This is a genomic window from Streptomyces spinosus (assembly GCF_020400655.1).
Classification (GTDB): Bacteria; Actinomycetota; Actinomycetes; order Streptomycetales; family Streptomycetaceae; genus Streptomyces; species Streptomyces argyrophylli.
The window spans coordinates 55,354-110,651 of the sequence record NZ_JAINRC010000022.1; the positions used below are offsets into that span (position 1 = coordinate 55,354).

Sequence of the window (55,298 nt, forward strand, 5' to 3'; positions counted from 1 at the left end):
TGCCGACACAACGGCGCCTGGAGATGGTTCACCGGACGCCCGGAGGCCGGGCCACCGGAATGACGAGGCCGTCACCGCGGGGAGTTAGGCGGGTGGAGGGGACGGCGTCTCTGCCGGGCCTTGGCGGCTCCCGGGCGGGGGCGTTCCCCTCGATGCCGGTGTGGCCCGGGCAGGAGACCGGCAACGGCCTGCGGACCGCACCGCGGCCGACGCCGAGGTCACGGGCGAGCGCGGCGATGGCGCGGGCCTCCGAGGCCGCGGCGCGGACGTCGTCGGTCCTCGTGGCCGCGGCGGGGCGCAGTCCGCCGTAGGTCCGCCGGCGCCGGAGGTCGCGTCGGAATTCGCGGCGGCCGGTTATGCGGTGGGGACGGACTGCTGTCTGCCATCGGTGAACACCAACCCGAGCGGACGCAACGGTCATTACCGTCCAGTCGCATGACGACGGTCACAACCCGTACGGTCGCGTACCCGGCCGACAACCTGACGATGATCGGACACCTCGCGCTCCCGGCCGGTACCGGGCGCCGGCCCGCGGTCCTGATCGGACCCGAGGGGATGGGGCTCAGCGATGTCGAGCGCCGGCGGGCCGAGGCTCTGGCCGGGCTGGGGTACGTGGCGCTGGCCTTCGACCTCCACGGCGGACGCTACTTGGAGGACCCGGAGGAAATGCTGGCCCGTTGCATGCCGCTGCTCGCCGATCCCGACCGCATGCGAGAAATCGGTCACGCCGCGCTCGACGTGTTGCGTGCCGAACCACGGGCCGACCCCGACCGCACCGCCGCCATCGGCTACGGCACCGGGGGCGCGGTCGCCCTGGAACTCGGTCGCGACGGCGTCGACCTGCGCGCGATCGGGACGGTCAACGCACTGACCACGGGCCGACCGGGCGAGGCGGCGCGCATCCGCTGCCCGGTATGGGCCGGGGTCGGGTCGGAAGACCCGATCATGCCGCCCGCGCAACGGGAGGCGTTCACCGCGGAGATGCGGGCCGCGGGCGTCGACTGGCGCCTCGTGGTCTACGGAGGAGCCCTTCACGCCTTCCATCACCCACCGGTCGACCACGCCGCGCCGCCCGGCGTCGGCTACCACCCACGGCACGCACAGCGAGCCTGGCGTGACATCGTCGCCCTGCTCGCCGAGTGCCTGCCCGTCACGGACTGATCGTTCCGGCGCCGCTTCCGGCGCGAGGTCGCCGCCGCGCGCCGCCTCTCCAGACCCGGCACGGCATCCGTGGTCGCCCGCGACGCGGAGGCCGGTGTCCCTTGGTTCGTCACGGAGTTCGTGCCCGGCCCGTCGCTGCGGCGGGTGGTGGGCTGGTGGAAGCGCCTCCTGCCGTCCGCCTCGGTGCGGGCCGAACGGCTTGACCGCGGGGTTGGCTGTAACAGAAGCTGTTGCATCGAACGAGGAGGGGTGATGGCGGCGAACAGTCGACTGACCATCGCGACGCACGCGCTCGCCTGGCTGGCGCTGGCGCACCGCCGTGGCCAGGAGGTGCTCACGTCGGAGCAGGTCGCGGCCAGCGTCAACACCAACCCCGTGATCATCCGGCGCAGCCTCGGTGACCTGCGGCGAGCCGGCCTGGTGGAGGTGCGCCACGGCGCCGGTGCGGGCTGGAGCCTGGCCCGTGAGCCCGAGCGGATCACCCTGCTCGAGGTGTACGACGCCGTGGACGCGCAGCCGCCCTTCGGCCTGCACCGCACCGAACCCAACCTGGAGTGCCCGGTCGGCCGAGGCATCCGGCCCGCCCTGAGCGGCGTCTACGACCGGGTCGAGCGGGTCATGCGCCAGGAACTGGCGGACACGTCGATCGCCGACGTACTCCGGGAGACGCTGGTGAACTAGCCGGAAGACCGAGAGGCCGGGGAACCGGAGACCGGAAGGCCGGTGACCTGGCAGGCCCCTACCGCTTGCTGTAACAAAGTCCGTTCCAACAGCGCGACGACCGAACGAGGAGTAGGACTGGTGGAAGCCGCGCGATGCCCAGTCGTCGAACTGCGCCAGTACACGCTGCACCCAGGACAGCGAGACGTCCTGATCGATCTGTTCGACCGCGAGTTCGTCGAGCCCCAGGAGGCGGTGGGTGCGACCGTCCTGGGGCAGTTCCGCGACCTGGACGACCCCGACCGGTTCGTCTGGCTGCGCGGCTTCGAGGACATGCCGCGCCGCGCCGAGGCCCTGGAGAGCTTCTACGGCGGCCCGGTCTGGCGGGCACACCGCGACGAGGCGAACGCCACGATGATCGACTCCGACGACGTGCTGCTGCTGCGGCCGGCTTCGACGGGCGGTGGGTTCCCCGTGCCGCCCGGCGCCCGGCCGGCCCCCGGCGAGCCGGCACCGTCGCCGCCGTCGCTCGTCCTCGCCACGGTCTGGTACGGACACGGCCCGTTCGACGCGACGTTCGTCGAGTTCTTCCAGCAGCGCGTGCGCCCCGTCCTGACCGAGACCGGCGCCGAACCACTGGCGTACCTGCGGTCGGAACACGCCCCGAACACCTTCCCGGCGCTGCCGGTACGCACGAACGAGGAGGTCTTCGTATGGTTCGCGCGTTTCGCCGACGAAGCCCGCCTGGAGCGGCACCTGAACCGCGTACGTCTCTCGCGGCGCTGGCGCGAGGAGGTGCTGCCGACCCTCTCCGCACGGCTGGCCAGGCCCGCGCAGCGGCTGCGGCTGGCACCCACCGAACGGTCGGCACTGCGATGAGCTGAAGGCATCGACCCAGGCCTCGGGGATCGCGGGCGTCGCCGTGGAAGACTGCCACGTATGCGAAGGCGGACGGTACGAGGAGCGGCACTGTTCGCGTGCGCGTTGGTGATGCTGGCCGTCGGCTGTTCGCCGTCGGCGCCGCGACAGCCGGGGCGGGCCGCGGCCTGCCGGGAGACTCCTTCGGTCCCCTCCGCGTCCGTACCGGCCGCCGTGCACGACTTCGACAAGGCGGTGCGCTGGTACGGCGCCGACGACCTGTGGGTGGCCAAGCCGGCTCTCCTGGATCACACGGGCGAACGCCGGGACGGTTACCGTGCGAAGTACGCCTCCGTCACCCTCGACGCCCGGGGACGGGTGACGGACCGGAAGGGCGCCCCGCGCGTCGGCGCCGAACGACTGGACGGGCCCGGCTCCGTGAACGGCGGCACCGGCGGGCTCGCCACCGCCGACGGCCATCGGCAGTGGTGGCCGACGGTCATCGCGTTCCCCGAGGCCGGCTGCTGGAAGGTGACCGAGACACTCGGCTCCACCCAAGTCGGCTTCACCCTGCGTGTCGGGGTGCGCTGAACCCGCGGCGCGGCCCCCGCCCGGTGAGCCGCCGGGCGGGGGCCGCGTGTCGGTCCTCCTCCGTTCAGCTGGACACCGCGCACTGCCCGCGGTCCGCGGTCTTCGGTCCCTCCGCGGTGGGGCGGACGTCGAAGTCGAAGATCCCGGTCGGCAGGTACAGGGAGCAGCAGGCGTTCGGGATGTCGACGATTCCGCTGATGCGCCCCTCGATGGGGGCCGCGCCGAGCAGCAGGTAGGCCTGCTCTCCGGTGTAGCCGAACCTCTTCAGGTACTCGACGGCGTTGAGGCAGGCACGGCGATAGGCGACCGTCGCGTCCAGGTAGTAGTTGGTGTCGGTGTCGTGGTCCACGGAGATCCCGATGAAGGACATGAATTCCGTGTACCGCGGCTCGACGTTGCCCGGCATGAAGACGGGGTTGGTGCTGATGCCGTACTTCTCCATGCCGCCCTTGATGAGATCGACGTGGAAGTCGATGTAACCGCCCATCTCGATGGCGCCGCAGAAGGTGATCTCACCGTCTCCCTGGCTGAAGTGCAGATCGCCACCCGACAGCTTGGCGTCCTTGACGTGGACGGGGTAGAAGACGCGCGACCCGCGGGTGAAGTTCTTGATGTCGTGGTTGCCTCCGTTCTCCCGCGCGGGAACGGTGCGCGCGCCTTCCTGGGCTATGCGCTCGGCGTCCGAGCCTGTCGCCTGACCACACAGGGCCTGGTCCTGGTCGGGCGCGAGCCCCAGGGGCGGGACGCGCTCCGGGTCGGTGTCGATCAGGGCCTGCTCCCGCCTGTTCCAGCGTTCCAGCAGCTCCGCGGAGGGGGCCGTGCCGAAGAGCCCGGGGTGCGTGATACCGGTGAAGTGGACGCCGGGGAGGTGCCTGGAGGTCGCCACCTGCCCGTGGAACTCCCATATCGCCTTGTAGGCGTCGGGGAAGTAGTCGGTCAGGAAACCCCCACCGTTGGCCTTGGCGAAGACGCCCGTGTACCCCCAGCCCTGACCGGGTGCGTCTCCGACCTGCTGCGGCACCGGCCCCAGGTCGAGGATGTCCACGATCAACAGGTCACCCGGCTCCGCGCCTTCGACGCCGATCGGCCCGCTGAGCATGTGGGCCCGCTTGAGGTCGACGTCGCGCACGTCGTTGGCGGAATCGTTGTTGCCGATCTGCGCGTCGGTCCACTCACGGCATTCGACGCGGAACTCGTCCCCCGGGCGGACCATGGCAACAGTCGGTATGTCCGGATGCCACCTGTTGTGTCCGGGCACCTCCTGGTCACGCATCGACCGGGACTGATCGACGCTGAAGATCACTTCAGGCATGTCAACTCCTCGTGTTGCTCCCGATGATCCAAGTGGCATGGCGCCCCGGAAGGGTCAGCCGTGGCTTCCGGCCGGATATCCCGAGGTGCCGTAGTCCTGCGCAGGCTTGTGGGGAGACCTGCGGCGGAGTACGAACCACAGGGCGGCGAAGGTCAGTACGCCGAACGCGCCCAACGCGATCGCCGTCTCGGAGAAGTTCGCCGGGACCCAGTAACCGGTCAGCAGCAGGTATGCGGGGATGACACCCGTCACCCAGCCCTCTATCGCGGTCACCCAGCCCACGTAGGTCGTCAGCGACTCGATCTTCAGCCCCAGCAGGAGGAAGAAGAGGAACCAGAGGAACGCCCAGTAGAGCCATATCACGCCGAATGGCTGGTCCTTCACGAGCCGGAAACTGACAAAGGAATAGCCGAGGGCCACGATGGCCACGAAGAGCGAGTAATATCCCACGCCGGTCGTGTCCAACCCTATGAGCAGTCCGATTCCTACGTAGAGGTACGTGAAACCGAAGAGGAAAATGCCCGACGCCAGCATGATGCGCTTGGGGTCGTCGTTCGCGGCGATGATGAGATATGTGGGTGTGAGGACCTGTAGTCCGCCCACGAAGAGGTTGAATATGGCTGCCGCCCGGCTGTCCACCTTTCCCAGCAGCATCAACCCGTTCATGAACAGCACAGCGCCCACGAAGAGAAGTCCGACGTTGGCCAAGAGGACACACCTCCTGCTGTTTCGCTCCGTCGGTGACACGCCCGCGGCCTTCGTGCCGGCAAGCAGTCATGCCCGCGCATCATCGGCCCGCGGACCCTCGTGCCGGCAAGCACTCATGCCGGCAGGTTTTCATGCCCGCGGGCACGCATAGCCGGGAAGGCGCACGCACACGCGTCGGACCGCCTCGCCCGTCAGGGCCGGGGAAGCCGGGCGAGCGCCGGATGAGCGGGACTTGGCGTTGCGTCGCCGGCGACGCGCGTGACCACCTCGGGATTCTCCCGGGACCTCTCCGAACGCTCGCGCAGGTTCGCCACCGCGGGCGGAGTCGAGGCGAATGCCGGAGAGGAGTACACACGCCGCGCGGCGTCGTCGCACCGCGAGCACTTCCACCGCGTCGGCGCGGTGCCGATCGGCAGCTTCACATCGAACGGTCCGCAGCGGCTGCAGAAATATTCATACGTAGCCATAAACTCTCCGCCCGCCGCGCCTCCGGCCCCGGGACGTGCACCGAGCCGGCGCCGATGGGACGCCGCAGATGTAGCGTCCTTATTCAAGGCAACCCCCCGGATGGCGGCGTGTCAAGGCGAGTTGGAGGCGCCCCGCGAGGGCCGGTGGTGACCGCTGGAAAAGGGCTGGGAGCGGGTTCGGGCGGACACTGGCGCGGCACGTCGCTCGAGGCTGGGAAGCAGGGCATCGTCCGCCCTGGAAAAGGAAGGCCCGGCCGTGCACGCACGACCGGGCCTGTCCGCCGGGACAACGTATTCAATACCGTTCTGAAAGGAGCCCACGCTATTGCCCGGAAGGGGACGGCGAAAGCGTCACCGGGCGGAGCCGACGTCCTTGTGGCGGCACATGTGTCGCGCCCGCGATCAGGGCTGCCCCGTGGGCGGGAGCCCGGCCCGTAAGGCTCCGCGTCAGGGCGCGCCGACGATCGCGCACGCGCGGCACGGCGGCCGGCCGCAGGTGCACTGCAGAATGCCGTCCAGTACCCCGCGGTCGTGATAAAGGCATTCGTCGCGGCATGTGTGACGCGGCACGAAGCCCGCCTGGAGCTCGTCCGGCCAGGGCTCCTCACCCTCCCGGCAGCGTACGAACCGCTCGGGGTCCGCGGAGTGCAGCTCCCGCATCCTCTCCTGCGCCTCGCCCTCCAGGTCACGCGCTGCGGCGACCATGCCCTTGAGCTGGTCGGCGAGACCGGAGAACCTGGCGTCGCCGGTTCTTACATGGGCGGCCTTCAATGCCATGACGGCATTGCCAAGAAACCGCCGAGCATCCTGGATATTGGTGACGTGATGGAGTTGGATGCCGGTCACGCCTCGGACCCACACGGCGTCTTCGCTCACTTGTTCCGCCTTCCGAGCTCGAAATCGCCTCTGAAGTGACTGGAAACAGCGGCTGATGCCCGAGTTCCGTCCCGGCCTCCTCCCGTCGCCCGCGCGGCTGCTGCGTGAGGAGATCACCTATGAGGCTTGCACACTTCTGAAGAGGCTAAAGCGCACGTTACGTAATAATCCAGCCAAAAGCCGGTGAACTGAATCACAAGCGGTGATCCGTTTTCACGGGTGCGTTCTCGTCGGGTATCGGCTCCCGCTGGGGGCGTGGGAGGACGGGATCGGTGTGAGACTGGGCATGGAAGGGGTGATCCCCGTGCCGGACCCACCACACGCGCCCTCCGGTCCCGGCCCCGCCGAAGAGGAGAACCGGTGGGAACAGCTGATCACCGAGGCGCAAACGGCCCTGCCGGTCGAACTGCCCGAGCTGGCCGACCGATGCGCCGCGGCACTGGGCCTGGGCACCGCTCTGATCTACCTCGTGGACCTGCAACAGCGGCTGCTCGTCCCCCTCGACGAAGCCCTGGAACCGCTTCTGGTGGACGGCTCGTCGGCCGGCTGGGCCTACCGCACCATCTCCCCGCGGGTGGTCGACGCCGACGACGGCTTGATCGTCTGGATGCCCATGGTCGACGGTGCGGAGCGGCTCGGCGTGCTCGCGGTGCGCGTCGCCTCGCTCGACGGCGTTCTGATGCGCCGCGGCCGCATGATGGCGCGTCTGTTCGCCATGATCATCACGTCCAAGCGCGCCTACAGCGACTGGCTCGCCGCCCGCACCCGCACCGCGCCCATGGGGTTGCCCGCCGAGATGGTGCGCGCCTTCCTGCCACCCCGCACCATCGGCAGCAGCAGGTGCGTCTCCACCGCGGTCCTGGAACCGGCGTACGGCATCGCCGGCGACGCGTTCGACCACTCGGTGGTCAAGAACACGCTGCACACGATGATCCTCGACGGGATGGGGCACGATCTGATCGCCGGCCTGACCACGTCGGTCGCCATGGCGGCGGCGCGGAACACCCGCCGCGGCGGCGGCGACCTGGCCGACATCGTCGGCTCCGTCGACCAGGCGCTCGCCCAGTGGCTGCCCGACCACTTCTGCACCGGCGTGCTGTGCCGCCTCGACGCGGAGAGCGGGCTGCTGCGCTGGGTCAACTGCGGTCATCCGCCACCGCTGCTGATCCGGAAGGAGCGGGTGCTCGCCGGGGCGCTCGACAGTTCCCCGCAACCGCCGCTCGGCCTCGCCGGCCCACTCGCGCCGGCGGCCCGGCAGATCCACGAGACGAAACTGGAACCGGACGACTGCGTTCTGCTCTACACCGACGGTGTCGTGGAGGCCCGGGACACCGACGGCGCCGAGTTCGGCCTCGACCGGTTCACCGAATTCATCATCCACTCCAACATCGCCGGCCAGCGCCCGGCCGAGGTGCTGCGGCTGCTCATCCACGCCATCTTCGACTACCAGCGCAACCAGCTGCGCGACGACGCGACCATCCTGCTCTTCGAATGGCAGCCGGGGCCCTGAGGGCCGGCCCGTGAGGAACCGCATCGCCCTGGTGCCCTGACGGAACGGTCACCCGGCGGGGGCGCTCCGCCGGCTCGCACCACGTTCACCGTTCCGTACCGCCCGCCGCGTCGTTGAACCGGTATGAGCTGTCATACGAACCCCGACGACCACGGCGCGCGGGCCGCCCAGTGCACGCCGCCCACCAGCATGCGGATCAACGCGCTGCTCCGGGATCTCGGCGAAGAGCACCCCGGCGACGAGGAGATCATCGGCTGGGAGTTCGATGACGAGCTGCGGTCTGCCTGGGGGGACGGGGAGCCGTGGGCGGTGGAGTACGTGGCCTGGCGGACCGTGAACGCCGACCCGGCCGGCACCCCGTTCGAAGAGGACGTCATCGGCTTGTAGCGGGGGCCGGGCGGGATCGGACCGGCGACCGCGCGACTGCGGCCAACTCCGCGATCGCGGACGCCTGTTGGACTCGGGAGCCCGCGTCTGCCGGCCTCGTCTCAGGGTAGGCGGTGGGTGCGGGCCGCGCAGCGCGACCGGACCGGAGAGTCCTGCGGGCTCACGTATCACCAGGAGGTCGGTATGGGGATCGGCCGCGGGATCGAGAACGTCGAGGACGGTACGCGCGGTCATCCCCGGGGCAGCTTGATCACGGCGTTTCTCGCCGTCTACCTGCTCATCGGCGTCGTGATGACCGTGACCGGCGCGTCGGTCAGGCAGGCGTGGCCGGCGCCGCTGCCCGTGCTGCTCGTGGTCGGAGCCGGCATCGGTACGACCCGAGCCCGCCGCAGGTGACGCGCTCCGTCGCAGCGGAGTCGAAGGCCGGTACGAGCACCTGGACCGGCGCCGTTGCCCGGGTCCGGACCCTCCGACCCCCGACCAGGCACCGCCGTGGCCGGTTCACGCAAGCCGCTCGGACGTCACGAAGGTGACGTATCCGATCACGGAGTACGGCTCGACGTTGAGCTTGCCGGTGTCGTTCAGGATCTGTTCCTCGTCGGCGAGCAGGTTCCCGGTCCGGGGATCGAAGACGAGCGTTCGCTTGCCGGGCAGGCCGCCGGAGCGGTCGGTGAGGGAGAACGCCTCGCCTGTACGGCCCGCCCGGTCCTCGACCGTGCCCGCGTGGACCACGCCTTTGGTGTCCGCCAGGACGCGCAGGAGCGCTGCTCGCTGCGCGGGTGAGAACACGTGGTCCTGGAAGCGTTCGGGCACGACTTCGAACAGCAGGCCAGGCCCCAGGTCCTGGCCGTGTGCCAGCCACTTCCGCATCCCCTTCTCGGTGGGCGGCGGCTCGCTCACCGACGACGCCCCGCCGGAGCCGGAGGCGGTCCGCGGGGACCGACCGACCGCGCCGGCGTCCTCCCACACCTGGCGCTGGTCACTGTTGCGGACGGCAGGAGACAGGGTCCTGGTCTTCCAGCGCGTCGAACCGTCGGGCTTCTGCCACGTCTCCCGGCGCTCCGGGATGACAGCCGACGTCACCTGGACGCCATCGACCCGCGTGGACAGGGACCATGAGTCGCAGACGAAGTGCTCGGTCCTCCAGACCGCGGGCCTGTCGTCCGGCAGCCGCCCGACCCGGTCCGCGATGCTCTTGAGCGCGTCAGCCGCCGGGCGGTTGCTTCGGTGGTACGTCAGCGGCGCCGGAGTCGCAGCGAGGGCGGGCTGGGAGGCCGTACCGAACGGGTCGGCCACCGTGAAGGCGACGGCCGCCGCGGTGGCCGACGCGGCGGCGGCGAACCACCAGCGCAGGGCCGGCCGCGACGAGGGACGCGGCGCGGCGACAGCGTGTCGTGGCGTGGCGAGGAGGTCCTCCAGGCGCGATCCGTCGGCAGGTCGCCCTTCCGGCACGGGATTCATCCCGCGCAGGGACCGGTAGAGATCACGCATCCGCTCCTCCGAGGATCGTGGAGGCCCGCCGAGCCGGGCCGTGCTGGACGAGGCCGAGGTGATGCCGTAGCCGGGCGCGGGCGCGGTGCAGGCGGACGTGGAAGGCCGCGGTGGAACAGCCCACGACCTTCGCGGCCTGGCGCGCTGGCAGTTCCTCCCACAGTGCCAGGCGCAGCACCTCGCGGTCGGCCTCGCTCAGCGCTTCGAAGGCCGCGGCCACGGCGAGCTGCCCCGCCACTCCCTCCGCCGGGTCGGCCGCGTGCCCGTGCGGCTGACGCGCCACCTCTTCGACCAGGTCCGCACGGCGCCGTTCAGCCCGGTACGCGTTGGCCAGGGTCCGGCGAGCCGTGGCGTACAGCCAGGGCAGGACCGCCCTGCGCGGTATCTCGTCCAGCCGGCGCCATGCGGTCAAGAAGACCTCGGCGACCACGTCGTCACTCGCCGGCGAGCCACCCAGCCGGCGCCGCACGTACGCGTCCACGGCCGGATGATGTTCTCGGTACAGCGCGGTGAAGCGCTGTTCGTCACATGGGTTCACATCCCCTCCGCCCCCGTATGTGTGCAGCCGGGAGCGATCCTTACAGGGAAGCTCGCGAACCGTGGCCGGGCTCTGTTCACCCGCGTCCGGCGCGGCGTCCTCGTGCACTAGGGTGCTCGCTGCGCCGAGTCCGAGGGGGACCATGGAAACCGCCGACGCGTCACCGACACCGATCAGCAGTCCGTTCAGGATCGCGGCCTTCCGGCGGTTCGTGTCGGCCAACCTCATCTCGGCGACCGGCTCCGCGATGGCCCCTCTGGCCCTGGCCTACTCCGTCATCGAGCAGGGCGGGGGAGCGGGGTCCCTCGGTCTGGTGCTCGCCACGAACACCGTCCCCACGATCGTGTTCCTGCTCGCCGGCGGTGTGTTCGCGGACCGCCTGTCCCGCAGCCGGCTTCTCTTCGCGGGGAACCTGCTGGCGGCGGGCGCGCAGGGTGCGCTGGCCGTCACCGTGGCCACCGGACATGCGACGACGGTGTCGATCGCGGCATGCGGTTTCGTTGCGGGGACGGCGGCGTCGTTCATCGTGCCGGCCGCGCAGGGCGCCGTCGCGCAGATCGTTCCCCAAGAGCACCTGCAGCAGGCGAACGCGTTGCTCAGGCTGCCGGGCAACGCGGTCAAGGTGCTGGGTCCGGTCGTCGGCGGTGCCGTCGTCGCCGCCAGCGGCGCGGCATGGGCGCTGGCCTGGGACGCGGTCACGTTCGCCGCCGCGGCCGTCCTGCTTCTCGGACTGCGTCTGGACGCGCCGCTCGCCACACCGGGCGGTGTCCTGAGCGACCTGCGGGCGGGCTGGTCGGGCTTCTGGGCGCGGACCTGGCTGTGGACCTACACGGTCGCCGGCTCCGTCCTCGTCGCGGCCTGGCTGGCGGGCTTCCAGCTCCTCGGTCCGCTCGTGGCCGCGCGGCAGTACGCGGGAGCACGCGACTGGGGGCTGATCCAGGCGGCGTTCACGTGCGGCCTGCTGGCAGGGACTCTCGTCTGCCTGCGCTGGAAGCCGTACCGGCTGCTCACGGTGGCGGTCTGCGCGGGCGGTGCGCTCGCGCTCCCCCTGGCAGCCATGGCCCGCACACTGCCGCTGCCTCTCGTCCTGCTGACCACCGCACTGGCCGGCGTCGGGCTCGACATCGCGATCGTCGCCTGGACCACCGCGTTCCAACAGCGCGTGCCCCAGGCGGAACAGGGCCGGATGAGCGCCTACAACGGCGTCGGGGAGCGCCTCGCCATCCCGGTCGGTTACCTCGTCACGGCCCTCGCGGCGCACTCATGGAGCAACCAGGCCGTGCTGCTGACCTGCGCGGGGTTGATCGCTGCGGCGACCATCCTCAACCTCTGCGTCCCGGACGTGTACCGCGTCAACCGCCTGACCCCGGACGACCGGCCGCAGGCCGCGGACGGCCGGCGCACGGTGGATCAGGCGTAGTGGGCGCGGCGCCGGCGCCGCGCCCGTACCGTGGCGACCGGGGCCTCCGCCCGGCGCCACCCGACCACCGGCCCCCGCGCTGCCGCAACGCTTGGCTCATTACGAGGACTTCACGCCTCCACGTCCGGGACCATGAGGCATGAGCCCGCATCACTGGCACCTCACCCAGGACGTCGACGAGTTCCTCGCCCGAGCCGGGGACTTCCTGCGCTCGCGCCCCGCCCTGCACAACACGCCGCTGACGGACATCGAGACTCTGCGGAAGCGTCATGCGGCCGGCCACGACGCCGACGCCTCCGTCTTCGGCCGGCTCGAGTCAGGAGGCGAAGTCCACGCGATCTTCTATCTCACCCCGCAGGGACGTCTGGGTCTCACCCCCCTCTCCGCCGGCCAGGCGGACGCCCTCGCCGCTCGCCTGGCCGGCCTCGGCCACTCGCCCGCCAAGGTGATCGCCGACCACGACACCGCGGGTGCCTTCGCCGGGGCATGGCAGCGGCACACGAGCGCGGTACCGGTACCGTTCTGGCGGACACACCTCTACCGCCTCGGCACGCTCACCCCGCCGCCGCGCCCGGAGGGCCGGGGCCGTAGCACGGGCGAGCGGGACCGTGAGCAGGTCGTGCGCTGGTGCCGGGAGTTCTGCGTCGACGTGGGGGAGCAGTCCTCCATCGACCTGATCGACGCCGGCGCCTGGGACGAATCGCGTTTCGGCGACAGGCACTTCACGTTCTGGGAGGCCCCGGACGGCACCCCCGTCTCCATGGCGGCCGCGACCTCGATCGTCGGCGGCATGGTACGGGTGGACCCCGTCTACACCCCGGCCCATCTGCGGGGCCGCGGCTACGCGGGCGCCGTGACGGCCGAGACGAGCCGGGCGGCGCTGGCCGCCGGCGCGACGGACGTCGTCCTGTTCACGGATCCGGACAACCCCACGAGCAATGCCCTCTACCAGCGCATCGGGTACGTCCGCATCGCCGACTTCGCCGGGTACAGACTCTCCCAGGGCGCACCGCGAGCCCGATGAGAGACCCCCATCACGCGATGAACACCCGCATCACCGCCGTCGTCCTCGTCGCGGCATCCGCGCTCGCGCTCACCGCCTGTTCGACCAGCAGCGAATCCGGCACCAGGACCGCCCCGAGCCCGAAGGCGTCGAAGACTCCCAGCCCCGAGCGGAGCGCCGCCGAGAGGACCGGCGGCATCCCGCCCACGCCCACCGGCGCCAAGCGCGAGGCGCTGCTCCGGGCGCTCGCCGCGGCCAACCCGGACATCGTGAAGTACGAGGACAAGGCCATCGAAGCGGCCCGCAACCAGTGCGGCGCCATCAGCCAGGAGGCGCAGCGGATGGACTGGGCGGCGTCCCAGCGCTTCACCTACAAGGACGTCACCACCACCGAGACGCAGGGCAAGCAGATCAACGAGGCGCTCAGGGGCCTCGGCTTCTGCAAGGCCTGACCCACACCGCGCCCAGGCCTGACCCACACCGCGCCCAGGCCCGGCCCACCGCGCCCAGGCCCGGCCCACCGCGCCCAGGCCCGGCCCACCGCGTCCAGGCCCGGCCCACCGCGGCCGAGCCTTTCGCGTGCCCGTGAGGAGGCACCTGCTGCGACGTACACGTGGGACGCGGACACCTCCACACGCACCCGGTCCCACGGTCACGGCGGGCCGGGCGAGTGCGTGAGTCGCGGAGGGGGTGCCGGCAGCGGCGCGGGCGCGGCCGTCTCCGGTGCGGCGCGGAACGCCTCGATCACGTAGGCGGCGAAGCGGCGGGAGGCCGTGAGCCGGTCGGCGCGCGGGGTGTCCTGGAGGCCCCGGTGGGCCATGAGCATGAGGATCAGGTCGTCGACGACGAAGCCGGGGCGCAGTCGGCCGTCCCGCTGGGCACGGCGGGCCAGTTCGCCGACCGCGATCAGTGTCCGCTCCCGGTCGCCGGCGAAGTCCATGGCGTCGGGGAAGGCCGTCATGAAGGCGTCGGCGAACCCCCGGCTGTGCGCGTGGAGTTCGCAGATCCGCTCGATCAGGCTCCGGAATCCGTGCCATGGATCCGGGTCCGCGAGGGCGTCGCGGACGGCCGCATGGCAGGCCCGGCGCTGCTCGGCGAAGGTCTCCGCGATCAGCTCCCGCTTGGTCGGGAAGTGCCGGTACAGCGTGGCGGGGCCGACGGCCGCATGCCGGGCGACCTCGCGCATGGTCGCGCTCAGGCCCTCCTCGCCGAACACCGCGCGGGCGGCGTCCAGGATGCGGACCCGGTTGTCGCGGGCGTCGGAACGCACGGTACGAGGCAAAGGGCCGGTCATGGTCTCTCACTTTAGCCAAGCGGACGGGGGCGTCCGTTACGGTCCGATGACGTGCTGCCGCCCCGTCCGCGCACGTCACCGGTGCCGGCCCGGCTGTGGGGGGCCGGCTGGAGGCACACGGCCGGGGCAGCCGCGAACCGTCCTACACCGACCCGAGGAGCAGAGATGAGAGCCGTCGTGATCAGGGCGTTCGGAGACCCCGGTGGCCTGGAGGTCGTCGACGTGCCCGAGCCCGTACCCGCCCCGGGGCAGGTGCGGATCGCCACGGAGGCGATCGGGGTGGGCGGCGTGGACGCGCTGATCCGCCGGGGAACGCTGGGCGCCTACGGCTTCCGGGAGGGTCATCTCCTCGGCAGCGAGGTCGCGGGCAGGGTCACCGCGGTGGGGGAGGGGGTGGACGCCTCGTGGACCGGGCGCCGGGTGTGGGCGTTCACCGGCCTGTCCGGCGGGTACGCCGAGCAGGCCGTCGCCGCGGTCGAGGACGTCCTCGCGCTCCCGGACGGCCTGACCGGTGCCGACGCGGTGACCCTCGGCGGCTCCGGGGTGGTCGCGCACTTCGCCCTGGACCGGGCCCGCTTCACGCCCGGCGAGACGGTGCTCGTGCGCGGCGCGGCGGGCAGCATCGGCATCACCGCGGTCCAGCTCGCGGCCGGGGACGGCGCGAGCGCGGTGGCGGTCACCGCCTCCTCGGCGGAGCGCGGCGCCCGCCTGCGGGACCTGGGCGCGACGCATGTCCTCGACCGCTCCGGCGAGAGCGGCACGGACGCTCCGGCGGGTTTCGACGTGGTCATCGATGTCGTGGGCGGTCCCCGACTCCCCTTCTTCCTGGACAAGTTGAACCCCAACGGGCGGTACGTGGCCGTCGGTGTCGTCGGCGGGCAGCCGCCGGCGGACTTCGGCATGCGGCTGATGGACGCCTTCCGCAGGTCGTTGTCGTTCGCCACCTTCAGCTCCGACACCGTGCCCGGCCCCGACCGGCAGGCCGTACGGTCGTCCCAGTTCGCCGATGCCGCGCACGGGAACCTGCGGACCGTCGTGCACGAGGTACTGCCCCTGGGGCAGGCGGCGCGGGCACACCGCGCGATGGACGCGGGGGAGGTGTTCGGCAGGGTCGTGCTGACGCCCTGAAGCGGGCGGAAACGCAACGCCGTCACCGGTTCGCCGGCGCGACGGCCGGGACGTCGTCCTGAGGGGTTGCTCCCCGGCCGGCCTCTTGCGCGCCTCACAGGAGGATCAGCCGGCAGGCCGACGCCAGGAGCGCACAGACCGTGAGGTGGATCCACCGGTGGTGCAGGACGACGGCGGCGAACTCCCGCATGGTCGCGCTGGGCCGGAAGTAGGAGGCCGTGGGTGAGCCCAGGACGTGGGCGTCGACGCCCACCTTCCGGGCGATCATCGCGGCCCGGAAGGCATGGAAGTCGTTGGTCACGATCACGCAGCGGTAGCCGCTGCCGCGCTCGTCCATGAGGGCCTTGCTGTTGCGGAGGTTCTCCTCGGTGGTGGCGGACCGCGCCTCACGCAGCAGGCTCCCGGCCGGTACGCCGCGTGCCGCCAGGTAGTCGGCCATCGCCTGCGCCTCGGCGACGGCCTCGTCCGGCCCTCGCCCGCCGGATGTGATCAGGACGGGCTCGCCGCCCCCGGCCACCTGGTCCTCGAAGACCGCGTGCGCGCGGTCGAGCCGCCCGGCGAGCAAGGGCGGCACCCGGTCACCGCCGGTCAGACCGGACCCGAGGACGACGATGTAGTCGAGGCCGGACGGCGCGGCCAGGCGGCTGTACGCGTAGCCGTACACGGTGAAACAGACGAAGAGGAAGACGAAGTAGGCGGTGAGCACCGCCGCGATGACGACGGCCGTGGCCAGCGCGTGCAGCTCCGTCACGAACGCCGCCACGGTCAGCAGCAGGAGCGACAGGAGGCCGACACCCGCGACGAACGTCAGGAGGTTGGCCGGGCTGCTGCCCTCCTTGCGCACCATCCGCACCCCGTTGCCGATCAGCAGGCAGCACAGCAGCAGCACGGCCAGCCCCTCCAGGACGGGGCTGGCCAGCCAGGTGTCGTCCAGGGCGTGCCGGTACACCAGCAGGTCACGCCCGTGGGCCACCGCCATCAGTGTGAGGAACACACCGAGCAGCACGGCGTTCGCGAAGCGCCTCGCGTCGGCGATGACACCGATGACGAACAGCAGCAGCACGACGGCCACCAATAGGTCGATCAGCACCCTGGACTTCCTCCGTGGGCCGGGGCCCGAGGGAGGGCACCGGCATGGTCGGGGACGGCCGTCAGATGGCCGCCCAGAGCTCCTTGTCGCCGTAGCGGTGGATGTTGAAACGCACGGATGCACGGACGCACGGATGCACGGACGCACGGATGCACGGATTACGGACGCACGATGCACTGCCGCTCCGCGTCCACAGCGCGGCCGGGAAAGTCAGGAGCTGCCCCCGAGCGTCGGTCAGGAAGCAGCTCCGTACTTGCGCGGGGTGTCAGCTGGTGCGTGCGGGGACCTGCTTGACGTCGTCGACGATGGCTCGCTGCAGGACGGCGCTGGTGAAGAGCACGGTCCCGGGCTTGACGAGTTCCTCGGCGCCCCGGCCCCGCTTCACCTGGACGGATCGCTGGCCCAGGAAGACGTGGGTCGTCCTGTCGAAGATCCATTCCTCTCGCTCGCCGCTCGTCTCGTCCAGCCGCGCGACCGCCACGCCGTGCCGGCCGACCGCGTCGACGGCGTCGTTCACGGTCACGACGCCGGGTATCCGGGCCGCGGCCTTGAACAGCGCCTTGGTGAGGGCGGCCGGGGGGTAGCTCTCGCCGAGCAGGTCGCCGATCGTGGTGAACGCCTCCTGGTCCGGCGAGTTGCCCTGCCCCCTGGTCTCGTCGTAGATCTTCGCGAGGAGGGCGCCGGGATCGGTGGGCAGCTTGGCGAGGTAGTCGTACGAGGGGTGGTTCAGGCCGGCGACGGGGGTGTTGCCCTGTTCGTCGGGGAGGCTGAGGGTCTCCCCTTCGGGGCTGTCGTTGACGGCCGGGTCGATCAGCCACCCCTTGGTCCCGTCGGGCGAGTACCACACCTGGCGCCTGTGCAGGGCATGGCTGGCGAGGCTGACCCTGCCGTCGACGTTCTTCACGAACGTGTCGGCCGCCTTGGACTCGATGTACACGTACTGGCCCGCCTTGAGGACGGGGTGGTCGTCCTTGGCCGCCACGAGGGAGACCTGGTCGAGCAGACGGCCCACCCCGTTCGGGCTGGCGGCGCCGATCCGCGTCGTCAGGGCCGGTCCGGTGGCGAGCCGGCGGGGTCCGTCCCCGTTGCCGTCGCCGCCGGTCAGCGCCGTGCCGACGATGACGGCCGCGGCCACGGCGGCGGCCAGGGCGGGCAGTGCGATCGCCGGGCGGACGAGCCGGAACCGGCGCGCCTTCTCGGGGCGTGGGGAAATCTCCTGCGTGCGCTGTGCCTGCTCGATGTGTGCCATCAGACGCTCCCTGTGGTGCTCGTGGCGGCCCGGAGGCAGGTCGCGCGCGGTCCGGGACAGCAGCCGTGCGGCTTCCTCCCACTCACCCGGGCCGGGCCGGGACGTGTTCGCGCTCATCGGTTTCCTTCCTGTGCGGGCCGGACGGTGTCGATCCGATCACCAGGTATCTGTCGGCCGGCGTCCCCGGCTTCCCGTCTGCCGCGACTTCTTTCCGGCCGTTGCGCCGGTCCGGCGCGCGTTGGGCGCGGAGCGGGGCTCCTCCCGTCGCCGGTGACGGCCGCCGGCGGACCGGAGGGCCGGGCCAGTTCGGCGTCCGCGAGGGAGCGCAGCTTCCGGCGGGCCCGGGACAGCCGGGAGGCGACCGTGCCCACGGGAATGCCGAGCGCCTTCGCCGCGGCCTCGTAGTCGAGCCCTTCCCCCACGCACAGGGCGATGACCTCCCGCTCGGGTCTGCGCAGGGAGGCGAGCGCCCGGAGGGCCACGGCCAGCTCGCGCTGGTCGTCGATCTGCTCGGTCACCTCCTCCGCGTGGTCCGGCACGTTCAGTTCCGCGGCCGCGGTGGCGAGGGCCGCTCGCCGGTAACTGCGGTTGCTGCGGTACTGGTTGCGTGCGGTGTTGGTGGCGATGCCGAGCAACCAAGGCCGCAGCGAGCCGCCTTCGGAGTCGATCCTGTGGCGAAGCCGCCAGGCCTCCATGAAGGTGGTGGCCATGACGTCCTCGGCCGTCGACCAGTCGGCGGTCAGACGGAAAGCGTGGTGGTACACGCCGCGGGCGTAACTGTCGAACAACTCGGCGAACGCGGCTGGTTCCCCCGCCCGTAGCCGGGCACGCATGTCAATGCTCACCTCTGGGACCTGTCGGATGCTCGGCTCCACTTCCCGTGACGTGCGTCACATGCAGGGCGGAAAGGGAGGGGTCGACGCCTCGGTACGGGCCGAAGGACTCTATCCAGCGAGGAGGTGACCGAAGAGGCCGCCCAGCGTGTTGGCGAGCAGGCCGTCGACGTCGACGGCGCGACCGTCGTGGAACAGCACGTACGACCGCGGGAAGTGGCGGAGTCGATACGCGGTGACCTCACCGGTCCGGCACATGCCCAGGTCAGGTGGGTCGTAGGACAAACGTGGCCGCCGTGGCCGTGCGGCCAGAAGTGGCGGGCGGCGCGTCCCGGCGCCAGCCTGGGAGGGTCCACCGAGCGACAGGACGGGAGACACACATGACCTCCGTACTCCGGGACCACTGCCTTCGTACGCTCGGCGCCGGTGCCCTCTCCGTCGCGCTGCTCTCCGGCGGGACGACCGGAGCCCTGGCCGCCGGCCCGAGCCCCGGCACGACGGCGTCGATCACCGTGAAGGCAGACAAGACCGAGGTGAAGGCCGGGGACAAGGTGACGTTCACCGGCCGCACGAAGGGCCTGAAGGTCGGTTCCCCGCTCGTGCTCCAGCACGAGAAGTCCGGCAAGTGGATCCCGCTGAGGGCGACCGCCAAGGTCAAGAAGGGCAGCTCCTACGCCCTGATCGCCAAGCTCAACACCAAGGGCGCCGAGCATCTGCGGATCGCGGGCGTGAGCGGGTCCGAGAAGGTCTACTCGCCCACCGTGGCGGTCAAGGTGAAGTGAGCTCCACACCAGGGGCACTCGGCGGCCTGGCATCCGTGGAGGATGCCAGGCCGGGGCTCGGTCATCGGCGCGGGCCCGTCCGGCCTCAGCTCTCCACGAAGGCGAGGATGTCGGCGTTGAGGACCTCGGGGTGCGTCGACAGCATCCCGTGGGGGTACCCCTCGTAGCTCTTGAGCGTGCCGTTCCTGAGCAGCTCGGCGGACTTCGGGCCCGAGTCGGCGTACGGCACGACCTGGTCGTCCGTGCCGTGCATCACGAGGACGGGGACGTCGATCTTCTTGAGGTCCTCGGTGAAGTCGGTTTCCGAGAAGGCCTTGATGCACTCGTAGTGGGCGTTCGCCGCGCCCATCATGCCCTGCCACCACCACCGGTCGATCAGTCCCTGGGACACCTCGGCCCCGGGCCGGTTGAAGCCGTAGAAGGGCCCGGCGGGGACATCGATGAAGAACTGGGCCCGGTTGGCGGCGAGGGCCGCACGGAATCCGTCGAAGACCTCGATCGGGGTGCCCTCGGGGTTGCCGTCCTTCTTCACCATGACCGGCGGGACGGCCGCGACGAGCACCGCCTTGGAGACCCGGCCGGGCTTCGCCTGCGCCACGTAGCGCGTGACCTCGCCACCGCCGGTGGAGTGCCCGACGTGCACGGCCCCCCGCAGGTCCAGGGCGTCGGTCAGCACGTTGACGTCGGCGACGTAGGTGTCCATGTCGTGGCCGGTCGCGGGCTGGCTGGACCGCCCGTGTCCGCGCCGGTCGTGGGCGATGACCCGGTACCCCTTGGAGAGGAAGAACAGCAACTGGGCGTCCCAGTCGTCGGAGGCCAGCGGCCAGCCGTGGTGGAAGACGATCGGCTGGGCGTCCCGCGGGCCCCAGTCCTTGTAGAAGATGACGGTGCCGTCCGGCGTGGTGACTGTACTCATCGCTGGTTCCCCTGCTGTGGCGGATGTTCAGTTGTGCGTCGTACGGGTCGGGCCGCGCCCGGGTGAACGCGGTGCACCGGCCGACCCTGGCCGCGCGCGAGCATCTTCTCGGACCGGACCGCTTCCGGCCGTCATGCCACCCGCGCCGCGCCCGGTTTCGTCTGGTTGCTTCGACCGCCTGGGCGATGACGTCCCCTGCCTCGTCGGGGACGACGAGGCAGGGCGGGAGCGGCCCGGAGGACGAGGCCGCCGGGAACCGGCCGGCAGTGGGCGGGCGGCGGCCCGCTCGCCTTCGTCGTCCGGCTCGGCCCCCAGCGGCGCCGTCGCTGCCAGGACCCGCGAGCCCGGCACGATCCGAACGGGAGGCTCCGGGGCGCAGGCACGCGCGTACGGGGGCGCGGGCTCGGGCTCACAGCGGTGTCGGCGTCGGTGGGGCCGGCCCTGACCGGGTCCTCTTCGGGCCGTGGCCAGGGGGACGGCGGCCAGGACGGCAGCGCCGGGGCGGTCGCAGCAGCTCCAGCCAGGACCACGGCGGTTCGACGCCGGGCGGCGACGGCTCGCACGGCAGCGCCCCGCACAGCGGCTCGTCGAACGACACGTCCGGCGACTCGCACGGCTCCGGGACGAGCGCCGGTGGCAGCGGCGGCAGTTCACAGCCCACCTCCACGGCGCCCCCAGTGTGCCCGTCGGCGGCTCGGGGCGCGCGCGGACATGAATCGGTCACTGCGCGGTCGATCCGGGAGCCGCTGCCGTCCGGTGACGGCCCGACAGGTGCCACTCGTCCGGGAGGCGCGCTTGTCAGGACAGGGTCCGGCAGCGGACTCTTGCAGCAGGCACGGCGGTACGCGTACCGGACGTCGGATCCCCGACGGCCCTGAGGCGGCTCGGGAGGCTCCCGGATGTTCGTTCCACCGGAGTGCGGGGTCGATGGCCCTGCCCTCACCGAACACCAGGCGGAGGCGCTGGTCGAGGGGGTCTGCTTCAGAACCGGCCCGCCGCGCAGCGTCGGGGTCGAGGTGGAATGGCTGGTCCACCAGGAGCGCGCGCCGCACGGCCTGGTGGCCCGGGAACGGCTGGAAGAGGTCCACGCCGTACTGCGGACCCTGCCGCTGACGTCCGGTCTCAGCGTCGAGCCCGGCGGCCAGGTGGAGCTGAGCTCCCGGCCCGCCCCGTCGCTGACCGGGTGCGTCGCGGACGTCGCGGCCGACCTGGAGGCCGTACGCGCCGTGCTGCGCGAGCACGGCCTGACCCTGGCCGGCATGGGCGTGGACCCCTGGAACCCGCCGCGCCGGTTCCTGCGGGAGCCACGTTACGACGCCATGGAGGCCTGCCTCGACCGCACGGGCCCCGCCGGGCGAGCCCTGATGTGCACCTCGGCCTCCGTACAGGTGTGCCTCGACGCCGGACGCGAGGAACCCGGCGTCATGGGATTCGCGCGCCGCTGGTGGCTGGCACACCACCTGGGCGCAGTCCTGGTCGCGGCGTTCGCGAACTCGCCCGTGGCCGGAGGCCGGCCCACGGGCTGGCTGTCGACGCGGCAACTGATGTGGACGGAACTCGACCCCGGTCGGGCCGGAGGTCCCTCCCCGGCCCACGACCCACGCCGCGCCTGGGTCCGGCGGGTCCTCGACGCCCCCGTGATGTGCGTACGGCGCGACGACGGCCCCTGGGAGGTACCGGAGGGACTGAGTTTTCGCGAATGGACCCGCTCGCGCACCAGGCGCCCCCCGACCCCGGCGGACCTCGACTACCACATCACCACGCTGTTTCCGCCCGTCAGGCCACGGGGGCACCTGGAACTGCGCATGATCGACGCGCAGCCCGGCGACGACGGGTGGATCGTGCCGCTTGCGGTGGTCACGGCCCTGTTCGACGACCCGGGCGCCGCCACCATCGCGAACGGGGCGGTGGAACCCCTGGCCGAGCGGGCCGCCGGGGCCCCGGCGCCGCACAATCCGCTGTGGAGGGACGCGGCGCGCCACGGGCTCGCCGACCCGGACCTGAAGCGCGCCGCCGTGACCTGCTTCGCCGCGGCCCTGGACGCCCTGCCCCGGCTGGGGGCGAGCACCAGGATCGTGGACGCGGTCGCGGCGTACGCCGACCGCTACGTCCGCCGCGGCCGCAGCCCGGCAGACGACGTGCTGACCGGCAACGGGGCCGTGGCGCGCCCGCTGTGCCGATGAGCGAGCGCGCGGACACACCGGCGTCCGGCGCGTGATGCCGGGTCCGGTGCACGGCGGTCCTCCCGTGCGACCGTGGCAGTCGCGGGGGCGTGCGTGCCGCGCTGGACCCCGACCAGCAGGCCGCGGCCGGGGTCACGCCGGGCCTGGTGCGGCTGTCGGCCGGCATCGAGGGCGTAGACGACCTGATCGCCGGCCTGGAAGCGGCCCTGGGAGCAGCCGCCGTAGGAAACCCACCGCACATGCCGGAAGGTGCCCGGTCCGCCCCGCGTCACGGCACCTCCGGCTCGCCGCCACCACGGTCCCCGCCGGCCCGGCCGCGACCGTCGGCGGCCACATCCTGGTGTTCGCCCAACCGCCCGGCACCGTCGGCGATTTCGCCGGCCCGCGATCCGGACGAAGGGCCCCTAAGCGGATGGCGCGTCGGGGCGGGCGTCGTACGCGGCGCGGGCGGCGTCGATGTCCGCCAGGTGCGCGATGCTCCACTCCAGCAGGGGTGCGGTGGCCTGCCGGAGGGTCTTGCCCATCGGCGTGAGTTCGTAGCTGACGTGCGGCGGCATGACGTTGCGGACGGTGCGTGTGAGGATTCCGTCGCGTTCCAGGCCGCGCAGGGTGACGGTGAGCATGCGCTGGCTGATTCCGTCGATCGCCCGCTTGAGTTCGGTGAAGCGGCGCGGTCCCTGGCTGAGGTTGCGCACGACCAGCAACGACCACTTGTCACCGACGATGTCGAGTACTTCGCGGGTCCGGCACGGGTCCTCCTGCCGGCCCGGCCGTTTCGCGCCGCCCGCTGTGCTCATGGTGACCTCCAGGGAACCGGGGCACGGAAATGTGCCTTATTGCTCGGGGCGCCGCAGGTGCACCACGATGATGTCGGTTCTCAAAGAGTACCGAGGCACGAAAAGGAACCGCAGGTTCCCGCGCCTCCGCGCCCCGGAGAGGAAGACTGGCATGTCGACATTCCTGCTGGTACACGGTGCCTGGCACAGCGGCCGCTGCTGGGAGCGGGTGGTCCCGCTGCTGGAGTCGGCCGGACACCGGGTGTACACGCCCTCGCTGACCGGCTACGGCGACAAGGCACACCTGCTCAGTCCCACGGTGGGGCTCGACACACACGTCGAGGACGTCGTCAAGCTGATCCACGAGGAGGACCTGACCGACGTGGTCCTCGTGGGGCACAGCTACGCGGGACTGGTCATCTCATCCGTGGCCAACGAACTCCCGGAGCGGATCGCGCAGTTGGTGTATCTGGACGCGATGGTCCCCGAGCACGGAGAGACCGCCGTCGACGTCCAGCCCCTCACCCGGCACCTGATCGACCAGGCCGCGCGGTCCGGCAGCGGCTGGCGCGTTCCGCCGCTGCCGGAGATGCCCGCGCCCCACGGTCTGTTCGGGGTCACCGACCCGGTGGACGTCGCGTGGCTGCGCGCGATGCTCTCCGACCATCCGGTGCGCTGCCTCAGGCAACCGGTCCGGCTGGACAATCCGGCGACGGAGTCGATTCCCCGTGCGCACATCCACTGCACCGGCGCGCAACCGGAAGGCATCACGCGCAGGCCCGTCCCCGCGACACAGCCCAATGGTTCTCCGGCACGGGTGTGGGAACTGCCGACCGGGCACGACTGCATGGTCACCATGCCGGCGGAGCTGACCGGCCTCCTGCTCCAGCTCTGATCAGAGCTCCACGGCCGGCCACCGAAGACCGTCACCGAGGGACGAGTCCGCGTACCAGCGCGGCGACCTGGTCCACTTCGATCAGGAAACCGTCGTGACCGTAGGGGGATTCGATCACCCGGAGGTGATCCCCCGTGCCGATCCCGGCGGCCAGCTCCGCCTGCTGGGCGAGGGGATACAGTCGGTCCGAGCGCACCCCCGCGACCAGCGTCCTCGCCGTGACACGGCGCAGAGCGGCGCGCGTACCACCGCGACCACGGCCGATGTCGTGCGTGTTCATGGCCTCCGCCAGCACGACGTAACTGCCGGCGTCGAAACGGCGCACCAGCTTGGCGGCATGATGGTCGAGATACGACTCCACCTGGTACCGGCCGCCGTACCAAGGGTCCTCCGTGCCCTGGGGCGCGCGGCCGAAGCGGATCTGCAGCTCCGTCTCGCTGCGGTACGTGACGTGGGCGATACGGCGGGCCAGGCCGAGCCCCACGTGCGGACCCCGGCCCGTGTCGTGATAGTCGCCGCCGTGCCAGTGCGGGTCGCCCCGGATGGCGTGGAGCTGGATGCCGGCCCAGGCGATCTGCTCCGCGCTCGCCGCGGCCGTGGTGGCGAGCAGGAGCAGTGCGCTCGTGCGCTCCGGGTACGACACCGCCCACTCCAGGGCACGCATGCCGCCCATGGAGCCGCCGACCACCAGGGCCCAGCGGTCGATGCCGAGCGCGTCGGCCAGGCCGGCTTCCGCGGCGACCTGGTCCCGCTGTGTCAGCGCGGGGAAGGCGCCGCCCCAGCACCGCCCGTCGGGACGCGTCGAGGACGGTCCGGTACTGCCCTGGCAGCCGCCCAGCACATTGGGAGCGACGACGAACCACCGGTCGGTGTCCAGGGCCAGACCGGGCCCGACGAGCCCGTCCCACCAGCCGGGGGTGGGGTGGCCGGGCCCGGCCGGTCCGGCCACATGACTGTCGCCGGTGAGCGCGTGGAGCACCAGTACGGCGTTGGAGCGGTCCGGCGCCAGACGACCCCAGGTCTCGAACGCCAGCCGGACACCGGGCAGTTCGCCCCCCGCTTCCAACGGCAGCGGCTTCTCCCGCACGTGCCACTGGCGGCGACCCGGAGGGTCCCCCTCCCGCCAGGCCCCGGAGGGCGGCGGGAGGGGGATCTCGGAGGTCGCCGGTACGGCGCTCAGGACGCGCCCTTCGCCGCGCGGAAGCCCGCCTCCAGGTCCGCCTTGAGGTCGGCGAGGTTCTCGATGCCGACCGACAGCCGCACCAGACCGGGGGAGGCGCCGGTCGCCGCCAGCTGCTCCTCGTCCAGCTGGCTGTGGGTGGTGGACGCCGGATGGATGATGAGACTGCGGACGTCGCCGATGTTGGCGAGGTGGCTGAACAGCTCCACGGCGTCGACGAACCGCTTGCCCGCCTCGGCCCCGTCCCGCAGTTCGAAGGCCAGCACCGCGCCGGCGCCGCGCGGCAGATAGCGCTGCCCCGCCTCGTACCAGCGGTTGGACTCCAGCCCCGGGTAGTGGACGGCGGCGACCTCGTCGCGCTGTTCCAGCCATTCGGCCAGGGCCTGCGCGTTGGCGGAGTGCCGTTCGACACGCAGGCTGAGCGTCTCCACGCCTTGCAGCAGCAGGAAGGCCGAGTGCGGGGAGAGCGCGGGGCCGATGTCGCGGAGCAGCTGCACGCGCAGTTTGACGGCGAAGGCACCAGGGCCGAGCGCGGGCCAGTACCGCAGGCCGTGGTAACTGGGGTCCGGTTCGCTGAAGTCGGGGAAGCGCTCGGTGTGCGCCCCGAAGTCGAACGTACCGCCGTCGACGACGACGCCGGCGATGGTGGTGCCGTGCCCGCCGAGGAACTTGGTCGCGGAGTGGACGACGATGTCGGCGCCGTGCTCGATCGGCCGCAGCAGATACGGGGTCGGCACGGTGTTGTCCACGATCAGCGGGACGCCCGCCGCGTGGGCGGCGTCGGCCACCGCGCGTACGTCGAGGACGTTGCCGCGCGGATTGCCGAGCGTCTCGGCGAACAGGGCCTTCGTGTTCGGCCGGATCGCCGCGCGCCAGGCTTCGAGGTCGTCCGGGTCGTCGACGAAGGACACCTCGATGCCGAACCTGGGCAGGGTGTGGCGGAACAGGTTGTACGTGCCGCCGTACAGGGACGTGCTGGAGACGATGTGGTCGCCCGCGCTCGCCAGGGTCAGGACGGCGAGGGTCTCCGCGGCCTGCCCGGAGGCCACCGCCACCGCGGCCACGCCGCCCTCGAGCGCGGCGATCCGCTGCTCGAAGACGTCCTGGGTCGGGTTGTGGATACGGGTGTAGATGTTGCCCGGCTCGGCGAGCGAGAAGAGGTCGGCGGCGTGCTGGGTGTCGCGGAAGACGAACGAGGTGGTCTGGTAGATCGGCACCGCCCGCGCCCCGGTCGTCGGATCCGGCGCGGCGCCGGCGTGGATCTGCTTGGTCTCGAACGACCAGGCCGAGGTGTCGGGACCCGCTGGCGCGTCCTCGGGGGTGTGGCCGGCGGTGACGGAATCGAGCGGCTGGCTCATGGTTCTCCCTTGTGCGGGGCGTTCGGGGTACGTGAAGAGACCGCGCGGCTGCGGCCCGTGCCGGAAGAGGGCAGGGCGGAGGACGGTGCGGTGCGGAGGTGAGGAGAGGGAATCAGATGCCGGAGCGCGGCGTCAGCTCACGGCGCGACAACACACGGTGGTGACACGCACGTAGTCAACGTGGCGGCGAGTCACGAACCCGGTCATGGGCTCAGGTAACCACAGATGGTGACGGCACGCCAGTAGGAGACCGTTGCCACGCGCGCCGCCGAGTCCTGGCCGGCGCGCCGAAGAACGTCATCCGGACGCGACGCGCTGAACGCGGCGCACGTAGGGGATGCGTCCGTGGGGGAGGGGTTCGGCTCATGACGAACAGGCGTGGTGTGCACGGCGGTTGGAGACGGCGGCGCTCCCGCTCACCCGGAAGGGCGCGGGCGTGCCGGGCGCGGCGGAGCCGGACGACGACTTCGGTTCCGCCACCGCCACCGCCACCGCCACCGCCACCGCCACGGCCACGGCCACAGCCACAGCCACCGCCACCGCCGGGGCAGCGGGAAGCGCCCGGCATCCGGCACCGGCCTGCCGGCGGCCACCGCGGGCGCGTACCACGGCCTGGACGTCGCGGCGCTGAGCACCGGCCCCGGGCACCGGCCCCGGTCGGGGACCGAGGCGCTCGTCGCCCGGTACGAGCCCGATGCGTCCGGCGGCTACGGGCTCCTCGGAGCCCTTCGAGCGGAACCCTCCGGCAGACCCCCGGATCCGCCGGCGAAGCCCGGGAAAGCGCCGCGGTGTCGCCGCCCTGGCCGCGTCGCGGTCAGACGGTCCAGGACCGCAGCCGGCGGCCGATCAGGCCGACCCCCGCCGCGCCGGACGCGGCGTCCCGCACCAGGGCGACGGCCTCTTTGGGCGGGTAGTCGAGCCGGTGCCCGTGCAGGGCCAGGTAGGCCTCGGTGGAGTGCCAGGCGAAGGCCTCGTTGGAGTGCTCCAGACAGGGCAGCTTCACCAGTGTCTGGAGCAGCGCGGCTGCCTTGAGGTACACCGAGCCGTAGACGTCGCGTTCCATCGCCCTGGCGTTGACCCGGCCGGCCGCCGCGTAGAGCGGCCCGTAGTCGTCCACCTGGGGATCACCGGGCAGCAGCTCGGCGGCGTGCAGCAGGAAGGCGACGTCCAGCGGGTGGAGCGGTTCGTTCGGTGTCACGCCGCGTGACCCCGCTCCTGCTGTTCCTCGAGTTCACGCCGCGCCTGAAGCTCCGCCTCCCGCTGCTGCGCACCGGAGCCGGCCGCGCCGGCCTCCTCGGCGAACGCGTCACCGCTGTGCGACATCGACGCCCTGAACGCCTCGAGGAAGCGGTCCTCCACCGCGGTGGCCCGGGCGTAGGCAGCCGAGAGGATGTATTCCTGCAGGCTGACGCCTTCGTGCTTGGCGGCGGCCTCGATCGCGGCGCGCTGGGCTGGATCGGGGAAGCGCAGGTTCATGGCCTTGGTCATGGTACCGATGGTACCGTCGGTACCATGGCTCGGGACAGCCCCGGTCCGGGACCGCGGTCCGGCGCGTGGCACGCCTGACGGCGGGCGCGGCCGCGGCCGGAGTCCTGTGCGCGCAGGCAGGGCCTTCCGTGCCCGTACCGAGGAGGCGGGGACGCGTCTGTCTCCCGCGCAGGCCGGCGTTGTCAGCGCCACACCTTAGGGTGTCGGACATGGCCCGCTCCCGGACACGACTCGTCGACCGGCGCCTGTGATCACCCCGCCGCCCTGCCCCGCCCAGCTGAGAAGAGCAGACACCGCCGTGTTCCACGAGACCCCCATCTACAGCCGCCTCATCGCCGAACGCGGCGACATCCCCGCCCTGGTGCGCGGTGAAGCCGACCGCATACACCACGACCTGGCACGCGTGATGCGCCTGCCCGCACCGCACAACGCCCTCGGCCCCGGGGTTCCGCACGCCGTCCGGCACGCTCAGGGACACGGAAGGCCGACCAGCGCGTCGTAGCCACGGCAGGCGGCGGCGGGGGCGGCGACAGGGAGCGGTCACGCCTGTCAGGAACGCGCGGAACAAGTGATGCACGAGCGAGTTTCCCGAGCGTACGGGCGCCGGACTTGCCGCGGGACGCGCGCTGGACCCTGCTGAGAGACTGGCGCCGCACCACGATCCGGGCCCCGGGACCGCGGTACACCCGCCGCACACTCGGACCAAGACGTTATTCCGCAGGAGGATCGCCTCATGACCGACCGGCCCTTGACGCTCATGGCAGTGCACGCCCACCCCGACGACGAGGCCACCGGAACCGGAGGGGTCCTCGCGCGGTACGCGGCGGAGGGCATCCGCACGGTTCTCGTGACGTGTACCGACGGCCGCTGCGGTGACGGCCCCGGGGGCGTGAAGCCGGGCGAGCCCGGGCACGATCCGGCGGCGGTAGCCCTGATGCGCCGTCAAGAGCTCGCGGCCAGCTGCGCCGTCCTGAAGGTCAGCGACCTGGAGACCCTGGACTACGCCGACTCCGGGATGATGGGCTGGCCGAGCAACGACGCCCCCGGTTCCTTCTGGCAGACCCCCGTGCAGGAGGGCGCGGCCCGGCTCGCGGACCTCATGCGGCACTACCGGCCTGATGTGGTCGTCACGTACGACGAGAACGGCTTCTACGGCCACCCCGACCACATCCAGGCCCACCGCATCACGATGGCGGCCCTGGAGATGACCGCGCTGACACCGAAGGTGTACTGGACCGCGATGCCTCGCTCGGCGATGCGGCGGTTCGGCGAGCTCATGCGCGAGTTCAACGAGGACATGCCGGAGCCGGATCCCGCCGAGGCCGCCGAGATGGCCGAGATCGGCCTGCCCGACGACGAGATCACCACGTGGGTGGACACCACCGGGTTCAGCGGTCAGAAGTTCGACGCGCTGGCCGCGCACGCCAGTCAGGGCGAGAACATCTTCTTCCTCAAGATGGGAAAGGAGAGGTTCGGCGAGTTGATGGGCATGGAGACCTTCGTACGAGTCCAGGACACCACCGGCGCCGCCATGCCCGAGAACGACCTCTTCGCCGGCCTGCGCTGACGCGTTGGTGGCGGCGTTCGCCGTGCCCGCGCTGGCGTGCCGTCAGTGGGGACGCTGGCCGACCACGTCCGTGTGTTCGGCGAGGACCACCCCGGCACCGTCAGGGTCCGGGACAATCTCGCCCTCGCCGACCACAAGGCGGCCGAGGCGGCCCCGCGGTCACCTAGGGTCTTATGCGAAAGTGCCGGTCACAGCCACTCGTTGACGGATGCGACCGGCGTAGTCGCGTGACGGCAGTCCGCGAGGCCCACAACGCCGTGCCGTCGGACCGGACGGCGGGAGACACTGGCGCGATGAATCAGCTTCAGGAGAGTGTGGCCCTGGTCGGCCGTGTGCTGGGCAAGGATGTCATCGGCGCCTACCTTCACGGATCTTCCGTCGTCGGTGGCCTCATGCCGGCCAGCGACGTGGACGTGCTCGTCCTCTCCCGGCTCTCGATGAACGAGCGGCAGCGCCGGGATCTCCTCGGCGGACTGCTCGAAATGTCCGGCTCTCGGAACAAGGCCCGCCCGGTTGAGCTCATCGTGGTTGTCCAGTCCGAGGTTCGGCCATGGCGATACCCTCCGACCTGCGACTTCCTTTACGGCGAGTGGTTGCGCCCTGCATACGAGGCCGGCAAGGTTCCCCGGCCGGAACCGATGCCTGACCTGGCCCTGCTGATCACCATGGTGCTGACCGGAGACCGCCCACTGACCGGCCCGCGGCCCGCACAGGTTTTCGATCCCGTCCCGCACCCCGATCTGATCCGGGCCAGCGTGGCGGGCATTCCCGGCCTACTCGACGACCTGGACGCCGACACCCGCAACGTGCTGCTGACCCTCGCACGCATCTGGACCACGCTCGCCACCGGCCACATCAGGTCGAAGGACGCCGCTGCCGACTGGGCCCTCGCCCAGCTCCCGCCCGAACACCGCCCCGTACTGGAGCACGCCAGGCATCTCTATCTCAACTGTCGCTACTCCGAGGAAAGCTGGAGCGAGACGCTGCGGGCCCAAGTACGTCCGCATGTGAACCGGGTGCTCGCCCAGATCGACCACCTGAGCTTCCGGAGCTAGGTCCAAAAGCGTGGCGGTCGGCCGCCGCGGGAGCCGAGCTTTCAGCGGTTGCGGACCTGGTCGGCCTTGTCCGGATGGTTCTGACCCTGCTCAACTGCCAGGCACAGCTTGGTGGTGAACCCACCGCGCGACCGCCCCAGCCCATGATCACCGGGCTACCCTGCCGGCACCGACAGAGCGCGGTGTCGATCGCCGCCTCTTGACCTCGCCCCCTCCTGACCGTCGCCCCCTCCTGACCGTCACCGCCAGCCCAGTGCCGGTGCCACATGGGTCAGGACGCTGTCGATGACGTGCGCGTTGTAGTCGACACCGAGCTGGTTGGGCACGGTGAGCAGCAGCGTGTCGGCGGTCGCGACGGCCTCGTCCCGCGCGAGCTGTTCGACGAGTACGTCGGGTTCGGCGGCGTAGGACCGGCCGAAGACGCTGCGGGTGCCGGGGTCGATGTAGCCGATCTCGTCCTTCGAGGCGCGCTCCTGGCCGAAGTAGGCCCGGTCCCGGTCGTCGACGAGCGGGAAGACGCTGCGGCTGACCGACACCCGCGGCTCACGGGTGTGGCCCGCCGCCCGCCACGCCTCCCGGTACGCCTCGATCTGCTTGCGCTGCTGGACGTGCAGCGGTTCGCCGCTCTCGTCGTCCTTGAGCGTCGAACTCTGCAGGTTCATCCCCAGCTTGGCGGCCCACACCGCGGTCGCGTCGGAGCCGGACCCCCACCAGATGCGGTCCCGCAGGCCCTCGGAGTGCGGTTCGACGCGGAGCAGTCCCGGCGGGTTGGCGAACATGGGATGGGGATGGGGCTGCGCTATGCCCTCGCCCTTGAGCACGTCGAGCAGGGTCTCGGCGTGCGCGCGCGCCATGTCGGCGTCGGTGCCGTCCTTCGGCGGGCGGTAACCGAAGTACCGCCAGCCGTCGACCACCTGCTCGGGGGAGCCCCGGCTGATGCCCAGTTGCAGGCGGCCTCCGGAGATGAGGTCCGCGGCCCCGGCGTCCTCGGCCATGTAGAAGGGGTTCTCGTAGCGCATGTCGATCACACCGGTGCCGATCTCGATCCGCGTGGTGCGCGCACCGATGGCCGCGAGCAGCGGGAAGGGGGACGCGTGCTGCCGCGCGAAGTGGTGGACCCGGAAGTAGGCGCCGTCGGCTCCCAGTTCCTCCGCGGCGACCGCGAGGTCGATCGCCTGGAGCAGGGAGTCCGAAGCCGAGCGGGTCTGGGAGTGCGGTGACGGCGTCCAGTGCCCGAAGGACAGGAACCCGATCTTTTTCATGTTTCTCTCAACGATGAGGGGCCCGGTTCATTCCGCGGGTGCGCGGAGCACCGGGGAGGAGGTCACGCGCGGTGCCTCGCACGCCCCGTGCACCGGCGCTACTGCGGGCTGATCTTCTCGATGACCGTGTCGGTGATCTCCGCCAGCAGAACGACCTGGCCGGGTGTGAGGTGGTCGAGGAACAGGCGGCGGACGTCCTCGACGTGCCGCGGTGCGGCCGCCTCGATGGCGGCGCGGCCGGCCGCGGTGACCGCGACGTAGGCCCCCCGTCCGTCGTCGGCGCAGTCCTCACGGGTGAGGAGACCGCGCTTCACCATGCGCGACAGATGGTGCGACACCCTGCTCTTCTCCCACCCCAGCACCTTGGCGAGCTCCATCACGCGCAGGTGGTCGTCCGGGGCGCGGGTGAGTTCGGCGAGGACGGTGTAGTCGGTCGCGGACAGCCCGAATTCGCTCTGCAGGGACCGGCCGGCCTGGTTGACCAGAAGATCGTGCATGCGCAGGAGTCCGCGCCATGCCCGTCCCTCGTCAGGGGAGAGCCAACGGGGTTCTTCAGTCATGGACCTAGCATAGGAAAAAGTTGACGCTTCAGTCACCTTCGGCTCCGCCGCGGCCTCGGTCAGCGGGCCAGAGGTGCGAGCTCCCGCCACTGTGCCCGCGGCAGTCCCGGGCCGGCCCCGATGGCGTGGAGGGCGACGTGCGTGGCGCCCGCGTCGAGGTGCGCCCTGATGCGCGCGTCGACGGTGTCGACGCTGCCCCAGGCGACGACGGCGTCGATGAGGCGGTCGCTGCCGCCGCCCGCGAGGTCGTCCTCCGAGAAGCCCTGGCGCAGCAGACTCTTCGCGTAGTGCCCCATACCGATGAAGGGGGCGAGGAACCCGCGCGCGGTGGCCCTGGCGCTGTCCGGACGGGTATCGACCACGACGGCCTGGTAGGGCGCGAGGAGGGGGCCGGGCCCGAGGACGTCGCGTGCGCCGGCGGTGAAGTCGGGGGTGACCAGGAAGGGATGCGTGCCGGCGCTGCGACGGCCGGCGAGTGCGGTGAGCTTGGGGCCCATGGCGGCCACGAGCCGTTCGCCGGCGGGTACCGGCTCGGAAGCCTGGTCGAGACGGTCGAGGTAGGTGCCGAGTGCGGCCAGGGGACGGTATGTCCCGCCGGCGTGCCGAGCGGCGGCGGCGTCGCTGACGCCGAGGCCGAGGAGGACGCGGTGGCCGTACTCCTTGCGGAGCCGGGCGTGCCCGGCGGCCATGTCCTCGGCGGGGTGGCGCCAGATGCTCAGCACGCCGGTCGCGACCGTGGTGTTCTCGGTGGCGGCCAGGAGCCGCTCGGTGTCGCCGAGGATGTCACCTCCGCCGAGACCGGGGATCCACAGCGCCCCCCAGCCGTGGGAGTCGAGCTCCGCCGCGGCGTCGGCGATCTCTCCGCTGTCGTCGTGCAGGCGCAGTTCCGGACTCCAGATGCCTGTGGTGCCGATGTGCATGACGGTGTTCCTCCCGTACGGGGTGAGTGCGTCAGCGGTGGTGGTGGTCGCGTCAGCGGTGGTGGTGGTCAGACCTGGTTGGCGCCGCCGTCGACGAAGATCTCGGTGCCGGTGATGAAGCTGGACTGGTCGGTGGCGAGGAAGAGGGCGAGGTGGGCGACTTCTTCGGGTCGGCCCATGCGGCCGAGGGGGACGCCGGCGGCGAGGGTGTCGCGCAGGTGGGCGGCTTGTTCGTCGTCGGGGGCGAGTCCGTTGAGGCCGGGGGTGGTGATGGGGCCGGGGGCGATGGTGTTGACGCGGATGGTGCGGGTGCGCAGTTCGTTGGCCCAGGTGCGGGCGAAGGAGCGGATGGCGGCTTTGGAGGCGCCGTAGACGCCGAAGGCTTCGTTGCCGACGGTGGCGGCGGTGGAGCCGGTGAGGATGACGGAGGCGCCGTCGTTCAGCAGGGGCAGTGCCTTTTGGACGGTGAACAGGGTGCCCTTGACGTTGGTGTCGAAGGTGGTGTCGAAGTGTTCTTCGGTGACCTGTTCGAGGGTGGCGAAGGCGCCGCCGCCGGCGTTGGCGAAGAGGACGTCGAGGTGGTCGCCGTGGTCGGTGATGGTGGTGTAGAGGCGGTCGAGGTCGGTGAGGCTGGCGCTGTCGGCCTGGACGCCGATGACGTCGCCGCCGATCTCGGCGAGGGCGTGGTCGAGGGTGTCCTTGCGGCGGCCGGTGATGTAGACGCGGGCGCCTTCCTCGCGGAAGCGGCGGGCGGTGGCCAGTCCGATGCCGCTGGTGCCGCCGGTGACGAGGGCTGTCTTGCCGTCGAGCTGTCCCATGGTGGTTCTCCTTGCGGGGGTGGCCGGGTGAGGCCTTCCGTTCAACGTTCAATCACCGTAGGCCTCGAAAGGTGACGTGTCAACTACCTTGCCGGCGAGGGGGCGGCGATGTGCGCAGACACGCCGGAGCGGGTGGCGGGTCGGTTCCGTACCCGCCACCCGCTCCGGCGCGGGAGAAGCCGTCGATCCACAAGAGGCGAGCCGGCTGACGTCCGGGCGCGCGAGGGCGGCCGTGGTGTCAGGCGAGGGCGGAGACGAGCAGGGTGAAGGCGGCGACGATGACGGCGACGCGGACGTAGTGCCAGCTCTGCCAGCGGTTCAGCTGCCGCTTCCAGTCCGCCGGCCGGTTCTCGGGCGTCCAGGTCTTGTTCCGGTTGTTGATCGGGACGAGCAGCAGGAGCGACATGACCACGCTGACGATCAGCAGTCCGGCGGCGGTGACGACGAGTCCGGCGCCGTGGCGGTGCCATCCGGCGACGGCCCAGATGGCGCTGAGGACGAGCGAGCCGACGTACCAGAAGGGCATCAGGGCGCCGAGCATGCGGCCGCCGTGGGCGTGGCCGAGCTGGCCGCTGTCCTCGGGGAGCGCGTCCAGGATCCGGTTCACGATGAAGGCGACGGAGAACTCCACCCCCACCATCAGGCCGACGACGACGGTGGTGACGACCTCGAGTGCGTTGAGCATGACGATCCTCCGGTGAACTAGCGCTGCTAGCTGATGAAGCAACGCTAGTACTGCTGCCGCTCTGTTGTCTAGCAGTGCTAGGATCGACTTATGTCGGTACAGGAACGCAAGCAGCGTGAGCGGGCGGAGCGCGAGCGCCTCATCGTGGCGACAGCCCGCGAGCTCGCCGAGCGGCAGGGCTGGGAGGCGGTCACCACCCGCCGGCTCGCCGAGAGCATCGAATACAGTCAGCCCGTCCTCTACAGCCACTTCCGCGGCAAGCGCGAGATCATCGGCGCCGTCGCCCTCCAGGGGGCCACCGAGCTGGCCGCGGCGGTGCGGGCGGCGACCTCCGCCGCGGACGGCCCGCGCGCCCGGGTCGCCGCCCTGGCCTTCGCCTATCTCGACTTCGCCGCACGCAACCCGGCTGTCTACGACGCCTCGTTCCAGCTCGACGGCGGCCTGGCGTACGCGCAGGAGGACACGCCCGAACCTCTGAAGGACGCCTTCGCGGCCCTGCTGGAGACCCTCGAGGGGGTCGCCGGCGGCGGTGTCCCGCCGGGACTGTTCACCGAGGTGTTCTGGGCGGCCCTGCACGGCCTCGCGACCCTGACCCGCGCGGGCCGCCTGCTGCCCGAGGACGCCGAGGCGAGGGTGGAGTTGCTGGTGGACCGGCTCGCCATGGTCTGACACGTCGTCCCGGCGGGCGCGCGGCCCGCGCCCCGGGCAGACCATCCCCGAGGGGCCCTGCCAGTCCGCTCCGTACCGGTGCACGCCGGTGCGACCGAGGCGTCCGACAGCGAACCCGGTCGTCAGGGCTCTTTCGTCAGCGGACCTGGTCGCTCGTCGGTCCGATGCCCTTGATGCTGGTCGGGGCCCCCTCCGGGGCGAACGCGTGGTGGAAGGTGAAGGCGTGCGGCGCGGAGCCGTGGCCGTGGAGGTGTTCCAGCCGGGAGACCCCGTCCTGCCAGGTGGGTGTCACGCCGCCGGATACCCACCAGATCACGTGAGTCGGGTGCCCCGTCCTCTCGAACCAGTCGTAGCGCCTGTTCAGCGCCGCGCGGTGCAGACCGGTGTAGACGGCGTCGAAGGCGGAGTGCGGGTCGGTCCAGAGGGAGAGGGTCGCGGCGAGGGCGGTGGTTTCCGCGGTACGGCCCTTGTCGTACCAGGTGGGTACGGCGAACTCTCCCCATGCGCCCCAGTCCGCCCCGAACAGCACGCCCCGGTCGCCGTCCGCCGTTTCGGCGTGAGCGAGGTAACCGGGGTGCCGACCGATCTTCCGGTAGACGGCCTCGCCCGTCTCGTAGAACTCGCTCGTGAGAGGCGCGGGATCGCTGAGGGGCGACTTCAGGACGCCGAACGTGTACAGCGCGAGATGGGGCATGCGTCTCTTCCTGGTCGTGGGCGCCTGGTGTTGGACCCGGTTCGGTGGTGTGCGCCGCGGGCGAGGATGCGTGGGGCGTGACCAGCGCGTCGCCTCGTGGGTGGCTCACTGGGGCAACTTCTGTGCGGCCGTGGGCGGTTGCCGGGGACCAGGTGAAGGTAGCCGCCTTCGCTGCCCCTGTCGACGTTGTGTTTTCCCCGTCCGTGTGGCCCCGTGCACCGGTCATCGCGGGGGCCGGGCGGTGACGTACCGCTCGACGCCTCCGCGCACCTCACCCGCGGCGGCGACCAGGTGTTCCGGGAAGCCAACTCGCGGGCAGGCCACAGGTCTTCCTCGTCCGGTCGGAGCCGGCACCTGCCGGCGGCTCGCCCCGGTGGCCGGCCGCGCCCCGACGCGCCGCCGGGCCGGGCGTCCGGCGCGCCTGGCGTGTCCGGTGCGTGTCCGGCGTGTGTCCGCTGTGTCTGCCGTGACGGCCGGATTGTGCTTGCGGCTCTCTGGGGCGCCACCTACAGTGAATGGTCCAGACCAAAGGAGCCACGGGGTTCTGGACTGCAACGTAGGGGCGGTGGGGGCCTGGTCGGTCCTGCCGCGTTGGGGGGGACGGGCAGTGCTGGTACGGGGAAGAGCGGGATCCGATGGTCCCGGACGACTGGTGGTTCTGGACTTCGACGGAGTGCTGCTCGACACGGAACGCATCGCCGTCACCGTCTGGCGGGACCTCCTGCACGACCACTCGCCGCGTTCGCGTCTTCGGCCCACGGTCCGGCCGGACGGCACGCTCGACCGGGAGGCCTGGCGGCGGTGTCTGACGGACCGTCTGGGCGGCCGGGGCACCCGTCGCCTGTGGGGCGAGTTCGAACGCCGCAACCGTGAGCAGGCGGACCTCGCGGACACCAAGAGCGGTGTGCGTCCCTTCCTGGCCCACTGCGCCGAACGCGGACACCGGCTGGCCGTCGCTTCGGGGAACGCCCTCGACTGGGTCGAGGGACACCTGGCGCGGCTCGGCATCCGGTCCTGCTTCGCGTCCGTGAACTGCGCGGGCCCCGGCGTGAGAACCAAGCCGGCCCCCGACACCTACCTGCAAGCCCTCGAGTGCGCACCGTCGCCCGGCTCCCAGGTCCTCGCCGTAGAGGACTCGTACACCGGTCTGGCCGCCGCCCACGCCGCGGGTCTGCCGTCCGTGTGGCTCACCGACGCGCCCCTGCCGGCCGTACCCCCCGTCCCGGTGTCGCGGCGGGTCCGCACCCTCGACGAACTCATCGGCTCCCTCTGAGGACGACCCGTCCGCCGGCGGCACCACGGGCCGCGGACGTACGACTTCGTGTCCCTCGCGCGCCCGCCCGCTGTCACGCGTGCGCGCTCACACCCGGAGACTGTCATTTCCATACTTCTGGCTCTTCCCATGCGTGAACTGGATCTGCGCGTGGCCGCCCTGGACCCCCTCGGCGCGGTCCACGAGATCCGGCGACTGCCCCTCCTCAACCGGGCCGCGGACGTCGCGGGCCTCACCCGTCTCGCCCGGGCCTGGGCCGGCCGGGTCGACGGCAACCGCTACGACGCGGCCACCGCCAGCGCGGCCCTGCGCGACATCGGTTTCGCCCTGGCCTCCCTGGAGCGGCACGGCGTCGACTACCGGATCGTGGAAGGGGCCGAGGAGATCCTCCTCAAGCTCGGCGCCCTCGCCGACGAGGTCCCCCGCGACAGCGTCTACACCTACGCGCTGCGCAACCCCGAGCACGCCACCCGGTCCTTCACCGAACTGCCCGAGGAAGCACTGTTCATCCGGGAGGTCCGTACCGCCGGGTTCGCGCTGCGGCCCGCGGTCGACGCCCTCACCGAGGCGCTGCCGCTCGCCGTCGACGACCGCGCGCTGCCGGACCTGCTGGCCGCCGCCACCGAGGGCTTCGCGGTGTTCGCCCGGTCCTTGCTGTCCGTGAAACGCCAGGTCACACCCGAGACCTTCTCCTACGAGATGCGCCCCTACTTCCCCCCGATGACCGTCGGCGGGCAGGTGCTCTACGCACCGGGCGGCGCCCAGATGACACCGCTGCTCGTCGACATCCTGCTGCTGCGGCCGGAACCCGGCGAGGCACGCGAGGAGTGGTACGAGCAGTACCTGCGCGAGAACGTCGGCTATCTCCCCGCCGCGTACCGGGTGGCCGGTGACCGGGCGCGCCGGCACCGCCCGCTGCTGCCGCGCCTGGTCGAGGAGGCCGGACGCGAGGCCGTACCGACCGCCCGCACCACCCGCACCCTGACCGCGCTCAGGGGCCTGATGAGAGAGGTGCTCAAGTTCAGGATCCCCCACCTGCGACTCGCCAAGGCCAACATGAACGTACGCCCCGACGGCTCACTCGGCAGCGGCGGCTACACCACCGACTCCCTCGACCACCTGGCGGAGCTGACCCTGTCCCGGCACCAGCTCCTGTCCACCCTGCCGGCCGGCCGGACCACGGAGGCATGACCCGGTGTTCGAACCCTTCATCCCCGGTACCGTCCACCACCCGCTCACCGCGCCCCTCGGACCCGTGCGGCCGGTGGCGGAGGTACGCCTGCGCTATCCCACCCGCCTCAACGCCATGGCCCTCCAGCCCGGCGCCATCGCCGGGGACAACAACCTCATCTACGACGCCGGCGAGATCGTCTTCTCCGTCGCCCGGTTCCACTACGTGCACCTGCGCCGGCTCGACCCCGGCTCCGGCCTCGTCCTGGACCCGGCGATCCGCAGACCGGACCTCGTCACCCACGCGGCCCGGATCATGTACGCGGCCCTCGGCACCGAGTGCGACCTGTGGATCGGCGTGGAGAGCGACCCGCTGCCCGTCCACGCCGGGTTCGGCTCCAGCAGCAGCCTGATCGCAGCGGTGGCCACCGCCGTCAACCACCTGCACGGCAACCCCGTGGACCGCGCCGACCTGCTGCCCTACCTCACCGGCAACCACGGCGAGGAGCACGGCAGCCTGCCCGGACGGCTCACACCCGTGCAGTGCATCGGCGGGTCGGCCGCCTCCGGCCTCTACCCCGGCGGCGTGCAGATCGTCGCCGGCCGCAGCACCGTCGTGATGTCCGCACCGGTCCCCGACCACCTGTCACTGGTCATCGGTGTTCCACGCGCCCAGGGGGAACGCCCCACCGACGAACTGATGGCCGCGGAAGCCGCGCACTTCGACCGCTTCCGCGCCACCGGCGAACGCTGGGCGCCGACCATCGCGTTCCGCACGCTCCACGAGGCCATGCCGGCCGCCCTGCGCGGGGACCTCGCGCCGCTCGGCTCCCTCGTCTTCGACTACCGGTTCCGGATGGGCAGCATCGAGAACTGCGCCTTCTCCCACCCCGGCCTCGTGGAACTGGCCAGGGACGTGGAATCGCTATGGCACGAGAAGGCCGCCACCGTACTCGCCCTGTCCTCCGTCGGCCCGGCCTTCTTCGCCCTCACCGCCGAACCCGACCGGTGCGCCGGCCACTTCGGCGCCCTCGGCATGGACGTCCTGCGCGCACGCCCGCACAACGGCACCTACGAAGAGACGGAGCCCGCCCGATGACCGAAGTGCGACGAGCCGCCGAGCAGGCCGCCGCGTACTGGAACGCGCCCGGCACGGTACGGGAGTTCCGTTCCCTGCCGGTGCAGCCCTACCTGACCGAGCTGCTCGACGGCATCCCGGTGACGGGCCCCGCCCTCGATCTCGGCTGCGGAGGCGGCAGGAACACCATCGCCCTGCTCGACCGGGGCTTCGACGTCGTCGCCGTGGACCTGCACCAGAGCATGGTCGAGGCCACCCGCGCCAGGACCGCCGGGTACCCGCCGGGCCGCGTCCGGGTCGTGCGGGGCGCGGCCCACGCCGTCCCGGCCGACGACGGCCACTTCGCCCTCGTCGTCTGCTACGGCGTCCTGCACAACGCCGTCGACCGGGCCCAGTGGAACGCGGCGGTCCGCGACATCGGGCGCGTCCTGCGCCCCGGCGGTCTGCTGGCCCTGAACAGCTTCACCGCGGACTCCCTGGACCCGCGCCTGCGTCCGGGCACCGAGGAGGGCCAGTACGTCCTGCCCGACGGGGTGCCCATGACGCTGCTGCCCAGCACGGAGATCCTCGACGCGTTCGCCGCCGCCGGGCTCCGTCCCGAAGGCACCACCCACACCTACCGCCGCGAGCTGAACGTCGGACCGCGTGCCGTGCTGCGCTGCACCCTGCGCCGGGCGGAGGACTGACATGCCCGACCTGCACGACGGATCGACCGAGACGGACCCCTTCCCCCAGCACGCGCTGCCCGCGGACGCGCTGGAGACGCTGCTGGAAGCCCGGCTCGCCGAGGTCCCCGGCTGGCAGCACCCCGACGACCCGGTCCGGCTCGGCTTCGCCATGACCGCCCCGCACCGGCTCGCCCTGGACACCTTCAACCGGTTCGCGGAACGCAACCCCAACAACGTCGGAGTGCACACCCGCTTCGGCGACGGCGTCCGCGGCACCCGCCGGCTGGAGCGGGAGGCCGTGCTCGCCCTCGGCGGACTCCTGCACGCCGACGCCGTCGACGGCTATCTGACGAGCGGCGCGAACGAGGGCACCCTCGCCGGTCTCCGTATCGGCCGCAACGCACTGCGCGCGGCCGGTGCCCGGCGCGTCGTCGTCCTGGCCTCCGCGCTCACCCACCACTCGGTGGCCAAGGCCGCCGAGATCCTCGACCTGGAGTCACGGCTCTGTCCGGCCGGGCCCTCCTGGCTGCTGGAGGCGGAGACCGTCGACGCCGAGCTCGACGCGCTCGTCGCCGAGACCGGCCCGGACGCGCACACCGGTGTCATCGTGGTCTCCACGGCCGGCTACTACAACACCGGCCTGGTCGACCCCGTGGACAAGATCAGCGCCGTCGTCGCACGCCGCGCGGCACGCGACACGCGCCTGCACCTCTTCCACCACGTGGACGCCGCCCACGGCGGCCTGATCCTTCCCTTCACCGACCCCGACGTGCCCTTCGACTTCCGCAGTCCCGCGGTCCACTCCATGGTCCTCGACCCGCACAAGTCCGGGCTGATGCCCTACAGCTGCGGTGTGTTCCTGTGCCGCAAGGGCCTCCTGGGACACGGCGCGGTGTCCGCGCCGATGTCCGGTTTCATCGACGAGACGATCACCGGGTCCCGTTCGGGAGCCATGGCCGCCTCGCTGTGGTCGCTGGTCTTCGGCGTCGCCGCGGACGGCTACCGCGCGCTGTTCCGCCACTGCCTGGACCTCCGGGACCGGCTGGCCGACGCGGTACGCGGCGCCGACCCCGACGCGGTGCTCCTCCCCGCCCCCGCCAACACCGTCCTGGTCGCGGGCTTCTCCCGGGACGGCGGCCGACTGCCCGGCGAACTGACCGACCGCTACCGCCTCGTGGGCAACACGCTGCCTTGGACCGCGCCCGACGGCTCCGTCCAGGACCGCCTCTTCCACCACTTCTACGCCATGCCCCACCTCACACCGGCACACATCGACCGGTTCGCGGCGGCACTCACCGCGGCACGGCAGGCACCCCCGACCACCCGGGCACGGCGTGCGGCCCCGGCCCCGGACACCGTACGGCCGCCGCTCGGGAGCGCCCCGGAAGCGGCGCGGGACACCGTGGGGGCGACGGACGGGCGGGTCCCGGGATCGGCCCCGGACACCGTACGGCCGCCGCTCGGGAGCGCCCCGGAAGCGGCGCCGGACGCCGGGACGACCGGCCGGGCGGCTCCCGTGGCCACAGAGCTGCGCCACCTGCGGGCCAGCAGCGTCTGCCTGCGCCATCTGGTGGTCCACCCCCCGCAGCGCCGTGACCCGGACGACCACCCGCACGCGTACTCCTTCCACACCTTCCAGCACCGCGCCGGACTCGGCGAGGAGCTGACCGCCCGGCCGTGGACCGGGGGCGGCCACGACGGGCTGTACGTCTACGCCCCGGACCTCGCGGCGCCCTTCGCCAACGAGCTGTTCGGCGTGACCGCCCCCGACCGGTACGCGCTGGAGGTCCTCGACCGCAACCAGCAGAAGCTGTCCCTCGTCGGCGCGGCCCACTTCGCCCTCTTCGGACCGGAGCCCCGCACCCCCGAGGTCCCCGTCGTCCTGGCCAACTTCCACGCCGACGGCACCTTCCGGTCCGTCGAGTACAAGTACGGCGACCGCCGGCACAACGACGAGATCCAGGTCTTCGCCGACGGCATCGTGGTGAAGGTGGGCAAGGACGCGCGCAGCGTCCACCGGCAGGGCGACGACTACTCCTTCTCCCTGGACACCTCGCTCGAGATCAGGCTGCGCCTGCTCGACGACGCGAGCGCCCCGCACATCACCCGGGTGGCCCGCCACGCGGACCCCGCCCTGCCCCGCCGCCGGCACCAGCCCAGGGGGCACTACCGCCGCTTCCCGAACCGCTTCTTCGACCTCGTCGTAGAGATACGGGCAGGCCGGCACCACCGGTCCACCCTCACCACCGCCGAACTCGGCCCGCACGACGGACCGTTGCTGGCACGCTCCGCACGGCTGGGCCTGGCCCGGGTGGAGGCGTCCTTCGCCGGCGGAGCGCTCGGCGTGGCACTCACCGGCCTCCACGACGCCGGCACACTCGCCGTGACGGTGCCGCTCGATCTGGGGGCGCGGCTGAGCTCCCGCCTCACGGGCATCCCCGTCCACACCCCCGAGCGGCTGACCGAGGCCGAGGTCGTCGACTGGGCGGTACGCCTCCACCCCCTCGTCGCGGCCCTGCGCGCGGCGGCCGGCGAGCACGGGGGGCACCTGAGGCTGTCGGCGCCCGAGGCCGCGGCGGAGTCCTCGTGACGGCCGCCGCCCTCGTCGTCCTGTGGGGCGTCCTGCTGTGGGGAGTCCACCTCACCGTACGAGCCGCGCTCGCCGCACGCGTCCTCGACCGGCGACGGGACGCGCCGGCGCACCCGGGCGGCCCCGTCCCGTTCGTCGTCCTGCTGGTGCCCGCCCTGCGCGAACAGGACCTGCTGGCCGAGACCGTGCGGGCGGCGGCGAGCCTGGAGCACCCGCCGGGCCTGCTGCACGTCGTGGTCATCACGACCGAGCGCGAGGAGCGCGAGAAACGGGCGGCGTCGGCCGGGCTCGCCACCCTGGCCACCGCCCTCCACGAGGGCGACAGCGCGGACGCCGCCGCCCGGCTCGCCGGCATCGTGCCCTCCGGCAGGGCCGCGGACATCACACGGCGCGCACGGCGGTCCGCCGACCCGGCGGGCACTCTCCTCGCCGAGATCGACGCGGTACCGACCACCCGCGAGGTCGCCGCCGCGATCCTGCCGCGGATCGCCGCGGAGCACCCCGGCGTCCGCATCCACCATTTGCACTACGCCGGCGAAGGCGGCAAGAGCAGCCAGCTCGTGCACGCGGTCGAGCGGCTGCCCGGCCTGCTCCCGGCGGACGCCACCGCCTCGTTCACGTACATCGGTCTCTACGACGCCGACTCACAACCGGACCGCACCACCCTGCGCCACCTGTCCGCCGTCGCGCGCCGCGGCGACCGGCCGGCACCCGACCTCGTCCAGCAGCTCCCGCTCCAGCTGCGCCGCCCGCACGCCGCCCGCCACCGCCCCACCGACGCCCTGCTGCGCGCCCACGCCCTGGCCGATCTGCGCCGCCGGGCCGGCGTCGAGGCACACCGGATCCTGTCCCGGGGCAGAATCCGCGCCGCACGACTGCCCGCAGCCCTTACGACCGTCATGGAACCGGTGGTGTACGGCGTCGGCGCGGGCCTGTTCGTCCGCCACGACACCCTGGTGTCCATCGGCATGTACGAAGAACCCGTCGACGACCTCCTCATCGGCTACAAACTCTCCTCCCGGGGCGCCTCGATGGAGGTCCTGCCCGTGTTCAACCTGGTCGACCGGTACGCCACCGTGACCGCCCTGAGCAAGGCGTACGCGGTGGTGGCACACGGCAGCCTCGCCGGATGCCGGCGGCTGCTGGGCGACCCGGCCCTGCGCGCCCACCGGCTCCGCAACACCGCCGTCCTGGTCAAGGAGGGCCTCGACACCGCCTGGTGGTTCCTCGGACCCGCCGTGCTGGTCACCGCCCTCCTCACGCTCCTCGTCACGGGCCGCCACGCGGAACTGATCACCTGGACCGCGTCGGCCCTCGCCTACACGGCACTGAACACCGCGTGGTGCGTGCGGCGCGGCCGGCGCTGGCTGCACGCCCACCAGGGAGCCGACGCGCGGGCCGAACCACCGCACCGCGCCTGCGGCACCACCCTGGCGCCGGCGTTCCTGGCGCAGCCCCTGCTGCACTGGGCCGGACCGCTGCGCCACCTGTACCGCGTCCTGCGCGGCAGACCGATCGTCCTGGGCAAGACCGAACGCTGAACCCGAAGTCCCCACCACCGCACCGCCGATGAAAGAGCCCCGACCATGACGCTGAACCCCCCGGAGATCCGCCTGTCCACCGTGATCATGGCCCACCCCAGGAGGCAGGCCGCCGCACGACGGCTGAGCGAGGCGCACCCCGCTCTCGCCGCCGACGTCGTCACCGATCCGCAGCCGCAGGGGCCGCCGTCGGCCCTGCGGACCGCCCGTCTGGCCTGGCAGGCGGTGGGCACCGGCGCCACCCACCACCTCGTCCTCCAGGACGACGCCGTCCTCCCGCCCGACTTCGCCGACACCGTCACCGCACTGGTCGCCGAACGGCCCGCGGCCGCCGTCAGCCTGTTCAGCGAATGGGGCTCGCGGACCGCGAACGCCGTGCGCGCCGCCGCCCTCCTGGGGCACGACTGGGCGCCCGTGGTCGACGACTACCTGCCGTCCGTCGCGCTGGTCCTGCCCGCCGCCCTGGCCCTCGGCTTCGAGGAGTACGCCCGGGCCAAGGCCACACCCGACGCCACCGACGACGTCACCCTGCTCGACTACCTGCACGGGGTGGAGAAGGTCGTGCCGGTGGCGGGTCCCGTCGACCACGCCAATCCGCCCAGCCTCGTCGGCAACGACGTCATGGGCCCGCGCAGCGCCGCCTGCCTGGCCCCCCGCACCGCACCGCCCCGCACCAGCGCACCCAGCACCCTGCCGACGATGACCACCGTGCCGTACTTCTGCTGGTGGGAACAGCTCGCCGTCGCCTACGTCCACGACCCGCAGAGCCCGGACGGCTGGCGCCGCGAGCCGGCCGAGGAGACGCTGGCACGCCGCGGCGTCGGACGCGACCAGGTCCTCGACGCCCTGCGGGCCGCGCTCGAGACCGTCCCGCACCGCCGGCTCGTCCACGACCGGGTCAGCGACGTACTGCTCACCGAGGTGTGGACCACCGCGTACACGCTCGGCGTCGTCACCCGGGAACTCGGCGGCACCCCCGACCCCGCCCGCGCCACGGCCCGTACCGCCCTCGCCACGCTCGCCCCGGGCGCCCTGCGCCGCGTCGTGCCCGCCCCCTGGCTGTCCACCGTCGGGGAACTGCTGACCCCCCTCGTGGAGAACGCCGTCCTGCGCGGCGCGGAGGCCGGCGCGGCGGACGGGACCACCCGGTGAGCGGCACGGACCACGGCATCACCGTGACCGGCGTCACCAAGACCTTCCGCACCTGGGACACCGCCGACGCCTGGAGCATCCGCAGACCCCTCCGGCGCCGCCGGGCGCGGCGCGCGGTCGCGCTCGCCGACGTCGACCTGCGCATCGAACGCGGCGAGTTCATCGGACTCCTCGGTCAGAACGGCGCGGGCAAATCCACCCTCATCAAGATCATGACGGGCCTGCTGCTGCCCGAGGAGGGCAGCGTCCGGGTGTGCGGGCTCGACCCGTACGCGGACCGGGAGCGCAACGCCCACAACATGGGCGTCACCTTCGGTCAGCGCACGCAGATGTGGTGGGACCTGCCCGCCCGCGACTCCTTCGGCATCCTGCGGGACATCTACGGCCTGCCCCCCACCGTCTGGCGCGACACCCTCACCCAACTCGACGACGTCCTCGCGCTCTCCGCCTTCTGGGACACCCCGGTGCGCTTCCTCTCCCTGGGACAGCGGGTGCGCTGCGACCTCGCCGCCGCACTGCTGCACCGGCCACCCGTGCTCTTCCTGGACGAGCCCACCATCGGTCTCGACGTCCTGGTCAAGGACCAGGTGCGTGAACTGCTCACCCGGTACGCCACCACCGGGGACCACGCCATCGTCCTCACCACACACGACATGGCCGAGGTCGAGGCGCTGTGCCGCCGCATCGTCGTCATCGACCGCGGCCGCATCGTCCACGACGGACCGCGCGAAGCCCTCGCCGACGTCACGGACGCCGAGCACACCTACCTCGTCGAGTTCGAGACGCCACCACCCGCGCTGCACCTCCTCACCGCCGACGTCGTCTCCGGCGAGGGCCCGACCGTCCGTGTCCGGCCGCGGCCGGGCGCGGACCGGGCGCAGGTCACCGCCGAACTGCTCGCGGCACACGCCGTCCGCTCCGTCGTGTACGAGGGCACACGGGCGGAGGACATCCTGCGCACCCTCTACGGCCGCACGGCCCGTCAGTCGCCGGCCGCGGCCGGGGGAGGCGGCGGATGAGCCCGCTCGCACGCCCCGCCGCCCCACCGGACCGGGCTCCCCGCGCCCATCGGCTGATCACGCTCGTGCCCCGCTCCGAATGGGCCTACCGCCCGCGCATCGCGGCGACCGGCTTCGTCATCGTCACGCAGGTCTTCCTGTACGTCCTGCTGTGGCGGGCGCTGTACCGCGAGAGCGGGGACACCGTCGTCGGACTCGACATGTCCCAGGCGATCACCTACTCGGTGCTGGCCACCCTGATGGGAACCGGACGGGTCATCCTGGAGGGCGCCTCACAGGAGACCGCACAGAGCAAGATCCGCGACGGCTCGGTGGTGTTCTGGTTCGTCCGGCCCCTCGCGGCCCGCCGGTACTGCGCATGGCGCGGACTGGGCGAGAGCCTGTACGCCACGCTCTGGCTGCTCGGCGGCCTCACCGTGGGGGTGCTCTGCTCCCTGGTCGCCCTGCCGCCGTCCTGGTCCGCCGCGGCGGTGACCGTCGTGTCGTACGCCCTCGGGCAGGTCGTCTTCTACCAGATCAGCCTGCTCGTCGATCTGACCAGCTTCTGGACGATCACCAGCTTCGGTGTCAACCGGCTGGCCGCCTTCGCCCAGTTGCTGCTCTCCGGCGGCCTGATCCCCCTCTGGCTCTTCCCCGACTGGTTCCGCTCCACCGCCGGTCACCTGCCCTTCGCCGCGACGATCAACGTCCCCGTCTCGCTGTACACCGGGCGCATCCCCGTCACGGCCAGCGCGCCGTACCTCGCCGAACAGGCCCTGTGGTGCGTGCTGCTGGCCATGCTGGGCCGCCTGATGTGGCGGCGCGCGGCCCGCCGTCTCCTCGTTCTGGGTGGGTGACCCATGACCCCTGCCGTTCCCGCCCCCGCCCCGCCGGCCCCCGTGGGCCGACTGCGGCTGGCCGCGATCATCATGCGGGCCGGTCTGCGCAGCCAGCTGGCCAACCGCGCCGACTTCGCGATGGCCGTCGCCAACGGCGTCACCTACCAGATCACTGTGCTGCTCTTCGCGGCGGTCATCTTCAGCCGCTTCCCCGCCCTGGCGGGCTGGGACCTCGGAGAGATCCTGCTGATCAGCAGCATCCGCATGATGGGCCACGGCCTGTACATGCTCTTCTTCGGCAACCTCGGGCTCGTCCCGCACCTGGTGCGGGAAGGCCGCTTCGAGGCGTTCCGCACCCGGCCCGCACCGGTGCTGCTCCAGGTCTTCACCTACGAGGCGCCGATCAACGCGGTGGGGGACCTCGTCGTCGCCGCCGCCTCGTTCGGCGTGTGCCTGTCCCTGCTGGACATGACGTGGTCCGTGGCGGCGATGGCCTTCCTGGCCCTCGCGGTGGCCGGCGCGACCGTGCTCGAACTCGGTCTCAACCTGCACATCGCGGCGCTGGTCCTGCGGTTCAGGGGCAGCGAGTCCCTGTTCTTCTGGCTGGACAACACGGCCGGCAACTTCGGCAACTACCCGCTGGCGGTGTTCCCGACGGTCCTCCAGGCGGCGTTCACCTTCGGCATCCCCATCGCGTTCGCCGGTTACTACCCCGCGGCCTGGCTCACGGGCCACACGGACACCGTTCCGTTCACCCCGCTCCTGGTCCACCTGTCCGCGCCGGTCGCGGCCCTGGTCCTGGCGTCGGGGCTCGCCACGTGGCGACGGTGCCTGGCGTGGTACTCCCGCAACGGATGACCGGGGCCGCCCGGGACGTGCCCGCGGCCGGGCGGGCACCTGCTGCGGGGCCCGCGCAACGCGGCCTTCACCACCTTGCGCCCGCCCCCTGGAGCGGCGCGGGAGCGGTGGCCGTGAGCACGGCGGAGTTCCGCCACTCGGCGGGGGAGACGCCGTAGGCGGCGCGGAACACCCGGCTGAAGTGCGAGGCGCTCGTGAACCCCCAGCGGTGGGCCACCGCGGCGATCGTGAGCTCCGCCGACCGGCGGGCCAGGTCGCTGCGGCAGCGTTCCAGTCTGCGCTTCTGTATCCACCGGCTGACGGTGATGTTCTCCAGCTCGAACAGTTTGTGCAGATAGCGGACCGAGATGTGGTGGGCCCGGGCGATGGCGTCCGGCGTCAGCTCCCGGTCCGACAGGTGCTGCTCGATGTAGGCCCGGATGCGCAGCAGCGACATCCGGGCGGCGGCCGGGTTGTCCGAGGAGGGCTTGCCGAGCCGCTCCTCGGCCAGGGTCTGCACCATGTCCACGACGTTGCGGGCGATCGACTCGCCCGTCCGCTGCGGATACGTCGCGGCGGTCTCCACGAGCCGGGACAGCAACGGCGTCAGCAACGTGCCGAGCGCCGACTCGCCTCCGAGCGGCGCGGCGGTGATCCGCCGCAGGTCGGATTCGCCCAGGTCCAGGACGTGCCGTGGCAGGACGAGGGACTTCGTCTGGAACGGTTGCGGGAAGGTCAGCCGCAGAGGGCGCGCCCTGTCGTAGACGAAGAGCGTCCCCGACCCCACGTGCACGTCGCGCTCGTCCTGCTCGATCCGGGCGTTCCCCCTGCTGAGCAGCATCACGACGACGTGGTGGTCGTCGGCGCTCCCGGCGATGAGGCGTCGGGTGCGGAGGGTCCGCATGGGGTCGCCCTCCACCGTGACGCCCCGGATGCGGCCCAGCGGTGACGTACGGATCGTGCCGGCGTACACCTCGCCGGGAACGCTGATGTCGACGGCTCCGAAGGTCCGGGACAGCGCCTCCCGCCAGTACGCCCGTCGGCGGTGGGCCGGCACCGAGTCCGTGGTGTGCAGGGTGGTTGATGGTTCCGGCGACATGGACACCCCCGTCTTTCACCATGCTCTCTCCGGCACCCATGCTGTCAGCGCGAGCGAGGGCGTGGCATCGCGTGAATCAGTGAGACCACCGGTAAGACCAGGGCAGTCCGGGTGAGGTCGACCCCGCCCCGCGCCAGGTGCGAGGCACACGAACATACTGGATTGACCAATCCAGAAGGTGTAGCGTGTGGCCATGGGACGCACCAGGGAGTTCGACGCCGAGCAGGCCGTCGACCGCGCGATGGACCTGTTCTGGCGCCGCGGCTACGCCGACACATCCCTGCAGGACCTCCTGAAGGAACTGGCGATAGGCAGCGGCAGCCTCTACGCGGCGTTCGGATCGAAGGAACAGCTCTACGTCAGGGCCCTGGAACGCTACTGCGCGCTCCAGGCCGCGGCTCTCGTGGAGGGCCTGGAGAACGCGACCGAGATACGGCCCGCGGTGCGCCGGGTCCTGACGGGCATGATCGAAGCGGACCTGGCCGACCCCTCCCGAGGCTGCCTCGTGGTCAGCGCCGCCACCGAGCGCGGCGACGACCCCGCCACGGTGGAACGCGTCGCCGCCGCCATGCGCAATGTCGAGTCGGCCCTGGCGGGTGCGCTGGAGCGGGCGCGGGCGCGGGGCGAACTGCCGGCCGACAAGAACCCCGTGGAACTGGCCCGCTTCCTGACCACCTTCGTCCAGGGGCTCCGCGTCGTCGGCCAGGCGCGTCTCGGCCGGTCCTTCACGGAGGACGCCGTCGAGACCGCGATGCGCGTCCTGGACTGAGCCCGGCCGCTCCCCGCACCCGCACCCCGCCCCCGCACCCCGGACCACGTCGCATCACACCGGCGCGTCGCGGCGTGCCCGCCGTGCCGCCGCCCGCGCTGATACTTTAACAATCAATCCAGAAAAGGATGACGTCATGGAACTGCACCTGAAGGACAAAGTCGCCGTCGTCACCGGAGCGAGCAAGGGCATCGGTCTGGCCGTCGTCGAGGCGATGAGCCGCGAGGGCGTCCGCGTCGTCGCCGGAAGCCGCAACTCCACGCCGGAACTCGACGCGCTGCGCGACACCTACGGTGTCACCGTCGTCCAGGTCGACCTCTCCACCGCCGAGGGAGCCGAGACCCTGGTCCGGCGCGCCGTGGAACAGCACGACCGGATCGACATCCTCGTGAACAACCTCGGCGCCGCCGAGCCGCGCAACGGATTCCTCGAGGTCGACGACGCGGAGTGGCGACGGATCTTCGATCTGACCTTCTTCAGCGCCGTGCGCACCAGCCGGGCCGCGCTGCCCCACCTCATGGGGGCCGACGGCGCGGCGATCGTCAACATCAGCTCCATCAACGCACGGCTCCCCTTCCCGATGGTCGTGGACTACTCGGCCGCCAAGGCCGCGCTGACCAGCCTCAACAAGACCCTGTCCGAGGAGTTCGCACCGCGCGGCGTCCGCGTCAACGCGGTCTCACCCGGACCGGTCCGCACGCCCTTCTGGACGGCGCCGGGGGGCTTCGCCGACGCCACGGCGGCCGCCGCCGGCACCACGGCCCAGGAGGCGCTCGACGTGGTGGTGCCGCGGAACATGGGCATCAGCACGGGCCGGATCACCGAACCGCACGAAGTCGCCGACCTCGTCCTCTTCCTGGCCTCACCGCTGGCGGCCAACATCACCGGCACCGAGATCCTCGTCGACGGCGGACAGACCAAGACACTCTGAGGCATCGCACCGCGAAGAACGGAGCCCGTCGCCGTGAGCATGCCGCCCGCCCGGTCCCGGCCACCGTGGACGCCGGACGCCGACGCCGCACAGGACACAGTCGTGCGCGTCACCGATAATGCTGGTCCCGGGCCGGCGAGAAGAGGACGTGGTGGTGCAGGTGGCGACCGTCGACACCCGCGGGTTCTGGGAGCTGCTGCGGGCGATCCCGGTGCCGGACGACGCGGAGTTCCTGTACGGGCCCGAACCGGACGGCCGGCTGCGCGAACACAACCTTCGGCGCTACCACGAGCTGACGGCCGCCTCGATGGCCGGGGGCGGCCCGCGGGTGATGATGGTGGGTGAGGCACCCGGCTACCGCGGGCACACCGTGTCGGGCGTGCCTTTCACCAGCGTGCGGCAGTTGACGGCCCGGCCGGGGCTCATCACCGGGGCCGCGCGGGGTGACGGGTTCGCGGTGCCGGAGCATCCTGCCGCGAACTGGGAGCAGTCCTCCGGGATCGTCTGGCGGGCCCTGGCCGCGTGGCACGGACCGCTCCCGCTGATGTGGGCGATCTACCCCAACCACCCGCACGAACCGGGCCACCCGGCGACCAACCGGGCGCCCAGGGCGACCGAGGTGGCCGCCGGCACACCGATCGTGCTCGCACTGGCGGAGGCGTTCGGCATCACGAACTTCGTCGCGGTGGGCCGCAAGGCGCAAGGCGCCCTGGCCCGCGCCGGCATCGAGGCGACCCCCGTCCGCCACCCAGCCCAGGGCGGCGCCCGTGCGTTCACCGAGCAGCTCGCCGCGTACAACGCCACTTCCCGCGGGGCGCGCTGACCCTCGCAGCCGGGGGACGCGCGAGCGCGGTGAGGGGGCCGTGCTCCCCACCTCGCCGGCCGATGTGGCCCGCCACCCGTCACCGGCACCGCAAGACCGCTCCGGTAGCGGAAACGGTGACACCGCACCTGCGCGGTTACGGGAAGTCCGAGGGGGGCGGCGCGGTCCACGCCGGGTCAGCCGGATGTCGGGCGCAGGATCAGGCAGAGGAAACCGAAGGCGTCCCGGTAGACGCGCAGCCATTCGTCGCGGTGGGTGGTGGCCGCTGCGAGCGCCTCGGAACCGTCCGGATCGTCGGGGTGGTCCAGGGCCCATGAGGCCAACGCGCCCGTCCAGGCCCATTCGTAGTCGTCGAGCTCGCGGCGTGTGCTGATGTGCCCGTGGACGGGGGTCCACCCGTCGGCGATGACGCGATCCATGGTGGTCGGCAGGTCGGCGAGGTCCCCGAGCATCTCGACGGCTTCGCAGGAGGGCTCGTGTGCCCAGAATCCGTCACCGATCAGGACGCGTCCCCCGGGAGCCAGGTGCTTGCGGGCCGCCGCGAGAGTGGGAAGCAGGCCACCGAAGGCGTGCGTGGCGCCGACACTGAGCACCAGGTCGAACGCGTGGGAGGCGGCGAAGTCGGCGGCGTCCTCGTGGTGGAGCAGGAGGCGCTCGTGAACGCCATGGGCGCGCGCGGTGTCACGGGCGTGCGCCAGCGAGCCCTCGGAGACGTCGACGCCCTCGGCCCGCACCTGCGGATGCGTGCTCAGGGCACGCACGAGCCACTCTCCGCCGCCGCAACCGAGGTCGAGTATGCGGGCGGCGCCGCGCGGGATGCCGCGCTCCAGCAGTCGGCGCACCGAGTCGTCGTCGAGCGGGGCCGCGATCGGATGATCGGCATGGGCGAGCCTGGAGATCTGTTCACGGTTCACCGGCGGAGCCTGACACGTGGAGAGGCCGAACGCACCTGCTTTTCCTCCGGCGCCGGAACACCGCCGGGCGACCACCGGCACCACACACCCTGATCAATGGATGGTGCTGTGTGCGGGGGTGCGCTCACCCGCGCACACAACGGGCGCCCGAAGGTGCGCGGGCGGGCGACCGCCCGCGCATCCGACCGGACGCGCCGGCTGTCGACACGGGTGGCGGCGACCGGGCCGGCGAGCCGGACGCCGCACCGCGCACCCCGGGCCTACGAGGTCGACGACGAGGTGGTCGGCCGGCCGAGGTGGCGGGCGAAGAACCGGACCGCGCTGTCGGCCTCGAACCTGGGCAGCTCCTTGTGCCGGCCCGAGTTCACGTGCAACGACTTCTCCTTCGAGGCGAAGGCGTCGAACAGCGCGAGCCCCTCCTCGCGCGAAATGTGCTCGTCGTCCCACTGCAGGTCGAACTCGATCGGGATGGTGATCAGCTTTGCCTTCTCGGCCAGGACATCGGGCCAGTGCTGACCGAAGACCGCGGCGGTGATCCTGGGCTCGACCGCCACGAACGGTATGCCGATCGCGGTTCCCATGTTGATGCCCCAGAAGCCGACCGGTCCGTCGGGGCCGATCTCCGGCAGGTCCTGGAGGGCGTCCAGGGTCGCCCGGTACTCGGGTACGGCGAGGCCGGCCAGGTGGTCGTTGTAGCGCACGACGATCGGGCCTTCCGGCTCGCCCGCCGCCCGGGCCCGGAACAGCTCGGCGATCTCCGCCTCGTCGTGCGCCGTCCGCGGCCGGTCGCCGTGACCTGGCGCGTCGATGACGGCGACGTGGAAGCCGCAGCCGGTCACGAGGAGCCGGGCGCGGCCGGACATCGCCGGATGCTTCTTGTGGTTGCCTCCGCCGTGGGCCATGAGGACCAGGGGTGCGCGATCGGCCGTGCCGGAGGCCGGCGACCAGAGAACGCCGGGGACGCCGCTCACGGTGAAGTCGCGTTCGACCATGCCGTCCGACGACGACTCGCCGGTGAATCGCAGAGAGTGCACAGGATGATGCCTTTCGGGAGTGCCCTGTTGTCGAGCGCTCCCGGCGACACCTACGTCAGCCGCCGGCCGTGATGGGAAGAGGGAGCACCCATGTCGATACAGCGTTCACGGGTCTCACCTCCTCGGGCGGTGTCACGGTCGACCGGAAAGCTACCAACCCGGTGATCACTCATCAACCCTTTTTCCGTCAGGTCGTCAGGTGACCGTGCCGTCCGGGCCGTGCCGCCACGACCAGGCCCGGCCGGCACGGCCGGCAAGCCGCCCCGCCTCACCGGGCCTCACGCTCGCAGGTCCGGTCGCCGCCGTCTCAGCCCTCGTCGCGCAGCCGGGCCGCCAGGGCGGTCAGCGGCTCGGTCTCGTCCTTGTGGCCCAGGGCGGTGAGACGGGAGACCGCCGCGTCGAGACGTGTCAGAGCGGGGGCGGGGCGTTCCAGGTAGAGGCCCTCCACGACACCCGCGAGCCGGACGCACTCGGCCCACTCTCCGGCGTGCCCCTCGTCGGCTCCCGGTTCACCGAGCAGGGTGAGAGCCTCCTCCAGCGCGGTCAGGGCGGTCTCGAACTCCTGGCCGTAGGCGTTGACCCGGCCGTGTTCGTAGGCCAGGGCGGGGTCCAGGGAGCGGCCGCGGGCCTCGAACCCCGCGGCGCGCGCCTCGTCGGCGACCCGGCCGGCGTCGGCGAGGAAGGCGAGGGCGTCGGGCAGGCCCTCGGGACCCTGCTGCTGGGCCTGGAGGCGGGCGAGTTCGCGCAGGCAGTTGCTGAGCTGCTCGTAGCGCGGTGCCTCGGCGTGGGCGGCGAGGGCCTGGTCCGCGGCCTCGCGGGCCCGGCCGAACTCGCCGGACTCGGCGAGGAGTACGGCGGTCTCCGCGGCGATCATGGCGTGGCTCCCGGGGTCGTCGTCCCAGCCGGCCGACTCGGCCGCGAGGGCGGCGAACTCCGCCGTGGCGGCCTTGAGGTCCTCCCCGGCGTGCAGTGCGCGGGCGCGGGTCAGGCGCAGCTGGGCGACGAGCCGGTCGTCGAGCTCTCCGGCGACGACGTCCGGTTCGGCCAGGAGGGAGTCGAGCAGGGCGATGCAGTCCTCGACGCGGCCCAGGTCCAGGCCGAGCTGCGCCGCGTTGCTGTAGGTGCAGAACGCGTCCGTGCGGCTGCCGTGGCGCAGTTCCAGCTCGGCGGAGCGCGTCAGGTGCCGCAGGGCCTCGTC

The 55,298-nt window shown here is 72.0% G+C and carries 58 protein-coding genes (1 of these 58 running past the window's edge); 31 read left to right on the forward strand and 27 right to left on the reverse strand.

Annotation, left to right across the window (positions count from 1 at the left end):
* Positions 1-435: 435 nt before the first annotated feature.
* The 4 genes from LG395_RS34300 to LG395_RS34320 all read left to right on the forward strand — a co-directional run bounded on the left by LG395_RS34300 (position 436) and on the right by LG395_RS34320 (position 3,270).
* Complete coding sequence (locus LG395_RS34300) at positions 436-1,161, forward strand: dienelactone hydrolase family protein (protein ID WP_225812594.1); 726 nt, start codon at positions 436-438, stop codon at positions 1,159-1,161.
* A gap of 252 nt (positions 1,162-1,413) precedes the next feature.
* Positions 1,414-1,842 (forward strand): Rrf2 family transcriptional regulator, encoded by a 429-nt coding sequence (locus LG395_RS34310; RefSeq protein WP_225812595.1) that lies wholly within the window; start codon positions 1,414-1,416, stop codon positions 1,840-1,842.
* Positions 1,843-1,962: 120 nt separating this feature from the next.
* Positions 1,963-2,700, forward strand: coding sequence for an NIPSNAP family protein (locus LG395_RS34315; protein WP_225812596.1), 738 nt, complete (start codon positions 1,963-1,965; stop codon positions 2,698-2,700).
* A 60-nt stretch (positions 2,701-2,760) separates the two neighbouring features.
* Positions 2,761-3,270 carry a hypothetical protein gene (locus LG395_RS34320; RefSeq protein WP_225812597.1) on the forward strand — a complete coding sequence of 170 codons (510 nt, stop codon included), beginning with the start codon at positions 2,761-2,763 and terminating at the stop codon, positions 3,268-3,270.
* A gap of 64 nt (positions 3,271-3,334) precedes the next feature.
* On the opposite strand, the gene fmdA is transcribed toward LG395_RS34320, so the two are convergent.
* The 4 genes from fmdA to LG395_RS34340 form a co-directional block, all read right to left on the reverse strand.
* On the reverse strand, positions 3,335-4,582 hold the full coding sequence (gene fmdA, locus LG395_RS34325; RefSeq protein WP_225812598.1) for a formamidase: 1,248 nt from the start codon (positions 4,580-4,582) through the stop codon (positions 3,335-3,337).
* Between the two features lie 54 nt (positions 4,583-4,636).
* Positions 4,637-5,290: an AmiS/UreI family transporter gene (locus LG395_RS34330; protein ID WP_225812599.1), complete on the reverse strand. Its 654-nt coding sequence runs from the start codon at positions 5,288-5,290 to the stop codon at positions 4,637-4,639.
* A 191-nt stretch (positions 5,291-5,481) separates the two neighbouring features.
* Positions 5,482-5,757, reverse strand: coding sequence for an FmdB family zinc ribbon protein (locus tag LG395_RS41805; RefSeq protein ID WP_225812600.1), 276 nt, complete (start codon positions 5,755-5,757; stop codon positions 5,482-5,484).
* A 447-nt stretch (positions 5,758-6,204) separates the two neighbouring features.
* Positions 6,205-6,633, reverse strand: a complete 429-nt coding sequence (locus LG395_RS34340; RefSeq protein ID WP_225812602.1) for a hypothetical protein — start codon at positions 6,631-6,633, stop codon at positions 6,205-6,207.
* Between the two features lie 286 nt (positions 6,634-6,919).
* Between LG395_RS34340 and LG395_RS34345 the strand changes: the two genes are divergently transcribed.
* The 3 genes from LG395_RS34345 to LG395_RS34355 all read left to right on the forward strand — a co-directional run bounded on the left by LG395_RS34345 (position 6,920) and on the right by LG395_RS34355 (position 8,926).
* Positions 6,920-8,143 carry a PP2C family protein-serine/threonine phosphatase gene (locus LG395_RS34345; protein ID WP_225812705.1) on the forward strand — a complete coding sequence of 408 codons (1,224 nt, stop codon included), beginning with the start codon at positions 6,920-6,922 and terminating at the stop codon, positions 8,141-8,143.
* Between the two features lie 123 nt (positions 8,144-8,266).
* Complete coding sequence (locus LG395_RS34350) at positions 8,267-8,530, forward strand: hypothetical protein (protein WP_225812604.1); 264 nt, start codon at positions 8,267-8,269, stop codon at positions 8,528-8,530.
* Positions 8,531-8,713: 183 nt separating this feature from the next.
* A complete protein-coding gene (locus tag LG395_RS34355) occupies positions 8,714-8,926 on the forward strand; it encodes a hypothetical protein (protein ID WP_225812606.1) in 213 nt (70 codons plus the stop codon).
* 105 nt (positions 8,927-9,031) lie between these two features.
* Here LG395_RS34355 and LG395_RS34360 read toward each other — a convergent pair whose 3' ends face one another.
* Both LG395_RS34360 and LG395_RS34365 read right to left on the reverse strand, forming a co-directional pair.
* Complete coding sequence (locus LG395_RS34360; protein WP_225812607.1) at positions 9,032-10,021, reverse strand: CU044_5270 family protein; 990 nt, start codon at positions 10,019-10,021, stop codon at positions 9,032-9,034.
* The gene (locus LG395_RS34365; RefSeq protein WP_308071477.1) at positions 10,014-10,787 is read right to left on the reverse strand and encodes an RNA polymerase sigma factor; all 774 of its coding nucleotides are present in this window, start codon (positions 10,785-10,787) and stop codon (positions 10,014-10,016) included. The genes LG395_RS34360 and LG395_RS34365 overlap by 8 nt, the downstream gene beginning before the upstream one ends.
* Here LG395_RS34365 and LG395_RS34370 point away from each other — a divergent pair.
* The 3 genes from LG395_RS34370 to LG395_RS34380 all read left to right on the forward strand — a co-directional run bounded on the left by LG395_RS34370 (position 10,702) and on the right by LG395_RS34380 (position 13,434).
* Entirely contained in the window at positions 10,702-11,979 is a 1,278-nt protein-coding gene (locus LG395_RS34370; protein ID WP_225812609.1) for an MFS transporter, read from the forward strand. The two genes, LG395_RS34365 and LG395_RS34370, sit on opposite strands and share 86 nt — an antisense overlap.
* Before the next feature lie 139 nt (positions 11,980-12,118).
* Positions 12,119-13,003 (forward strand): GNAT family N-acetyltransferase, encoded by an 885-nt coding sequence (locus LG395_RS34375; protein ID WP_225812610.1) that lies wholly within the window; start codon positions 12,119-12,121, stop codon positions 13,001-13,003.
* A gap of 17 nt (positions 13,004-13,020) precedes the next feature.
* Positions 13,021-13,434, forward strand: a complete 414-nt coding sequence (locus LG395_RS34380) for a hypothetical protein (RefSeq protein ID WP_225812611.1) — start codon at positions 13,021-13,023, stop codon at positions 13,432-13,434.
* A 200-nt stretch (positions 13,435-13,634) separates the two neighbouring features.
* Here LG395_RS34380 and LG395_RS34385 read toward each other — a convergent pair whose 3' ends face one another.
* Positions 13,635-14,276 (reverse strand): TetR/AcrR family transcriptional regulator, encoded by a 642-nt coding sequence (locus tag LG395_RS34385; protein WP_225812612.1) that lies wholly within the window; start codon positions 14,274-14,276, stop codon positions 13,635-13,637.
* 165 nt (positions 14,277-14,441) lie between these two features.
* On the opposite strand from LG395_RS34385, the gene LG395_RS34390 reads away from it, so the two are divergent.
* Entirely contained in the window at positions 14,442-15,404 is a 963-nt protein-coding gene (locus tag LG395_RS34390) for a zinc-dependent alcohol dehydrogenase family protein (protein WP_225812613.1), read from the forward strand.
* 94 nt (positions 15,405-15,498) lie between these two features.
* On the opposite strand, the gene LG395_RS34395 is transcribed toward LG395_RS34390, so the two are convergent.
* The 4 genes from LG395_RS34395 to LG395_RS34410 form a co-directional block, all read right to left on the reverse strand.
* A complete protein-coding gene (locus LG395_RS34395; RefSeq protein ID WP_225812615.1) occupies positions 15,499-16,494 on the reverse strand; it encodes a YdcF family protein in 996 nt (331 codons plus the stop codon).
* 265 nt (positions 16,495-16,759) lie between these two features.
* On the reverse strand, positions 16,760-17,860 hold the full coding sequence (locus tag LG395_RS34400; protein ID WP_225812617.1) for a CU044_5270 family protein: 1,101 nt from the start codon (positions 17,858-17,860) through the stop codon (positions 16,760-16,762).
* Positions 17,857-18,576, reverse strand: coding sequence for an RNA polymerase sigma factor (locus tag LG395_RS34405; RefSeq protein ID WP_225812618.1), 720 nt, complete (start codon positions 18,574-18,576; stop codon positions 17,857-17,859). The genes LG395_RS34400 and LG395_RS34405 overlap by 4 nt, the downstream gene beginning before the upstream one ends.
* A 111-nt stretch (positions 18,577-18,687) precedes the next feature.
* Positions 18,688-18,861 carry a VanZ family protein gene (locus tag LG395_RS34410; RefSeq protein ID WP_225812620.1) on the reverse strand — a complete coding sequence of 58 codons (174 nt, stop codon included), beginning with the start codon at positions 18,859-18,861 and terminating at the stop codon, positions 18,688-18,690.
* Between the two features lie 95 nt (positions 18,862-18,956).
* Between LG395_RS34410 and LG395_RS34415 the strand changes: the two genes are divergently transcribed.
* On the forward strand, positions 18,957-19,358 hold the full coding sequence (locus LG395_RS34415; RefSeq protein ID WP_225812622.1) for a hypothetical protein: 402 nt from the start codon (positions 18,957-18,959) through the stop codon (positions 19,356-19,358).
* A gap of 85 nt (positions 19,359-19,443) precedes the next feature.
* Here LG395_RS34415 and LG395_RS34420 read toward each other — a convergent pair whose 3' ends face one another.
* On the reverse strand, positions 19,444-20,274 hold the full coding sequence (locus LG395_RS34420) for an alpha/beta fold hydrolase (RefSeq protein WP_225812624.1): 831 nt from the start codon (positions 20,272-20,274) through the stop codon (positions 19,444-19,446).
* Between the two features lie 899 nt (positions 20,275-21,173).
* Here LG395_RS34420 and egtA point away from each other — a divergent pair.
* Complete coding sequence (egtA, locus tag LG395_RS34425; protein ID WP_225812626.1) at positions 21,174-22,457, forward strand: ergothioneine biosynthesis glutamate--cysteine ligase EgtA; 1,284 nt, start codon at positions 21,174-21,176, stop codon at positions 22,455-22,457.
* A gap of 404 nt (positions 22,458-22,861) precedes the next feature.
* Here the strand turns inward: egtA and LG395_RS34435 are convergent, their stop codons facing one another.
* Positions 22,862-23,254, reverse strand: a complete 393-nt coding sequence (locus tag LG395_RS34435; protein ID WP_225812627.1) for a winged helix-turn-helix transcriptional regulator — start codon at positions 23,252-23,254, stop codon at positions 22,862-22,864.
* 151 nt (positions 23,255-23,405) lie between these two features.
* Here LG395_RS34435 and LG395_RS34440 point away from each other — a divergent pair, with 151 nt between their 5' ends.
* On the forward strand, positions 23,406-24,128 hold the full coding sequence (locus LG395_RS34440; protein ID WP_225812628.1) for an alpha/beta fold hydrolase: 723 nt from the start codon (positions 23,406-23,408) through the stop codon (positions 24,126-24,128).
* 31 nt (positions 24,129-24,159) lie between these two features.
* Here the strand turns inward: LG395_RS34440 and metX are convergent, their stop codons facing one another.
* The 4 genes from metX to LG395_RS34460 all read right to left on the reverse strand — a co-directional run bounded on the left by metX (position 24,160) and on the right by LG395_RS34460 (position 28,154).
* Positions 24,160-25,308, reverse strand: a complete 1,149-nt coding sequence (gene metX / locus LG395_RS34445; protein ID WP_225812707.1) for a homoserine O-acetyltransferase MetX — start codon at positions 25,306-25,308, stop codon at positions 24,160-24,162.
* Entirely contained in the window at positions 25,305-26,666 is a 1,362-nt protein-coding gene (locus LG395_RS34450; RefSeq protein WP_225812629.1) for a bifunctional o-acetylhomoserine/o-acetylserine sulfhydrylase, read from the reverse strand. The genes metX and LG395_RS34450 overlap by 4 nt, the downstream gene beginning before the upstream one ends.
* Before the next feature lie 814 nt (positions 26,667-27,480).
* The gene (locus tag LG395_RS34455; protein WP_225812630.1) at positions 27,481-27,864 is read right to left on the reverse strand and encodes a fic family toxin-antitoxin system, toxin component; all 384 of its coding nucleotides are present in this window, start codon (positions 27,862-27,864) and stop codon (positions 27,481-27,483) included.
* Entirely contained in the window at positions 27,861-28,154 is a 294-nt protein-coding gene (locus LG395_RS34460; RefSeq protein ID WP_225812631.1) for a type II toxin -antitoxin system TacA 1-like antitoxin, read from the reverse strand. The genes LG395_RS34455 and LG395_RS34460 overlap by 4 nt, the downstream gene beginning before the upstream one ends.
* Positions 28,155-28,452: 298 nt before the next feature.
* Here LG395_RS34460 and LG395_RS34465 point away from each other — a divergent pair, with 298 nt between their 5' ends.
* The 3 genes from LG395_RS34465 (at position 28,453) to LG395_RS34475 (ending at position 30,776) form a co-directional block, all read left to right on the forward strand.
* The gene (locus tag LG395_RS34465) at positions 28,453-28,656 is read left to right on the forward strand and encodes a hypothetical protein (protein ID WP_225812632.1); all 204 of its coding nucleotides are present in this window, start codon (positions 28,453-28,455) and stop codon (positions 28,654-28,656) included.
* 231 nt (positions 28,657-28,887) lie between these two features.
* Positions 28,888-29,721: a PIG-L family deacetylase gene (locus LG395_RS34470; RefSeq protein WP_225812633.1), complete on the forward strand. Its 834-nt coding sequence runs from the start codon at positions 28,888-28,890 to the stop codon at positions 29,719-29,721.
* A gap of 293 nt (positions 29,722-30,014) precedes the next feature.
* Positions 30,015-30,776, forward strand: coding sequence for an aminoglycoside adenylyltransferase family protein (locus tag LG395_RS34475; RefSeq protein WP_225812634.1), 762 nt, complete (start codon positions 30,015-30,017; stop codon positions 30,774-30,776).
* A gap of 239 nt (positions 30,777-31,015) precedes the next feature.
* On the opposite strand, the gene LG395_RS34480 is transcribed toward LG395_RS34475, so the two are convergent.
* From LG395_RS34480 to LG395_RS34500, 5 genes are all read right to left on the reverse strand, one after another.
* Positions 31,016-32,038 carry an LLM class flavin-dependent oxidoreductase gene (locus tag LG395_RS34480; RefSeq protein WP_225812635.1) on the reverse strand — a complete coding sequence of 341 codons (1,023 nt, stop codon included), beginning with the start codon at positions 32,036-32,038 and terminating at the stop codon, positions 31,016-31,018.
* Positions 32,039-32,136: 98 nt separating this feature from the next.
* Complete coding sequence (locus LG395_RS34485) at positions 32,137-32,535, reverse strand: MarR family winged helix-turn-helix transcriptional regulator (protein WP_225812716.1); 399 nt, start codon at positions 32,533-32,535, stop codon at positions 32,137-32,139.
* A 122-nt stretch (positions 32,536-32,657) separates the two neighbouring features.
* On the reverse strand, positions 32,658-33,518 hold the full coding sequence (locus tag LG395_RS34490; protein WP_225812636.1) for a TIGR03620 family F420-dependent LLM class oxidoreductase: 861 nt from the start codon (positions 33,516-33,518) through the stop codon (positions 32,658-32,660).
* A gap of 68 nt (positions 33,519-33,586) precedes the next feature.
* Positions 33,587-34,336: an SDR family oxidoreductase gene (locus LG395_RS34495; RefSeq protein ID WP_225812638.1), complete on the reverse strand. Its 750-nt coding sequence runs from the start codon at positions 34,334-34,336 to the stop codon at positions 33,587-33,589.
* A 238-nt stretch (positions 34,337-34,574) separates the two neighbouring features.
* Positions 34,575-35,021, reverse strand: a complete 447-nt coding sequence (locus LG395_RS34500; RefSeq protein WP_225812640.1) for an anthrone oxygenase family protein — start codon at positions 35,019-35,021, stop codon at positions 34,575-34,577.
* A gap of 90 nt (positions 35,022-35,111) precedes the next feature.
* Between LG395_RS34500 and LG395_RS34505 the strand changes: the two genes are divergently transcribed.
* Positions 35,112-35,690: a TetR/AcrR family transcriptional regulator gene (locus LG395_RS34505; protein WP_225812642.1), complete on the forward strand. Its 579-nt coding sequence runs from the start codon at positions 35,112-35,114 to the stop codon at positions 35,688-35,690.
* Positions 35,691-35,826: 136 nt separating this feature from the next.
* Here the strand turns inward: LG395_RS34505 and LG395_RS34510 are convergent, their stop codons facing one another.
* Positions 35,827-36,384 carry a DUF3291 domain-containing protein gene (locus LG395_RS34510; protein WP_225812644.1) on the reverse strand — a complete coding sequence of 186 codons (558 nt, stop codon included), beginning with the start codon at positions 36,382-36,384 and terminating at the stop codon, positions 35,827-35,829.
* A 652-nt stretch (positions 36,385-37,036) separates the two neighbouring features.
* Here LG395_RS34510 and LG395_RS41325 point away from each other — a divergent pair.
* The 10 genes from LG395_RS41325 to LG395_RS34560 all read left to right on the forward strand — a co-directional run bounded on the left by LG395_RS41325 (position 37,037) and on the right by LG395_RS34560 (position 48,551).
* Positions 37,037-37,657 carry an HAD family hydrolase gene (locus LG395_RS41325; protein WP_308071478.1) on the forward strand — a complete coding sequence of 207 codons (621 nt, stop codon included), beginning with the start codon at positions 37,037-37,039 and terminating at the stop codon, positions 37,655-37,657.
* Between the two features lie 129 nt (positions 37,658-37,786).
* Positions 37,787-38,848 (forward strand): monodechloroaminopyrrolnitrin synthase PrnB family protein, encoded by a 1,062-nt coding sequence (locus LG395_RS34520; protein WP_225812648.1) that lies wholly within the window; start codon positions 37,787-37,789, stop codon positions 38,846-38,848.
* Positions 38,849-38,852: 4 nt separating this feature from the next.
* Complete coding sequence (locus LG395_RS34525) at positions 38,853-39,926, forward strand: GHMP family kinase ATP-binding protein (protein ID WP_225812650.1); 1,074 nt, start codon at positions 38,853-38,855, stop codon at positions 39,924-39,926.
* Entirely contained in the window at positions 39,923-40,591 is a 669-nt protein-coding gene (locus tag LG395_RS34530; protein ID WP_225812652.1) for a class I SAM-dependent methyltransferase, read from the forward strand. The genes LG395_RS34525 and LG395_RS34530 overlap by 4 nt, the downstream gene beginning before the upstream one ends.
* Before the next feature lies 1 nt (position 40,592).
* Positions 40,593-43,163, forward strand: coding sequence for a pyridoxal phosphate-dependent decarboxylase family protein (locus LG395_RS34535; protein ID WP_225812654.1), 2,571 nt, complete (start codon positions 40,593-40,595; stop codon positions 43,161-43,163).
* Positions 43,160-44,704, forward strand: a complete 1,545-nt coding sequence (locus LG395_RS34540) for a hypothetical protein (RefSeq protein WP_225812656.1) — start codon at positions 43,160-43,162, stop codon at positions 44,702-44,704. Before LG395_RS34535 ends, LG395_RS34540 begins: the two co-directional genes overlap by 4 nt.
* Positions 44,705-44,749: 45 nt before the next feature.
* The gene (locus LG395_RS34545) at positions 44,750-45,856 is read left to right on the forward strand and encodes a hypothetical protein (protein WP_225812658.1); all 1,107 of its coding nucleotides are present in this window, start codon (positions 44,750-44,752) and stop codon (positions 45,854-45,856) included.
* On the forward strand, positions 45,853-46,875 hold the full coding sequence (locus tag LG395_RS34550; RefSeq protein ID WP_225812660.1) for an ABC transporter ATP-binding protein: 1,023 nt from the start codon (positions 45,853-45,855) through the stop codon (positions 46,873-46,875). Before LG395_RS34545 ends, LG395_RS34550 begins: the two co-directional genes overlap by 4 nt.
* Complete coding sequence (locus tag LG395_RS34555) at positions 46,872-47,711, forward strand: ABC transporter permease (protein ID WP_225812662.1); 840 nt, start codon at positions 46,872-46,874, stop codon at positions 47,709-47,711. Before LG395_RS34550 ends, LG395_RS34555 begins: the two co-directional genes overlap by 4 nt.
* A gap of 3 nt (positions 47,712-47,714) precedes the next feature.
* Positions 47,715-48,551 (forward strand): ABC transporter permease, encoded by an 837-nt coding sequence (locus tag LG395_RS34560; protein ID WP_225812664.1) that lies wholly within the window; start codon positions 47,715-47,717, stop codon positions 48,549-48,551.
* Between the two features lie 67 nt (positions 48,552-48,618).
* On the opposite strand, the gene LG395_RS34565 is transcribed toward LG395_RS34560, so the two are convergent.
* A complete protein-coding gene (locus LG395_RS34565; protein WP_225812666.1) occupies positions 48,619-49,629 on the reverse strand; it encodes a helix-turn-helix domain-containing protein in 1,011 nt (336 codons plus the stop codon).
* A 193-nt stretch (positions 49,630-49,822) separates the two neighbouring features.
* Here LG395_RS34565 and LG395_RS34570 point away from each other — a divergent pair, with 193 nt between their 5' ends.
* The 3 genes from LG395_RS34570 to LG395_RS34580 all read left to right on the forward strand — a co-directional run bounded on the left by LG395_RS34570 (position 49,823) and on the right by LG395_RS34580 (position 52,152).
* Positions 49,823-50,398, forward strand: a complete 576-nt coding sequence (locus LG395_RS34570) for a TetR/AcrR family transcriptional regulator (RefSeq protein ID WP_225812668.1) — start codon at positions 49,823-49,825, stop codon at positions 50,396-50,398.
* Between the two features lie 136 nt (positions 50,399-50,534).
* The gene (locus LG395_RS34575; RefSeq protein ID WP_225812669.1) at positions 50,535-51,329 is read left to right on the forward strand and encodes an SDR family NAD(P)-dependent oxidoreductase; all 795 of its coding nucleotides are present in this window, start codon (positions 50,535-50,537) and stop codon (positions 51,327-51,329) included.
* Between the two features lie 148 nt (positions 51,330-51,477).
* Positions 51,478-52,152 (forward strand): uracil-DNA glycosylase, encoded by a 675-nt coding sequence (locus LG395_RS34580; RefSeq protein ID WP_225812670.1) that lies wholly within the window; start codon positions 51,478-51,480, stop codon positions 52,150-52,152.
* A 176-nt stretch (positions 52,153-52,328) separates the two neighbouring features.
* On the opposite strand, the gene LG395_RS34585 is transcribed toward LG395_RS34580, so the two are convergent.
* The 3 genes from LG395_RS34585 to LG395_RS34595 all read right to left on the reverse strand — a co-directional run.
* Positions 52,329-53,066, reverse strand: coding sequence for an SAM-dependent methyltransferase (locus LG395_RS34585; RefSeq protein WP_225812671.1), 738 nt, complete (start codon positions 53,064-53,066; stop codon positions 52,329-52,331).
* Between the two features lie 260 nt (positions 53,067-53,326).
* Positions 53,327-54,100, reverse strand: a complete 774-nt coding sequence (locus LG395_RS34590) for an alpha/beta hydrolase family protein (protein ID WP_225812672.1) — start codon at positions 54,098-54,100, stop codon at positions 53,327-53,329.
* Between the two features lie 307 nt (positions 54,101-54,407).
* A protein-coding gene (locus LG395_RS34595) for a hypothetical protein (protein ID WP_225812673.1) crosses the window boundary here: on the reverse strand, positions 54,408-55,298 show its 3' portion. 2,043 nt of this gene lie beyond the right edge of the window; only the last 891 of its 2,934 coding nucleotides appear in the window; its start codon lies beyond the right edge, outside the window; the stop codon is at positions 54,408-54,410.

Coding starts and splice junctions, on each gene's coding strand:
- LG395_RS34485 (WP_225812716.1), bottom strand. CDS start 32,535: ATGCACGATCTTCTGGTCAACCAGGCCGGCCGGTCCCTGCAGAGCGAA.
- LG395_RS34400 (WP_225812617.1), bottom strand. CDS start 17,860: ATGAGCGCGAACACGTCCCGGCCCGGCCCGGGTGAGTGGGAGGAAGCC.
- LG395_RS34310 (WP_225812595.1), top strand. CDS start 1,414: ATGGCGGCGAACAGTCGACTGACCATCGCGACGCACGCGCTCGCCTGG.
- LG395_RS34415 (WP_225812622.1), top strand. CDS start 18,957: ATGACCTCCGTACTCCGGGACCACTGCCTTCGTACGCTCGGCGCCGGT.
- LG395_RS34475 (WP_225812634.1), top strand. CDS start 30,015: ATGAATCAGCTTCAGGAGAGTGTGGCCCTGGTCGGCCGTGTGCTGGGC.
- LG395_RS34500 (WP_225812640.1), bottom strand. CDS start 35,021: ATGCTCAACGCACTCGAGGTCGTCACCACCGTCGTCGTCGGCCTGATG.
- LG395_RS34510 (WP_225812644.1), bottom strand. CDS start 36,384: ATGCCCCATCTCGCGCTGTACACGTTCGGCGTCCTGAAGTCGCCCCTC.
- LG395_RS34360 (WP_225812607.1), bottom strand. CDS start 10,021: ATGCGTGATCTCTACCGGTCCCTGCGCGGGATGAATCCCGTGCCGGAA.
- LG395_RS34495 (WP_225812638.1), bottom strand. CDS start 34,336: ATGGGACAGCTCGACGGCAAGACAGCCCTCGTCACCGGCGGCACCAGC.
- egtA (WP_225812626.1), top strand. CDS start 21,174: ATGTTCGTTCCACCGGAGTGCGGGGTCGATGGCCCTGCCCTCACCGAA.
- LG395_RS34560 (WP_225812664.1), top strand. CDS start 47,715: ATGACCCCTGCCGTTCCCGCCCCCGCCCCGCCGGCCCCCGTGGGCCGA.
- fmdA (WP_225812598.1), bottom strand. CDS start 4,582: ATGCCTGAAGTGATCTTCAGCGTCGATCAGTCCCGGTCGATGCGTGAC.
- LG395_RS34545 (WP_225812658.1), top strand. CDS start 44,750: ATGACGCTGAACCCCCCGGAGATCCGCCTGTCCACCGTGATCATGGCC.
- LG395_RS34450 (WP_225812629.1), bottom strand. CDS start 26,666: ATGAGCCAGCCGCTCGATTCCGTCACCGCCGGCCACACCCCCGAGGAC.
- LG395_RS34535 (WP_225812654.1), top strand. CDS start 40,593: ATGCCCGACCTGCACGACGGATCGACCGAGACGGACCCCTTCCCCCAG.
- LG395_RS34345 (WP_225812705.1), top strand. CDS start 6,920: ATGGAAGGGGTGATCCCCGTGCCGGACCCACCACACGCGCCCTCCGGT.
- LG395_RS34300 (WP_225812594.1), top strand. CDS start 436: ATGACGACGGTCACAACCCGTACGGTCGCGTACCCGGCCGACAACCTG.
- LG395_RS34435 (WP_225812627.1), bottom strand. CDS start 23,254: ATGAGCACAGCGGGCGGCGCGAAACGGCCGGGCCGGCAGGAGGACCCG.
- LG395_RS34470 (WP_225812633.1), top strand. CDS start 28,888: ATGACCGACCGGCCCTTGACGCTCATGGCAGTGCACGCCCACCCCGAC.
- LG395_RS41805 (WP_225812600.1), bottom strand. CDS start 5,757: ATGGCTACGTATGAATATTTCTGCAGCCGCTGCGGACCGTTCGATGTG.
- LG395_RS34565 (WP_225812666.1), bottom strand. CDS start 49,629: ATGTCGCCGGAACCATCAACCACCCTGCACACCACGGACTCGGTGCCG.
- LG395_RS34555 (WP_225812662.1), top strand. CDS start 46,872: ATGAGCCCGCTCGCACGCCCCGCCGCCCCACCGGACCGGGCTCCCCGC.
- LG395_RS34375 (WP_225812610.1), top strand. CDS start 12,119: ATGAGCCCGCATCACTGGCACCTCACCCAGGACGTCGACGAGTTCCTC.
- LG395_RS34440 (WP_225812628.1), top strand. CDS start 23,406: ATGTCGACATTCCTGCTGGTACACGGTGCCTGGCACAGCGGCCGCTGC.
- LG395_RS34390 (WP_225812613.1), top strand. CDS start 14,442: ATGAGAGCCGTCGTGATCAGGGCGTTCGGAGACCCCGGTGGCCTGGAG.
- LG395_RS34320 (WP_225812597.1), top strand. CDS start 2,761: ATGCGAAGGCGGACGGTACGAGGAGCGGCACTGTTCGCGTGCGCGTTG.
- LG395_RS34420 (WP_225812624.1), bottom strand. CDS start 20,274: ATGAGTACAGTCACCACGCCGGACGGCACCGTCATCTTCTACAAGGAC.
- LG395_RS34355 (WP_225812606.1), top strand. CDS start 8,714: ATGGGGATCGGCCGCGGGATCGAGAACGTCGAGGACGGTACGCGCGGT.
- LG395_RS34520 (WP_225812648.1), top strand. CDS start 37,787: ATGCGTGAACTGGATCTGCGCGTGGCCGCCCTGGACCCCCTCGGCGCG.
- LG395_RS34350 (WP_225812604.1), top strand. CDS start 8,267: ATGAGCTGTCATACGAACCCCGACGACCACGGCGCGCGGGCCGCCCAG.
- LG395_RS34570 (WP_225812668.1), top strand. CDS start 49,823: ATGGGACGCACCAGGGAGTTCGACGCCGAGCAGGCCGTCGACCGCGCG.
- LG395_RS34490 (WP_225812636.1), bottom strand. CDS start 33,518: ATGCACATCGGCACCACAGGCATCTGGAGTCCGGAACTGCGCCTGCAC.
- LG395_RS34380 (WP_225812611.1), top strand. CDS start 13,021: ATGAACACCCGCATCACCGCCGTCGTCCTCGTCGCGGCATCCGCGCTC.
- LG395_RS34405 (WP_225812618.1), bottom strand. CDS start 18,576: ATGCGTGCCCGGCTACGGGCGGGGGAACCAGCCGCGTTCGCCGAGTTG.
- LG395_RS34505 (WP_225812642.1), top strand. CDS start 35,112: ATGTCGGTACAGGAACGCAAGCAGCGTGAGCGGGCGGAGCGCGAGCGC.
- LG395_RS34460 (WP_225812631.1), bottom strand. CDS start 28,154: ATGACCAAGGCCATGAACCTGCGCTTCCCCGATCCAGCCCAGCGCGCC.
- LG395_RS34385 (WP_225812612.1), bottom strand. CDS start 14,276: ATGACCGGCCCTTTGCCTCGTACCGTGCGTTCCGACGCCCGCGACAAC.
- LG395_RS34480 (WP_225812635.1), bottom strand. CDS start 32,038: ATGAAAAAGATCGGGTTCCTGTCCTTCGGGCACTGGACGCCGTCACCG.
- LG395_RS34370 (WP_225812609.1), top strand. CDS start 10,702: ATGGAAACCGCCGACGCGTCACCGACACCGATCAGCAGTCCGTTCAGG.
- LG395_RS34365 (WP_308071477.1), bottom strand. CDS start 10,787: ATGAGGTTGGCCGACACGAACCGCCGGAAGGCCGCGATCCTGAACGGA.
- LG395_RS34530 (WP_225812652.1), top strand. CDS start 39,923: ATGACCGAAGTGCGACGAGCCGCCGAGCAGGCCGCCGCGTACTGGAAC.
- LG395_RS34575 (WP_225812669.1), top strand. CDS start 50,535: ATGGAACTGCACCTGAAGGACAAAGTCGCCGTCGTCACCGGAGCGAGC.